Origin of the sequence: Streptomyces sp. NRRL S-37, from assembly GCF_000721605.1 — a bacterium.
Classification (GTDB): domain Bacteria; phylum Actinomycetota; class Actinomycetes; order Streptomycetales; family Streptomycetaceae; genus Streptomyces.
In genome coordinates, this window is sequence record NZ_JOIZ01000019.1 from 282537 (window position 1) to 340207 (window position 57671).

A 57671-nucleotide genomic window follows, 5' to 3' on the forward strand; every position below is an offset into this window, starting at 1 on the left:
CCGCCGCCAAGGCCAGGATCGAGGACCATCTCGACTTCCTCTTCACCTACTACAAGGACCAGGTGGAACAGCGCCGCTGGTACGGCTTCTGGGACTACGGCGACATCATGCACACCTACGACACCGTCCGGCACCAGTGGCGCTACGACGTCGGCGGCTACGCCTGGGACAACTCCGAACTCTCACCCGACCTGTGGCTCTGGTACGCGTACCTGCGCTCCGGCCGCGCCGACATCTTCCGCTTCGCCGAGGCGATGACCCGCCACACCGGCGAGGTCGACGTCTACCACATCGGCGAATGGGCCGGCCTCGGCACCCGCCACGGCGTCCAGCACTTCGCCGACAGCGCCAAACAGCAGCGCATCGCCAACACCACCTACCGCCGCTACTACTACTTCCTCACCGCGGACGAACGCGTCGGCGACCTCATGCACGCATGCGTCGACTCCGACGAGACCTTCCTCGCCCTCGACCCCCTGCGCAAGATCCGCACCGAGCCGTACACGCCCGACCGCAACGCCCTGTCGATCGGCTTCGGCACCGACTGGAGCGGACTGGTCTCCGCCTGGCTCACCGAGTGGGAACGCAAGGGCCCCCAGTGGGAGAAGGCCAAGGCCCGCGTCCTGTCCACCATGGAGACCATCGCCGCCCAGCCCAACGGCTTCGTCCAGGGCAGCGGCCTGTACGACCTCGACACCGGCAGGTTCGCCGTCGCCGACACCCCCAAGGTCGAGGTCTCCCACCTGTCGGCCGTCTTCGGCCTGAACGAACTCTGCGCCGAACTCATCGACCTCGTCGACATGCCGGAGTTCAACGAGGCCTACTACGACTACTGCCGCTACTTCAACGCGAGCAAGACGGAACAGACCGCCCGCTACGGCTCCCACTTCGGCAGCCTGATCCTCTTCCAGGGCCACTCCCGCCTCGACGCCTACGCCGCCGTACGGACCGGCGACGAGAAGCTCGCCGAGAGGGCCTGGCAGAAGTTCTACGACTCCGACGGCTACAAGGAATCGGCACCCTGGAGGACCGAGAAGATCGACGGCCCGACGGCCCTGGTCGCCGGTGCCGAGGCCACCTGGGTGTCCACCAACGACACCGCGCTCTACGGCCTCGCCGCCATCGAGCTGCTGTCGTTGCTCGGGGACCGGATGCCGTAGACGCACACAACGGGCGCGGACGGGAACACGGCGACCATGGACTGGAACCATCACCGCTTCCGCAGTCTGTGGACCCTGTCCGCGCCCGCCCCGGTGGTCTACCGCGTCCTGGAGCGGATCGAGGACTACCCCCTGTGGTGGCCCCAGGTACGGGACGTCACCAGACTCGACGACACCAGCGGGATCGTCACGATCCGCTCCCTCCTGCCGTACGACCTGACCTCGACCGTGCGGGCGGGCCGGCGCGACCCGGAGACCGGGATCCTGGAGGCCGGCCTCTCCGGCGACCTCGACGGATGGGCCCGCTGGACCGTCACCCGCCTGGGACCCCACGGCTGCCTCGCCCATTACGAGCAGGAGGTCGACGTCCGCAAGCCGCTGCTGCGCCTGCTCGCCGTGCCCGGACGGCCCCTCCTCCGCGCCAACCACGCGCTGATGATGCGGGCCGGCCGGCGCGGCCTGGCCGCCCACCTGCAAGCGGTTTGAAGGAACCCTCCCCGGACCTGTATTGTTCAGTGCGTTCCCGGGCGATTAGCTCAGTGGGAGAGCGCTTCGTTCACACCGAAGAGGTCACTGGTTCGAACCCAGTATCGCCCACCGGGAAAGCCGGTCCGTCCCCGACGGACCGGCTTCTTGCATCTCCCGCGGTGCTCTCACGCCGCCGCCGACAGGCCCGGACGCAGCGGCCACGCCGGGTCCACCACCTCGTCCGTGCCCGTACGCGCGAACCACGCCTGGAGCCCCCGCGCCTGCGCCGCGTGCCACACCACCTGCAAGGGATGCAGCTCGGCGGGGGACAGCCGCTCCAGCCGGGACGCGAAACGCCGCCCCACCGCCCGGGTCACCTCCAGCGCCGCCACGGCGTCCGCCGCCGCGTCGTGCGCCCCCTCCAGCTCGACCCCGTAGTGCGCGCACAGATCGGTCAGCGTGCGCCGGCCCTTGCGATAGCGGTCCAAGTGCTTGTCCAGCACCCACGGGTCCAGTACCAGCAGCGGCGTCCGCTCGAACCAGCGGTCCAGCGACGACGCGCGGTGCCGCCGCAACTCCCGGTCCAGCAACGTCAGATCGAACGGCGCGTTCATCACCACCAGCGGCCGGCCCACCCTGGCCTGCTCGGCCAGCGCCTGGGCCATCTCGTACATCACCGGCGCCGGCCAGCGGCCGTTGCGCTGCAGATGATCGTCCGTCAGTCCGTGCACCTCCGTCGCCGCGGCCGGCACCGGCACCCCCGGATTCACCAGCCAGCGGGTCACCCGCGGCCGGGTGCCCGGCGCGTCCTGCACGACGAGAGCGGCCGACACGATCCGGTCGGTCTCGACGTCCACACCCGTCGTCTCCGTGTCGAAAGCGGCCAACGGCCCTTCGTACCAGCACGCCATACCCAACAACCCCTCGTCCACCAGCGGCAGTGGACGCGCCGTCCACTGCCCGAACCGGTGATACCCGGCCTGTTTGCGCCGTACGCCGGAAGGAGACAACAGGAGTACGGGTCCTCGCAGTTCAACGACCCGCAGCGGGGAAACACTTGTTCTGGAAGGCTGTCGGCCATGGCCATCGCGCAGCCCGAACGGGGCGGGCTGCTGCCCGAGCGCACGCCACCCACTCGCGGCACTCTCGCCACCACCGCCTGCATGGAGACACTGCAGGTCGGCTATCTGCACGCCGTCGCGGCCGCCGCGGGCTGCTCACTGTCCCAGCCGTTCCCGGACAACGGCATCGACTGGCACGTCAGCCACAGCGCCGCCGGGCACGTCGTCGACGACGAGGTCACCATCAAGGTGCAGCTCAAGGCCACCTACCAGCTCCGTCCCCACCCGCCGGGCCGCTTCTTCTCCTTCACGCTGGACAACGCGCACCTGGAGAAGCTCGCCCGCACCCCGGTCTCGGTGCACAAGATCCTGGTCGTGATGATCGTGCCGCGCTCCCAGGACGACTGGCTGCGCGCCGGCCACGACCGGCTCGACCTGCGGCACTGCTGCTACTGGACCAACCTCGCCGGACACCCGGTCACCGGGCGGCACCGCACCACCGTACGGATCCCCACCTCACGCATCTTCGACGACCGGGCGCTGTGCGAGATCATGACGCGGGTCGGGACGGGAGGAAAACCGTGACGCACCGCCCGACCGGGGAACCCCTGAGGCCCGTACGACCGCATCCCGCCGACACCGCCTTCGACGGCCGCCCGCCCGAGCCCGCCGAGGTCGACCCCGCCGTGCTCACCGCCCTCCTGCACCGGCACGGCTGGCAGCGGCGCGGCGGCGCCGCCGGACACTACGGCCGCTGGACCCCACCCGGTCCGGGCACCGGTACCAGCCTCCTCGTACCGGCCGGCCGCGCCTTCCCCGACAGCGACGACCTGCTCGCCGAGGCCCTGCTCGCCCTGACCCGCAGCGCGGCCCCCTCCGCCCGCCACATCCTGCTCGCCCTCGCCGTACCCAGCGACGAGATCCACTGGTCGCGTGACATACCGGCAGGACCCGGCGACGCCACCCCCTGGACCACGGAGGAGCAGCTGCGCTCCGCCGCCCGCCGGACCCTCCTCGCCGCCGCACTCGCCACCCGCGCACGCGCCGGCTTCCACGGCGCCCGGCACCGCCGCCCGGCCGCCGCCGCGCTCGACGCCGTCCTCGTCGGACCCGCACCCGGCGGACGCCGGCTGACCGCCTACGCCCCCGTCGCCACCGGCCGCTCCCTCGCCGTCCGCCTCCACCACGCCCTGCACGCCGCCCGCGAGGCCATCGACTACCGCCGCGCCACCGGCGGCATGGACGCCTTCGACACCGCGGTCACCGCCGGCGTCAGCCATGAACTCACCGAGGCCCTCGTCGCCCTGGTCCGGGGCACCGAGGGCGCCCGGATCGCCGTGGCCTGGTCCCCGGCGGCCGGCGTGCCCGACGGCTGCGCCGCCCGTGCCGAACCCGTCGAGTTCTCACCCGGCGACCTGCCCGTCCTGCTCGAGGCCGGCCTGCGCTACCAGCACGCCGAACCGTCCGTCACCGTGCGGATCACCGGCACGGTCGTCCGGATGTACCGCTCCGTCCCCCGTGGCGAGGGCATGATCCGGCTGCGGGTGCTCGCCGGGGCGGAGGTCGGCCAGGTACGGATCACCCTCGACGAGGAGAACTACCGCATCGCCGGGCACGCCCACCTCGTGGGCCTGCCCGTGCGGGTGTGCGGGCGGCTGGAGAGCCGGGGCGGCTTCCGCCGGCTCACCGATGTCCAGGAGGTCGCACCGGTCCAGGTCGACGACGCCGAACGGGACCGGCTGCACAAGGCGCTCCAGGCGAACGCCGAGACCGCGGCCTTCTTCGGAGAGGCCTGCGGTCCCTGCTGCGGGGAATGATTTCGCGGTGAGCGGCCCGGGGTCGGTACGATCGCACCCATGCGTGCGCTCCGGTATGGCGCCGCGACCACAGCCTTCAGTCAGGAGAGACCGGTGTCAGACGTCCGTGTGATCATCCAACGCGATTCCGAGCGGGAAGAACGCGTGGTGACGACGGGCACTACGGCCGCCGAGCTCTTCGCCGGCGAGCGCTCGGTCATCGCCGCGCGCGTGGCCGGTGAGCTCAAGGACCTCGCCTACGAGGTCAAGGACGGCGAGACCGTCGAGGGAGTCGAGATCTCCTCCGAGGACGGTCTCAACATCCTGCGCCACTCCACCGCGCACGTCATGGCCCAGGCCGTGCAGGAGCTGTTCCCCGAGGCCAAGCTGGGCATCGGCCCGCCGGTCAAGGACGGCTTCTACTACGACTTCGACGTCGAGAAGCCCTTCCACCCCGATGACCTCAAGGCCATCGAGAAGAAGATGCAGGAGATCCAGAAGCGCGGTCAGCGCTTCTCGCGCCGCGTGGTGACCGACGAGGCCGCCCGCGAGGAGCTCGCCGACGAGCCGTACAAGCTGGAACTGATCGGCCTCAAGGGCTCCGCCTCGCACGACGACGGCGCGGACGTCGAGGTCGGCGCCGGCGAGCTGACGATCTACGACAACCTGGACGCCAAGACCGGCGAGCTGTGCTGGAAGGACCTCTGCCGCGGTCCCCACCTGCCCACCACCCGGAACATCCCGGCGTTCAAGCTGATGCGCAACGCCTCGGCGTACTGGCGCGGCAGCGAGAAGAACAAGCAGCTCCAGCGCATCTACGGCACCGCCTGGCCCACCAAGGACGAGCTCAAGGCGCACCTGGAGTTCCTCGCCGAGGCCGAGAAGCGCGACCACCGCAAGCTCGGCTCCGAGCTCGACCTGTTCTCCATCCCGGAGCAGATCGGCTCCGGCCTCGCCGTCTTCCACCCCAAGGGCGGCATCATCCGCCGGGTCATGGAGGACTACAGCCGTAGGCGGCACGAGGAGGAGGGCTACGAGTTCGTCTACACCCCGCACGCGACGAAGGGGAAACTTTTCGAGACCTCGGGTCACCTGGACTGGTACGCCGACGGCATGTACCCGCCCATGCAGCTCGATGAGGGCGTGGACTACTACCTCAAGCCCATGAACTGCCCGATGCACAACCTGATCTTCGACGCGCGCGGGCGGTCCTACCGGGAATTGCCCTTGAGGTTGTTCGAGTTCGGCACCGTGTACCGGTACGAGAAGTCGGGCGTCGTGCACGGCCTGACCCGGGCCCGCGGCTTCACCCAGGACGACGCGCACATCTACTGCACCCGCGAGCAGATGTCGGAGGAGCTCGACAAAACCCTCACCTTCGTCCTCAACCTGCTGCGCGACTACGGCCTGACCGACTTCTACCTGGAGCTGTCCACCAAGGACGAGACGAAGTTCGTCGGAACCGACGAGGCCTGGGAAGAGGCCACCGAGACGCTGCGCCAGGTCGCCGAGAAGCAGAACCTGGAGCTCGTGGCGGACCCGGGCGGCGCCGCCTTCTACGGCCCGAAGATCTCCGTCCAGGCCAAGGACGCCATCGGCCGCACCTGGCAGATGTCGACCATCCAGCTCGACTTCAACCTGCCGGAGCGCTTCGACCTGGAGTACACCGCCGCGGACGGCTCCAAGACCCGCCCGGTCATGATCCACCGCGCGCTGTTCGGAAGCATCGAGCGCTTCTTCGCGGTGCTCCTGGAGCACTACGCGGGCGCGTTCCCGGCGTGGCTCGCCCCGGTCCAGGCGGTGGGCATCCCGGTGGGTGACGCCCACGTGCAGTACCTGGAGGAGTTCGCGGGCGAGGCACGGCGGAAGGGACTGCGCGTCGAGGTGGATTCCTCCTCGGACCGGATGCAGAAGAAGATCCGCACGCAGCAGAAGCAGAAGGTCCCGTTCATGATCATCGTCGGTGACGAGGACATGCACGCGGGCACGGTGTCGTTCCGCTACCGAGACGGCTCGCAGGAGAACGGCATTCCGCGTGACCAGGCGCTGGCGAAGCTCGTTGACGTGGTGGAGCGCCGTATTCAGGTGTGAGTAGTTCCCCGCATGCGCGGGGTTCGGCCCCCGGGAGTGATCCCGGGGGCCTTTTCCGTGGTCCTCCGGCGAAGCCATATGCTGCACGCATGACGAGTGAGCCGGAGCAGCAGCTGGGGGTGGGGACGCCGGACGCGTTCCAGCGTCTGTGGACGCCCCACCGGATGGCGTACATCCAGGGCGAGAACAAGCCGAGCGGCCCGGGCGCCGACGACGGCTGCCCCTTCTGCTCCCTCCCGGCCAAGTCCGATGAGGACGGGCTGATCCTGCGGCGCGGCGAGCGGGTCTACGCGGTGCTCAACCTCTACCCGTACACGGGCGGCCACCTGATGACCGTGCCGTACCGGCATGTCGCCGACTACACGGACCTCACCGTGGAGGAGACGGCGGAGCTGGCCGAGTTGACCAAGCAGGCGATGACGGCTCTGCGCACCGCGTCCGGCGCCCACGGCTTCAATGTCGGCATGAACCAGGGCACGGTCGCGGGCGCGGGTATCGCCGCCCACCTCCACCAGCACGTCGTCCCGCGCTGGGGCGGCGACACGAATTTCATGCCCGTGATCGGCCACACGAAGATCCTGCCCCAGCTCCTGGCGGACACGAGGAAGATGCTCGCGGAGGCGTGGCCTGCATAAACGAGCCCGTCCGGCGTTTGAGGACGAGGCCGTTCAGGCCGATGGGGGTCTGGGGGCGCAGCCCTCAGACCCCGTCACCGCGACGTACCCGCAGCCGCCCGACCGCCGGAGGCCTACGCGTCGTACACGTCGGCCTTCTTGGGCGCGGCCTCCTGCACCGCGGCGCTGAGGGACGACGACCGCGCACCGAACTTCGTGGTGTCCACCCCGTTCTCCTCCAGCACCTTGATCGCCGCCGAGTGCACCACCCGCAGCACCGGTGTGGCTGCCCGCAACGCGTCGTCGGCCATGAACCGGTGCCGCCACGGCCTGTCCGCCCACGCGTGCCGCAGGCCGAACGGCTCCGGCAGGCTCAGCTTGCCGCCCAGCCAGTACAGCAGCGGCGGGTACCAGGTCAGCGGCGCCCGCGCGGCCAGGCGTACCACCTCGTCCGAGTCGACCAGCGGGAGCTTCACCGTCCGGGTTTCCCAGAACCTGACCGACTTCTGGACCTGCTTCTCCTTGGCCGCCGGCTTGCTGGTGAACAGCGAGTGCACCGGCCCCAGCGCATGCCCGGTGACCTCGATGCGCAGCGTCTCGTGCAGCACGGTCACGGTGATCAGCATGGTGAGCACCAGCTGGCCGTCCCACAGCGTCCACTGCACGCCCAGGTAGTGCCGGTCGCCCGCGCCGAACTGCTGCTTGTTGCAGATGTCCTGTATCGCGTGCGGCTTGACCTGGTACGCCTCGACGTCCGTGCCCTCGGGCCGGGAGACCGCGTCGGCGTTCTCCCCGATGGGTGTGACGATCCAGTGCCGTACCGACGGCTTGGGGAAGCCGCCGGTGTGCAGCGGCCCGCGCTCCAGCATCCGCAGCCGGTCGTAGATGGCCTTGATGACGTCCCAGCTGCGGAACGGGTTGATCTCCCGGTCCGGGTCGGCGGGCACCAGGTCCTCGGCGAGCTGCCAGCTGCCCCAGCGGGTGCCCATGCCGAGTATGCCCTTGGGGCCGGCGTAGAAGACGGAGTTGGACTGCTGTTCGGCGCTGAGCCGGGCCAGGGACTGGCGCAGTTGCTCGGCGGCCGTCTCACCGGGGCTGCTCGGCACCGCCTCGGGCACCTTGGCGCCGACGCTGCTGCCGGAGAGCAGGGCGGCCCAGCGCTCGCGCAGGTCTCTCGCCGTGCGCTCGCAGATCCGCTTGGCCCAGAACCAGCCCACCACCGGGGCGACGACCGCCGCGCGCGCGTACCAGCCCCAGAAGCCGTCGAACGGCATGCGGATCAGGAAGAGCACGGCGAGGGCGCCCACCGCGACCAGCAGGGTGGTGGCCAGCGCGCCCGCCCGCTTGTCCTCGCGCCTGGACATCGTCGTACGGATCTGGAAGACCAGCAGCCATACGAGCAGCCCGGGCAGGAAGAGCAGTCCGCACAGGACCATGATGGCGCTCAGCCAGTTGTCCCGCTCGCGGCGGATGCGGTGCGCCGCCAGCGAGTGCTCGACCACCACCTGCGGCTGGGCGCCGAAGGACTGGATGAGTGGCGCGCGGCCGGAGCCGAGCATCCGGTCGATGATCGCCCTGGAGAACGCCTCGCCCAGGTTCGGCCGGAACAGCTTCAGCCTGGGTGCGCTCACGGCCGACTTGTGCCATTCGCTGTTGGCCTTGAGTATCTCCTCGGCCTCGTTGTCCCGGTAGGCCGCCGAGGCCAGCGCGAACGTCGGCGTCTGCCCCTCGTCGCCCGTGCGCGGCACCTGCGGACCGAAGAAATCCGCGTAACCGCTCTCAACGGTCATTCCCGCCCCCGATCGCCGCGACTGTCGTCTTGCGGCCTTCCCTACTTCCTTGCTGCGCACACCTGTTGATCAGGTCTTCAGCGTATCCGTACCCGCCGTCGTCCGTAGGCGGACGGCCGAAGCCGTCCGCCATCACGGAGTGAGGCATTCCGAAGCCGTCCCGGTGCGAGGGGCGTACGCGGGCGCCCGCGGGGTCTCCCGGGGGCGCCCGTCGCCGGTCACGAGGCGGTACGCGCCTCTTCCTTGACCCGTTCCGCCACGTTCGACGGCATGGGTTCGTGCCGCGCGTACCGGCGGCTGAACCGGGCGGTGCCGTGCGAGAGGGAGCGCAGGTCGACGGCGTACCGGCCGATCTCGATCTCGGGGACCTCGGCCTTGACGAGGGTGCGTCCGCCGGGCGACTGCTCGGTGCCGAGCACCCGGCCGCGGCGGCCGGACAGGTCGCTCATCACGGAGCCGACGTAGTCGTCGCCGACCAGGACGCTCACCTCGGCCACCGGCTCCAGCAGGTGGATCCTCGCGTCCGCGGCCGCCTCCCGCAGGGCCAGCGCGCCGGCCGTCTGGAACGCGGCGTCGGAGGAGTCCACGGAGTGCGCCTTGCCGTCGAGGAGTGTCACGCGGACGTCGGTCAGCGGATGTCCCGCGGCGACTCCCTTGACGGCCTGGGCCCGTACGCCCTTCTCGACGGAGGGGATGAACTGCCGCGGTACGGCGCCGCCGACCACCTTGTCGACGAACTCGATGCCCGAGCCGTTCGGCAGCGGCTCCACCTCGATCTCGCAGATGGCGAACTGCCCGTGTCCGCCGGACTGTTTGACGTGCCGGCCGCGTCCGGCCGCCTTGCCGCCGAAGGTCTCCCTGAGCGACACGCGGTGCGGTACGACGTCGACCTGGACGCCGTAGCGGCTGCGCAGCCGTTCCAGGGCCACGTCCGCGTGCGCCTCGCCCAGGCACCACAGCACCACCTGGTGAGTGTCCTGGTTCTGTTCCAGCCGCATCGTCGGGTCCTCGGCCACCAGCCGGGACAGGCCCTGCGAGAGTTTGTCCTCGTCGGGTTTGCTGTGCGCCTGGATGGCCAGCGGCAGCAGCGGGTCGGGCATGTCCCAGGGCTCCACGAGCAGCGGGTCGTCCTTGGCGGACAGGGTGTCGCCGGTCTCCGCGCGGCTGAGTTTGGCCACGCACGCGAGGTCGCCCGCGATAACGTGGGAGACGGGCCGCTGCTGTTTGCCGAACGGGGTGGACAGGGCGCCGATCCGCTCGTCGACGTCGTGGTCCTCGTGGCCGCGGTCGGCGAGCCCGTGTCCGGAGACGTGGACGGTCTGGTCGGCGCGCAGGGTGCCGGAGAAGACCCGGACCAGGGAGATCCGGCCGACGTACGGGTCGGAGGAGGTCTTCACGACCTCGGCGACCAGCGGGGCGTCGGGGTCGCACGGTTTCAGCTCGCGCGGCGTGCCGTCGACGGTGGTCACGCTCGGGGTGCCGTGCTCCAGCGGGGTCGGGAAGCCGCCGGTGACCAGTTCCAGCAGTTCGACCGTGCCGAGTCCCTGGCGGGCGCCGTCGGTGGCGGGGGCGGCGGCCAGGACGGGGAAGAACACCCCGCGCGCGACCGCCCGTTCCAGGTCCTCGACCAGGGTCTTGACGTCGATCTGTTCGCCGCCGAGGTAGCGGTCCATGAGGGTCTCGTCCTCGCTCTCGGCGATGATCCCCTCGATGAGCCGGCCGCGTGCCTCCTCCATCCGCGGGAGCTGGTCCTCGCCGGGCTCGGACTCCTTGCGTTCGCCGGTGGAGTAGTCGAACAGCTTCTGCGACAGCAGTCCGGTCAGGCCCGTCACGGGCGCGTGCCCGTCGGGCCCCTCCGGGCCGTGCAGCGGCAGGTACAGCGGCAGTACGGCGTCGGGGTCGTCGCCGCCGAAGGTCTCCGCGCAGACGCGGGTCATCTCCTCGAAGTCCGCGCGGGCCGCCTCCAGGTGCGTGATGACGATGGCGCGCGGCATGCCGACCGCGGCGCATTCGTCCCACACCATGCGGGTGGTGCCGTCCACGCCGTCCGAGGCCGAGACGACGAAGAGGGCCGCGTCCGCCGCCCGCAGACCGGCCCTGAGCTCCCCGACGAAGTCGGCGTATCCGGGGGTGTCCAGGAGGTTGACCTTGATGCCGTCCCATTCGAGGGGCACCAGGGAGAGCTGTACGGAGCGCTGCTGCCGGTGCTCGATGTCGTCGTAGTCGGAGACGGTGCCGCCGTCCTCCACGCGGCCCGCCCGGTTCACCGCCCCCGCGGTCAGCGCGAGGGCCTCCACCAGGGTCGTCTTGCCCGATCCGGAGTGGCCGACCAGCACCACATTCCGTACGGACGTGGGGTGGTCGGCCGCCTGAGCCCTGCCGGCGGCCCCGGGGTGTGTGTGCGCCTTGTCGCCCATCAGTCTCCTAACGAGGGGACCGCCGACTTCAGCCGGTGGGGGAATCGCTTCCCTGCTCTGTGGTACTTTTCCGTTCGTCCCGAAAGGGATCGGTTCGGGCTGGACCGCAACCCTCAGGTTGGAAGCCCCCTCCTCTGGGCGGGGAGCGGAGTCACGATCCTGCCTCCCGTGCGACTGCAGGGTGGGGCAACTGTGGGCGCCGGACCCGCGTGCGGCTCCGGCGAAGCCCGCTGTCATTCGAGCTTTCCACTTCTGTCACGGTGCGTCCATACGAACGACGCGATCCCGGGGCACACCCCGTGCATCGTGGTGCGGACGGGACTTCCCGTCGGGCCCCGTGTGTGTGGTGCACGACGAGGTACGCTGCGCCCGCGTGTGCGGTGACGACGCGGTGCATCGCGATACAGACGGGGGTACGGCCGTCGCCCGCGCGTGCGCGTGGCTACGATTGGGCCCGCCGGGTGGCCAGCAGGGGCCGTGCGGCGCCACCGACCGTCGGGAAGGCCATGCTGAACAAGTACGCGCGTGCATTCTTCACGCGTGTCCTCACACCGTTCGCCGCGTTTCTCATCCGGCGGGGGGTCAGCCCCGACACGGTCACGCTCATCGGCACCGCGGGAGTGGTCGCGGGCGCGCTGGTCTTCTACCCCAGGGGCGAGTTCTTCTGGGGCACGGTCGTGATCACGCTGTTCGTGTTCTCCGACCTCGTCGACGGCAACATGGCCCGCCAGCTCGGTCGCTCCAGCCGCTGGGGCGCCTTCCTGGACTCCACCCTGGACCGGGTCGCCGACGGAGCGATCTTCGGCGGCTTCGCCCTCTGGTACGCCGGGGGCGGTGACGACATCGCCCTGTGCGCGGTGTCGATCTTCTGCCTGGCCAGCGGTCAGGTGGTGTCGTACACCAAGGCGCGCGGCGAGTCGATCGGCCTGCCGGTCGCCGTCAACGGGCTGGTCGAACGGGCCGAACGGCTGGTGGTCTCGCTGGTCGCGGCCGGTTTCGCGGGCCTGCACGCGTTCGGTGTACCCGGCATCCAGTACCTGCTGCCGGTCGCCCTGTGGATCGTCGCCGTCGGCAGCCTGGTCACGCTGATCCAGCGGGTGGTCACCGTGCGCCGCGAGTCCGCCGAGGCGGAGGCCGCGGAGCGGCCGGAGGCCCGGGGGAGCGAGGCCGCGAAGTGAGCGCCCAGGAGCGGCTGGCCGACGCCCTGTACGGCGCCGGCTGGGGCACCGTCAAGAAACTCCCCGAGCCGGTCGCCGCGCGCCTCGGCAGGACCATCGCCGACCTCGCGTGGAAGCAGCGCGGCAAGGGCGTGCTCCGGCTGGAGGGCAACTACGCGCGCGTCGTGCCGGACGCGGGCCCGGAGCGGCTGGCCGAACTCTCCCGCGCGGGGATGCGGTCGTACCTGCGCTACTGGATGGAGTCCTTCCGGCTGCCCGCCTGGAGCCCCGAGCGTGTCGCGAGCGGCTTCGAGGCCGAGGACCTCCACCACCTGACCGACGGCATGGCGGCCGGCAAGGGCGTCGTCCTGGCGCTGCCGCACCTCGCCAACTGGGACCTCGCCGGCGCCTGGGTCACCACGAAGCTCGGCATACCGTTCACCACCGTCGCCGAGCGGCTGAAGCCGGAGACGCTGTACGACCGTTTCGTCGCCTACCGTGAGGGCCTCGGCATGGAGGTGCTGCCGCACAGCGGCGGCTCCGCCTTCGGCACCCTGGCCCGGCGGCTGCGCGACGGCGGACTGGTCTGCCTGGTCGCCGACCGCGACCTGTCCTCCTCCGGTGTCGAGGTCGGCTTCTTCGGCGAGACCGCCCGGATGCCGGCCGGACCCGCCCTGCTCGCCCAGCAGACCGGGGCCCGGCTGCTGCCGGTGACCCTCTGGTACGACGACTCGCCGGTGATGCGGGGCCGGGTCCACCCGCCGGTCGAGGTCCCCGGGACAGGCACGCGCGCCGAGAAGACGTCTGTCATGACACAGGCGCTGGCCGACGCCTTCGCCACGGGGATCGCCGACCATCCGGAGGACTGGCACATGCTGCAGCGCTTGTGGCTGAGGGACCTGGACCCCGCGCGGGACCCCGCGACCGCCCCCGGGCAGGACCGGAAGGGAACCTCGTGAGGATCGGCATCGTCTGCCCGTACTCCTGGGACGTGCCGGGAGGCGTCCAGTTCCACATCCGCGACCTGGCCGAGTACTTCATCCGGCTCGGTCACGAGGTGTCCGTCCTCGCCCCGGCCGACGACGACACCCCGCTGCCGCCGTACGTCGTCTCGGCGGGCCGCGCGGTGCCGGTGCCGTACAACGGCTCGGTGGCCCGGCTCAACTTCGGCTTCCTGTCCGCCGCGCGGGTACGGCGCTGGCTGCACGAGGGCGCCTTCGACGTCGTCCACATCCACGAGCCGACCTCGCCCTCGCTCGGCCTGCTGACCTGCTGGGCGGCCGAGGGACCGATCGTCGCCACCTTCCACACCTCCAACCCGCGCTCCCGCGCGATGATCGCCGCGTACGCGATCCTCCAGGCCGCCCTGGAGAAGATCAGCGCGCGGATCGCGGTGAGCGAGTACGCCCGCCGCACCCTCGTCGAGCACCTGGGCGGCGACGCGGTGGTCATCCCGAACGGCGTCGACGTCGACTTCTTCGCCAAGGCCGAGCCCAAGCCGGAGTGGCAGGGCGGCACCATCGGCTTCATCGGCCGCATCGACGAGCCCCGCAAGGGCCTGCCGGTGCTGATGAAGGCCCTGCCGAAGATCCTCGCCGCCTGTCCGCAGGCCCGCCTGCTGGTCGCCGGACGCGGCGACGAGAAGGAGGCGGTCGAGTCGCTGCCCCGTGAACTGCGCCCGCGCGTGGAGTTCCTCGGCATGGTCAGCGACGAGGACAAGGCCCGCTTCCTGCGCAGCGTCGACCTGTACGTGGCGCCCAACACCGGCGGGGAGAGCTTCGGCATCGTCCTGGTCGAGGCGATGTCGGCGGGTGCGCCGGTGCTCGCCTCCGACCTGGACGCGTTCGCGCAGGTCCTCGACCGGGGAGCGGCGGGCGAGCTGTTCGCCAACGAGGACGCGGACGCCCTCGCCGAGGCGGCCGTACGGCTCCTGGAGGACCCGGAGCGCCGCGCGGAGCTCCGCGAACGCGGCAGCGCCCACGTCCGCCGCTTCGACTGGTCGACGGTCGGCGCGGACATCCTGTCGGTGTACGAGACGGTGACGGCGGGCGCGGCGGCGGTGGCGACGGACGACCGCGCGACGGGCCTGCGGGCACGGTTCGGCCTGGCACGGGACTAGGGACCTGCCCGGCGGACCATGCCGCGGGCGCGAGGGCCGGTACGCCCTTCCCCGGAGGGGCCCGGCGCGTCGACGCGCTCTTCCACCGTGCGGTCCAGGCGAACGGGAGACCCCATCGCCCTGTTCACCTGGGCCGCAAGACGCCGCCGGTTCCCTCCGGCCTGATCCGCCGGGCGGGCCCCGGAGCCTGCCCGGACCGTTCCCGCCCGCCGCGCGACGCCCGGCACGTCCTCCCGCGGAGGGGGATCCCAGGCGCGTGGCCCGCCCTCCGGGCGGACGGCGGGAAGGGGCGGACAGGTCCCGGGGACGGGGCCGTTCAGGCCGCAAGGGGTCCGGGGGCGCAGCCCCTTGAGAGCGCCCCGGTAGCCTTGCCGCCCGTGACCGCAACCCTCATCTGGATCCTCGTCGCCCTCGTCGTCATCGGCCTCTACCTGAGCTGGACGGCGGGACGCCTGGACCGGCTGCACGCCCGGATCGACGCCGCCCGGGCCGCGCTCGACGCCCAACTGCTGCGCCGTGCCTCCGTGGCGCAGGAACTGGCCACCTCGGGCGTGCTCGACCCCGCCGCGTCCATCGTGCTCTACGAGGCCGCGCACGCCGCGCGGCAGTCGGTCGAGGAGCAGCGCGAGGTCGCGGAGAGCGAGCTCAGCCAGGCGCTGCGCGCGGTGTTCGGCGACGCGCAGCAGGTGGACGCGGTCCGGGAGGCCCCCGGGGGCGAGGAGGCGGCCCTGGAGCTCGCCGAGGCGGTGCGCAGGGTGCCGATGGCCCGGCGCTTCCACAACGACGCCGTACGGGCGGCACGGGCGCTGCGCCGGCACCGCAAGGTGCGCTGGTTCCGGCTGGCCGGCCACGCGCCCTTCCCGATGGCCTTCGAGATGGACGACGAGCCGCCGGCCGCCCTGGTCGAGCGAGCCGCGTGACGGCGGGATCCGGCCACCCGGCCGGACCGCCACCGACCGAAAAGGATCCACCGGCTTCTCATTGGCCCTTGCTGTGGCCTGGTCCGTTCACGTTTCCTCAGTGCTGCAGAAACCCCCTCCTTCCCCTCAGTGAGGTCATTCGTGTCCAGCACGCTCTCCGAAAACCAGGGTCCCGAGACCGGCACCGCCCGCGTGAAGCGCGGCATGGCCGAGCAGCTCAAGGGCGGCGTGATCATGGACGTCGTCACGCCGGAGCAGGCCAGGATCGCCGAGGACGCCGGCGCCGTCGCCGTCATGGCCCTGGAGCGGGTCCCCGCCGACATCCGCAAGGACGGCGGCGTGGCCCGGATGTCCGACCCGGACATGATCGAGGGCATCATCGACGCCGTCTCCATCCCCGTGATGGCCAAGTCCCGCATCGGCCACTTCGTCGAGGCCCAGGTGCTGCAGTCCCTCGGCGTCGACTACATCGACGAGTCCGAGGTCCTCACCCCGGCCGACGAGGTCAACCACTCCGACAAGTGGGCGTTCACCACCCCGTTCGTCTGCGGTGCCACCAACCTCGGTGAGGCCCTGCGCCGCATCGCCGAGGGCGCCGCGATGATCCGCTCCAAGGGCGAGGCCGGCACCGGCAACGTCGTCGAGGCCGTACGCCACCTGCGCCAGATCAAGAACGAGATCGCCCGCCTGCGCGGCTACGACAACCACGAGCTGTACGCCGCCGCCAAGGAGCTGCGCGCCCCCTACGAGCTGGTCAAGGAGGTCGCCGAGCTGGGCAAGCTCCCCGTGGTCCTCTTCTCCGCCGGCGGTGTCGCCACCCCGGCCGACGCCGCGCTGATGCGCCAGCTCGGCGCCGAGGGCGTCTTCGTCGGCTCCGGCATCTTCAAGTCCGGCGACCCGGCGAAGCGTGCCGCCGCCATCGTCAAGGCGACCACCTTCTACGACGACCCGAAGATCATCGCGGACGCGTCCCGCAACCTCGGCGAGGCCATGGTCGGCATCAACTGCGACACCCTCCCCGAGACCGAGCGCTACGCCAACCGCGGCTGGTGACCGTGATCATCGGTGTCCTGGCCCTCCAGGGCGACGTACGGGAGCACCTCGTCGCCCTGGCCGCGGCCGACGCCGTGGCCAGGCCGGTCCGGCGTCCCGAGGAGCTCGCCGAGGTCGACGGCCTGGTCGTCCCCGGCGGTGAGTCCACCACGATCTCCAAGCTGGCGGTCCTCTTCGGCCTGATGGAGCCCCTCCGCGCGCGTGTGCGCGAGGGCATGCCCGTCTACGGCACCTGCGCCGGCATGATCATGCTGGCCGACAAGATCCTCGACCCGCGCTCGGGCCAGGAGACCGTCGGCGGCATCGACATGATCGTGCGCCGCAACGCCTTCGGCCGGCAGAACGAGTCCTTCGAGGCCGCGGTCGACGTCAAGGGCGTCGAGGACGGTCCCGTGGAGGGCGTCTTCATCCGCGCCCCCTGGGTGGAGTCCGTCGGCGCCGGCGCCGAGGTGCTCGCCGAGCACGGCGGCCACATCGTCGCCGTCCGCCAGGGCAACGCGCTGGCCACGTCGTTCCACCCGGAACTGACCGGCGACCACCGCGTGCACGGCCTCTTCGTCGACATGGTGCGCGCGTACCGGGCGGCCGAGTCCTTGTAGGATTCCTGCGTTCGTTGCAGAGATGGGTTACGCGAAGGAGACAGGCAGATGTCCGGCCACTCTAAATGGGCCACGACGAAGCACAAGAAGGCCGTGATCGATGCCAAGCGCGGCAAGCTCTTCGCGAAGCTGATCAAGAACATCGAGGTCGCCGCGCGGATGGGCGGCGTCGACCTGGACGGCAACCCCACGCTCTATGACGCCGTCCAGAAGGCCAAGAAGCAGTCGGTGCCGAACAAGAACATCGACTCCGCCATCAAGCGCGGTGGCGGTCTCGAGGCCGGCGGCGCCGACTACGAGACGATCATGTACGAGGGCTACGGTCCGAACGGTGTCGCGGTGCTCATCGAGTGCCTCACCGACAACCGCAACCGCGCCGCCTCGGACGTGCGCGTCGCGATGACCCGCAACGGCGGCTCCATGGCCGACCCGGGCTCGGTGTCCTACCTGTTCAACCGCAAGGGCGTGGTGATCGTCCCCAAGGGCGAGCTGACCGAGGACGACGTCCTCGCCGCCGTCCTGGACGCGGGCGCCGAGGAGGTCAACGACCTCGGCGAGAACTTCGAGGTGCTCAGCGATGGTGTCCGTGCGGACCCCCTCGTCCGGGGCGACCAGGCGTCCGGCGCGGCCGGTGCCCGCCTCCGGGTCGACCGGCTCCCCCCCCCCCCCCCCGGGGGGGGGCCCCCCCGCCCCCCCCCCCCCGCCCCGCCGCGCTGTCAGTGGCACCCGATAGCCTGCACGAACAGGTGATCGAGGGAAAGGGCCGGCACGTGCGCGTACTGGGGGTGGACCCGGGGCTGACCCGGTGCGGTGTCGGCGTCGTCGAGGGCGTCGCCGGGCGGCCGCTCACCATGCTCGGCGTGGGCGTCGTCCGCACACCGGCCGACGCCGACCTCGGCCACCGCCTCGTCGCCGTCGAGCAGGGCCTCGAACAGTGGCTGGACGAGCACCGGCCCGAGGTCGTCGCCGTGGAGCGCGTCTTCAGCCAGCACAACGTGCGGACGGTGATGGGCACCGCCCAGGCCAGCGCCGTCGCCATCCTGTGCGCCTCCCGCCGCGGCATCCCCGTCGTCCTGCACACGCCCAGCGAGGTCAAGGCCGCCGTCACCGGCTCGGGCCGCGCCGAAAAAGCCCAGGTCGGCGCCATGGTCACCCGGCTGCTGCGGCTGGACGCGCCACCGAAGCCCGCCGACGCCGCCGACGCCCTCGCGCTCGCCATCTGCCACATCTGGCGCGCCCCCGCGCAGAACCGGCTCCAGCGGGCCGCCGCCCTGCACGCCTCCAGAACCCCCCGCGCACCACACGCCCCGCGCGCATCGAAAGGCCGTACGACATGATCGCCTTCGTCAGCGGCACGGTCGCCGCCCTCGCTCCCGACACCGCGGTGATCGAGGTCGGCGGGGTCGGCATGGCCGTCCAGTGCACACCGAACACGCTCTCCACGCTCCGCGTCGGACAGCCCGCGAAACTCGCCACCTCCCTGGTCGTCCGCGAGGACTCGCTGACCCTGTACGGCTTCGCCGACGACGACGAGCGCCAGGTCTTCGTGCTGCTCCAGACCGCCAGCGGAGTGGGCCCCCGGCTGGCCCAGGCGATGCTCGCCGTGCACACCCCCGACGCCCTGCGCAGAGCCGTGGCCACCGGGGACGAGAAGGCGCTGACCGCCGTCCCCGGCATCGGCAAGAAGGGCGCCCAGAAGCTGCTCCTGGAGCTCAAGGACCGCCTGGGCGAGCCGCTCGGCGCCCCCGCCGTCGGCGCACCGGTCACCAGCGGCTGGCGCGACCAGCTGCACGCCGCCCTGATCGGCCTCGGGTACGCGACCCGCGAGGCCGACGAGGCCGTGTCCGCCGTGACACCCCAGGCGGAGGCCGCCGGGGGCACCCCGCAGGTGGGGCAGCTGCTGAAGGCGGCCCTGCAGACGCTGAACCGCGCCCGATAGCCCGTACGGAGAGCTGAGGCACACGCACATGAACTGGGACGACACCACCGGCACCGACGCCACCGGCGAGCGGCTGGTGGGCTCCGTCGCCGACCGCGAGGACCAGGCGGTCGAGGCCGCCCTGCGCCCCAAGGACCTGGGCGAGTTCATCGGCCAGGAGAAGGTCCGCGAGCAGCTCGACCTCGTGCTGCGCGCCGCCCGCGCGCGGGGCGCCACCGCCGACCACGTGCTGCTCTCCGGCGCCCCCGGCCTCGGCAAGACCACCCTCTCGATGATCATCGCCGCCGAGATGGAAGCCCCCATCCGCATCACCTCGGGCCCCGCCATCCAGCACGCCGGCGACCTCGCGGCGATCCTCTCCTCCCTCCAGGAGGGCGAGGTGCTCTTCCTCGACGAGATCCACCGCATGTCCCGGCCCGCCGAGGAGATGCTCTACATGGCGATGGAGGACTTCCGCGTCGACGTGATCGTCGGCAAGGGCCCCGGCGCCACCGCCATCCCCCTCGAACTGCCCCCCTTCACCCTGGTCGGCGCCACCACCCGGGCCGGCCTGCTGCCGCCCCCGCTGCGCGACCGCTTCGGCTTCACCGCGCACATGGAGTTCTACGAACCCGCCGAGCTGGAGCGGGTCGTCCACCGCTCGGCGAGCCTCCTCGACGTGGAGATCGACCCGGCCGGCGCCGCGGAGATCGCCGGCCGCTCCCGCGGCACGCCCCGCATCGCCAACCGCCTGCTGCGCCGCGTCCGGGACTACGCGCAGGTCAAGGCCGACGGGCTGGTCACCAAGGACATCGCGGCGGCGGCCCTCGCCGTCTACGAGGTCGACGCCCGGGGCCTCGACCGGCTGGACCGGGCCGTACTGGAAGCCCTGCTGAAGCTGTTCGGCGGCGGACCGGTCGGCCTGTCCACGCTCTCCGTCGCGGTCGGGGAGGAACGTGAGACCGTGGAGGAGGTGGCCGAACCCTTCCTCGTACGGGAGGGCCTGCTCGCCCGCACCCCGCGCGGGAGGGTCGCCACCCCGGCGGCATGGGCGCATCTCGGCCTCACGCCGCCCCGCCCGGGGACCTCCGGAAACGGACAAGGGGACCTGTTCGGGGCGTGACGGCGAGGACGATGGCCCGGGCAGGAACCCCGGTGCCATGCTGAGCGTTGTTCCCTGCGCGCGGACTCGCTTAGACTCCGCCGATGCCACCCTCGCCGGCGGCAGTACACACCCCCAACCATCAGGCCGTTCACCATCGCGGTCGTGTGAAGGAAGTTCCGACCCGTGAGTCTCCTGACCCTCCTCCCGTTCATTGTGCTCATCGGGGCCATGTTCCTGATGACCCGGTCGGCCAAGAAGAAGCAGCAGCAGGCCATCGACATGCGGAACCAGATGCAGCCCGGTTCCGGCGTCCGCACCATCGGGGGCATGTACGCCACGGTCAAGGAGGTCAGTGAGGACACGGTCCTCCTCGACGCCGGCCCGGGTGTGGAGCTGCTGTTCGCCAAGAACTCGATCGGTGCCGTCCTGACCGACGAGGAGTACAACCGCATCGTCCACGGCATCGAGCACGACCTGAAGTCCGACGCCGACGTCGTCCCCGACGACGCCTCCTCCCTCACCGAGACCGACGACTCCTCCGACGCTGCCGCCGCCTCCGACGACACGCCTGTCGACCTCGGCAAGAAGGACGCGGCCGACGAGCCGGCCGACGCCGACGAGGTGAAGGCGGACGCGCAGTCGAAGAAGTCCGACGGCGACTCCGACGCGAAGTAGTCGTGGCCCGGGGCGCGCGGGTGCTGCCCGCGCGCCCCGGGACATGCCCGACTCGCACGGAGTCCCGACACCATGTCATGGCCGCCCGCCCGCCGATCCGGCGCGAGGCGGCCCGAGAGGGAGTACGAGAAGGTGGCAGCAGTCAAAAAGGGACGGAACGCGAGCGCCACGAGTAAGCCGTGGCGCTCGCTCGCTCTGATCCTGATCGCCATCGTGGCGCTCACCGGAGGGATGTTCGCCTCCGGGCACACCACTCCGCGTCTCGGCATCGACCTGGCCGGCGGTACGAGCATCACGCTGGCGGCGGTCCCCGAGGCCGGCCAGGAGTCCGCGATCAACAAGACCAACATGAACACCGCGGTCTCCATCATGGAGCGGCGTGTCAACGGTCTTGGCGTCTCGGAGGCCGAGGTCCAGACGCAGGGTGACCGCAACATCATCGTCAACATTCCCAAGGGCACCAATTCCAAGCAGGCCCGGGAACAGGTCGGCACCACCGCCAAGCTCTACTTCCGTCCTGTGATCGCCACCGAACTCGCCGGTGGCGGCGCCGCTCCCACGCCCAGCGCGACCGGCGACGGCTCGGAGCAGGACTCCGGCAAGGACAAGGCGACCGACAAGGCCACGGAGAAGGCGACCGACGGTTCCTCCCCGTCGGCGAGCGCCACCACCCAGGGCCGTGCCGTCACCGACGCCCTGAAGGCCGACGAGACGCCGTCCGCCTCCCCGAGCGGCACGGCCGAGGACGGCGCCAGCCCCTCCGCGTCCGCGACCGGCGGCACCTCCGGCGACGCCGACAGCAAGCTCCAGGCCCAGTACGCCGCGCTCGACTGCACCAAGGAGAGCGTCCGCGCCAAGGCCGGTGACGGTTCCAAGTCCAGCGACTCGACCGTCGCCTGCGGCCAGAACTCCCAGGGCCAGTGGCAGAAGTACATCCTCGGCCCCGCCGCGGTCGACGGCACGGACGTCGACGAGGCCAGCGCCGTCCTGAACACCCAGACCGGTGCCGGCTGGGTCGTCACCATGGACTTCACGGACAAGGGCGCCAAGAAGTTCGCCGACATCACCGGCCAGCTCGCCAAGAACCAGTCCCCGCAGAACCAGTTCGCCATCGTCCTGGACAACGAGGTCGTCTCCGACCCGTACGTCAGCCAGGCCCTGACCGGCGGCAACGCCGAGATCTCCGGCAACTTCAACCAGCAGTCGGCGCAGGAACTGGCCAACATGCTGTCCTACGGCGCCCTGCCGCTGACCTTCCGCGAGGACAGCGTCACCACCGTCACCGCCGCGCTCGGCGGTGAGCAGCTGAAGGCCGGTCTGATCGCGGGTGCCATCGGCCTCGCCCTGGTCGTCCTCTACCTGCTGGTCTACTACCGCGGCCTGTCCTTCATCGCGATCCTGTCGCTGCTGGTGTCCGCCGCGCTCACCTACGTGATCATGTCGCTGCTCGGCCCGGCCATCGGCTTCGCGCTGAACCTGCCGGCCGTGTGCGGTGCCATCGTCGCCATCGGCATCACGGCGGACTCGTTCATCGTGTTCTTCGAACGGGTCCGGGACGAGCTCCGCGAGGGCCGCACCCTGCGTCCCGCCGTGGAGCGGGCCTGGCCGCGTGCCCGGCGCACCATCCTGGTCTCCGACTTCGTGTCGTTCCTCGCCGCCGCGGTGCTCTTCGTCGTCACGGTCGGCAAGGTCCAGGGCTTCGCGTTCACGCTCGGCCTGACCACCGTGCTCGACGTCGTGGTGGTGTTCCTCTTCACCAAGCCCCTGCTCACGCTGATGGCCCGCCGCACGTTCTTCGCGAGCGGCCACAAGTGGTCCGGCCTCGACCCGAAGGCGCTGGGCGCGAAGCCGCCCCTGCGCCGTACCCGCCGTCCCTCCGCCCCTGCCCAGACGAAGGAGGCGTGAGAGATGTCGAAGCTCGGCACCCTCGGCGCCCGACTGCACCACGGCGAGGTCGGCTACGACTTCGTCAAGAACCGCAAGATCTGGTACGGCATCTCCATCCTGATCACCATCACGGCCATCCTCGGCCTGGCGGTGCGCGGCCTGCACATGGGCATCGAGTTCCAGGGCGGAGCGGTCTTCACCACCCCGAAGAACATGAGCGTCTCGGTCGCCCAGGCCGAGGAGTACGCGGAGGACGCCTCCGGTCACGACGCGATCGTCCAGAAGCTCGGTGACGGCAGCCTGCGCATCCAGGTCGCGGGCATCGACACCAAGACCTCGGACGGCATCAAGGACCAGCTCGCCGAGGACCTCAAGGTCGACGACGAGCGGATCAACGCCGAGCTGGTCGGCCCGAGCTGGGGCGAACAGATCGCCAACAAGGCCTGGCAGGGCCTCGGCATCTTCATGATCCTGGTCGTGATCTATCTGGCGATCGCCTTCGAGTGGCGCATGGCGCTCGCCGCGTTCGTCGCCCTGATCCACGACATCACCATCACTGTCGGCATCTACGCCCTCGTCGGCTTCGAGGTCACGCCGGGCACGGTGATCGGTCTGCTGACCATCCTCGGTTACTCGCTCTACGACACGGTCGTCGTCTTCGACAGCCTCAAGGAACAGACCAGGGACATCACCAAGCAGACCCGCTGGACCTACAGCGAGATCGCCAACCGCTCCATCAACAGCACCCTGGTCCGCTCCATCAACACCACGGTGGTCGCGCTGCTGCCGGTGGGGGGCCTGCTGTTCATCGGCGGTGGTGTCCTCGGCGCCGGCATGCTGAACGACATCTCGCTGTCGCTGTTCGTCGGCCTCGCCGCCGGTGCGTACTCCTCGATCTTCATCGCCACCCCGCTCGTCGCCGACCTCAAGGAGCGCGAGCCGGCGATGAAGTCGCTGAAGAAGCGCGTCCTGGCCAAGCGCGCCCAGGGCGCGGCCGAGGGCGGGACACAGGAGGCCCCGGTCACCGGCGAGGACCACGACGACGAGCCCGAGGACGCCGCACCCGCGGTCGTCGGCCCGCGCGGCCAGTCGGCCGCCCGCACCCGCGGCCGGGGCCGTAACTCCGGGAAGCGCCGATGACCGGGATCAGAGAGCTGCTGCTCAGCCGCATCCGGGACGTGGCGGACTACCCGGAGCCGGGCGTGATGTTCAAGGACATCACCCCGCTCCTGGCGGACCCCGCGGCGTTCTCCGCGCTCAGCGGCGCCCTCGCCGACATCGCCCGCGCCACCGGCGCCACCAAGGTCGTCGGCCTGGAGGCCCGCGGGTTCATCCTCGGTGCCCCGGTCGCCGTCCGCGCCGGCCTCGGCTTCATCCCCGTACGCAAGGCGGGCAAGCTCCCCGGAGCCACCCTCAGCCAGGCGTACGACCTGGAGTACGGCTCCGCCGAGATCGAGGTGCACGCCGAGGACCTGAGCGCCGACGACCGCGTTCTGGTGGTCGACGACGTCCTCGCCACCGGCGGTACCGCCGAGGCGTCGGTCCAGCTCATCCGCAGGGCGGGTGCCGAGGTCGCGGGTCTGGCCGTACTGATGGAGCTCGGCTTCCTCGGCGGCCGCGCCCGGCTGGAACCGGCCCTGGCCGGCGCCCCGCTGGAGGCGCTGCTCACGGTCTGACCAGCGCCGTCGCACACGAACCGCGCACAGGGAACACCGCTCGGGCGGGCCCGGAGGAATCCGGTGCCCGCCTCGGGTGTTTCCAGGAGTAGACCGTCCTCACAGCCGCCCGCAGGCGATCCGCGGGCACGGGATCGCTACCATGGGGTCTCCGGAGCCTGACCGGGGGACCCGGATCGCGCACGAGGAGCCCTCTTGCCAGACGAGGCCCAGCACCTGACCGCCGCCAAGCCCGAGTCCGCCTCGGCGGCCGCGGCCAAGCCCGCGCCGAGCGCGCCCCACGCGAAGAACGACACGCGCGGGCCGGTCCAGCACGCCCAGTCCACGCCGGTCGACAAGCCCGAGCAGCCGCGCCCCAAGCCGGCCCCGCCCGAGCGCCCAGCGTCCCTGGCCCGCCCGAACACCGGCCAGCCGCGCTCCGGCTCCTCCAACCGTGTCCGCGCCCGCCTCGCCCGGCTCGGCGTCCAGCGCGCCAACCCGTACAACCCGGTCCTGGAACCGCTGCTGCGGATCGTCCGCAGCAACGACCCCAAGATCGAGAATGCCACGCTCCGCCAGATCGAGCGCGCCTACCAGGTCGCCGAGCGCTGGCACCGCGGCCAGAAGCGCAAGAGCGGCGACCCGTACATCACGCACCCGCTCGCCGTCACCACCATCCTCGCCGAGCTCGGCATGGACCCGGCCACCCTGATGGCCGGACTGCTGCACGACACCGTCGAGGACACCGAGTACGGCCTGGAGGACCTGCGCCGCGACTTCGGCGACGTGGTCACCCTCCTCGTCGACGGCGTCACCAAGCTGGACAAGGTCAAGTTCGGCGAGGCCGCGCAGGCCGAGACCGTGCGCAAGATGGTCGTCGCCATGGCCAAGGACCCGCGCGTCCTGGTCATCAAGCTCGCCGACCGCCTGCACAACATGCGCACCATGCGCTACCTCAAGCGCGAGAAGCAGGAGAAGAAGGCGCGCGAGACCCTGGAGATCTACGCGCCGCTCGCCCACCGCCTGGGCATGAACACCATCAAGTGGGAGCTGGAGGACCTCGCCTTCGCGATCCTCTACCCCAAGATGTACGACGAGATCGTCCGCCTCGTCGCCGAGCGCGCCCCCAAGCGCGACGAGTACCTCGCCATCGTCACCGACGAGGTGCAGCAGGACCTGCGCGCCGCCCGCATCAAGGCCACCGTCACCGGCCGCCCCAAGCACTACTACAGCGTCTACCAGAAGATGATCGTCCGCGGCCGTGACTTCGCGGAGATCTACGACCTGGTGGGCATCCGCGTCCTCGTGGACACCGTCCGCGACTGCTACGCGGCCCTCGGCACGGTGCACGCGCGATGGAACCCGGTCCCCGGCCGGTTCAAGGACTACATCGCGATGCCCAAGTTCAACATGTACCAGTCGCTGCACACGACGGTCATCGGCCCCGGCGGCAAACCCGTCGAGCTGCAGATCCGCACCTTCGACATGCACCGCCGCGCCGAGTACGGCATCGCCGCGCACTGGAAGTACAAGCAGGAGGCCGTCGCAGGCGCCTCCAAGGTCCGTTCCGACGCGCCCAGGTCGTCCGGCAAGGGCAAGGACGACCACCTCAACGACATGGCCTGGCTGCGGCAGCTCCTGGACTGGCAGAAGGAGACCGAGGACCCCGGCGAGTTCCTGGAGTCCCTGCGCTTCGACCTCTCCCGCAACGAGGTCTTCGTCTTCACCCCCAAAGGTGACGTCATAGCGCTGCCCGCGAGTGCCACCCCGGTGGACTTCGCCTACGCCGTCCACACCGAGGTCGGCCACCGCACCATCGGGGCACGGGTCAACGGCCGCCTCGTACCGCTGGAGTCGACCCTCGACAACGGCGACCTGGTGGAGGTCTTCACCTCCAAGGCGGCCGGCGCCGGCCCCTCCCGCGACTGGCTCGGCTTCGTCAAGTCACCGCGCGCCCGCAACAAGATCCGCGCCTGGTTCTCCAAGGAACGCCGCGACGAGGCCATCGAGCACGGCAAGGACTCCATCGTCCGCGCGATGCGCAAGCAGAACCTGCCGATCCAGCGCATCCTCACCGGCGACTCGCTGGTCACGCTGGCGCACGAGATGCGCTACTCGGACATCTCCGCGCTGTACGCGGCGATCGGCGAGGGCCATGTCTCCGCGCAGAACATCGTGCAGAAGCTCGTCCAGGCCCTCGGCGGCGAGGAAGCGGCCACCGAGGAGATCGACGAGTCGGTCCCGCCGGCCCGCAGCCGCAAGCGCCGCTCCAGCGCCGACCCCGGTGTCGTCGTCAAGGGCGTCGAGGACGTCTGGGTGAAGCTGGCCCGCTGCTGTACGCCGGTGCCCGGCGACCCGATCATCGGGTTCGTGACCCGGGGCAGCGGTGTGTCGGTCCACCGCAGCGACTGCGTCAACGTCGACTCGCTGTCCCGGGAGCCCGAGCGGATCCTCGACGTCGAGTGGGCGCCCACCCAGTCCTCGGTCTTCCTGGTCGCCATCCAGGTCGAGGCCCTCGACCGGTCCCGGCTGCTGTCGGACGTCACCCGCGTCCTGTCCGACCAGCACGTCAACATCCTCTCCGCGGCCGTCCAGACCTCCCGCGACCGCGTCGCCACCTCCCGCTTCACCTTCGAGATGGGCGACCCCAAGCACCTCGGGCACGTCCTGAAGGCCGTACGCGGCGTGGAGGGCGTCTACGACGTCTACCGGGTGACCTCGGCCCGCAACCGCACGTAGCGGACGGCGCACACGCGAAAGGGGGCTCCCGTACCTCGGGTACGGGAGCCCCCTTTCGCATGCCGTGCGCGGGTTCAGCCGCCGAACTCGTGCAGACCCTTCAGCGCCTGGTCCAGCAGGGCCTGGCGGCCCTCCAGCTCCCGCTCCAGCTTCTCCGCCTTGGCGGTGTTGCCCTGCGCCCTGGCCTGCTCGATCTGGCCCTTCAGCTTGTCCACAGCAGCCTGGAGCTGACCGGTCAGACCCGCGGCACGCGCGCGTGCCTCCGGGTTCGTCCGGCGCCACTCGGCCTCCTCGGCCTCCTGCAGGGCCCGCTCCACGGCGTGCATCCGGCCCTCGACCTTCGGGCGGGCGTCCCGCGGCACATGGCCGATGGCCTCCCAGCGCTCGTTGATCCCGCGGAACGCGGCCCGCGCGGCCTTCAGTTCCGTGATCGGCAGGAGCTTCTCGGCCTCCTCGGCCAGCTCCTCCTTGAGCTTGAGGTTCTCGGCCTGCTCCGCGTCCCGCTCGGCGAAGACCGAGCTGCGGGCGGCGAAGAAGACGTCCTGGGCGCCGCGGAAGCGGTTCCACAGGTCGTCCTCGTGCTCGCGCTGGGCGCGGCCCGCGGCCTTCCACTCCGCCATCAGGTCGCGGTAGCGGGCGGCCGTCGGCCCCCAGTCCGTCGAGCCCGACAGCGACTCGGCCTCCGCGACCAGCCGCTCCTTGGTCTGACGGGCCTCCTCACGCTGCGCGTCCAGCTGCGCGAAGTGCTGCTTGCGCCGCTTGGAGAACGCCGACCGCGCGTGCGAGAACCGGTGCCACAGCTCGTCGTCCGACTTGCGGTCCAGCCGCGGCAGACCCTTCCAGGTGTCCACCAGCGCCCGCAGCCGCTCACCGGCGGCCCGCCACTGGTCGGACCGCGCCAGCTCCTCCGCCTCGACGACCAGCGCCTCCTTGGCGTGCCGCGCCTCGTCGGACTGCTTGGCCCGCTGCGCCTTGCGCTCCTCGCGGCGCGCCTCCACCAGCTCCACGAGCTTGTCCAGCCGGGCCCTGAGGGCCTCCAGGTCGCCGACCGCGTGGTGCGCGTCCACCTGCTCGCGCAGGTGCCCGATCGCGGCCTGGGCGTCCTTGGACGACAGGTCGGTGGTCTTCACTCGCTTCTCGAGGAGGCCGATCTCGACAACCAGGCCCTCGTACTTGCGCTCGAAGTAGGCCAGCGCCTCCTCGGGGGAGCCGGCCTGCCAGGAACCGACGACCTGCTCGCCGTCGGCCGTACGCACGTACACGGTCCCCGTCTCGTCGACGCGGCCCCACGGGTCGCTGCTCACAGCGCCTCCTCCACATGATGCCGTCGAGGGGGCCTCGAAGCTCCCCCGGGCATCGTCCACAGTTTCGTCACGGCCAACATAGGCGACCGACGGGATGCCTGTCCGCATCCCGCGCGACCGAAATTTCGCAGTTGGGGGTCAGGATTTGGTGACGGTCGCCTTGTCGATCACGACCGTCGCGTTGGGCGCCCCGTCACCCGCTCCGGTGTTCTCCCCGGCGTCGGCGATCTTCTTCAGCACCTTCATGCCGGCGTCCGAGATGGTCCCGAACGGGGTGTAGCTGGGCGGAAGCTGACTGTCCTGGTAGACCAGGAAGAACTGGCTGCCACCGCTGTTCGCCTGCCCGGTGTTGGCCATCGCGACCGTGCCCGCCGGGTAGATGTTGTCCTTCAGGCTTTTGTCCTTCAGGTTCTCGTCCGGGATCGTGTAGCCGGGACCGCCGGTGCCGGTGCCCGTCGGGTCACCGCACTGCAGCACGTAGATGCCACTCGTGGTGAGCCGGTGGCACTTGCTGTGGTCGAAGTAGCCCTTCTTCGCCAGGAAGTCGAACGAGTTGACCGTGTGCGGGGCCGCCGACGCCTTCAGCGCCACGTCGATCCCGCCACAGGTCGTGTCCAGCTTCAGCGTGTACTTCGCCGACTTGTCGATGGCGACCGCCGGCTCCTTCTTCCAGGTCTCCGTCTTGACCTTGCCCTCGGCGGGCTTGTCGCACGGGTCCGGAGCCTTGCTGGTCGGCGCGGCGCTCGGCGTGACCTCCGCGTTCGCGTTGGTCTTGTCGTCGCCCTGCTCCAGCGCCCCGGTCGCGTACAGCGCGCCGCTGCCCACGAGGACCACACCGAGCACGGACGCGATCACCGAGTTGCGCACCCGCGACTTCCGCCGTGCTTCGGTGCGCCGCTGCTGCTGCCGCAAGAACTTCTCCCGGGCGAGCTGACGCCGCCGCTGCTCCTGGCTGACCACCGGATTCTCTCCTCATGCGTCTCGTGTGCCGGCCGGTACGCGTGCGTGCGTGCGGTGAGCCGACCGCCTGCGTGTGCCCCGTACCGTATATGGGTTCGCTGAGGAATCGGCAGCGCCGGTAGGCTCTGACCACGGGCGCAGCCCCGTCGCAAGCCTCCCGTACCGACACAAACGAAGGACGATCGTGCTCATTGCCGGGTTCCCCGCCGGGGCCTGGGGGACGAACTGTTATCTCGTCGCCCCCGCCGCCGGTGAGGAGTGCGTGATCATCGACCCGGGCCACCAGGCCGCCGACGGTGTGGCGGAGGCGGTCCGCAAGCACCGGCTCAAGCCCGTCGCCGTCGTCCTCACCCACGGCCACATCGACCACGTCGCCTCGGTCGTCCCGGTGTGCGGAGCGCACGACGTACCGGCCTGGATCCACCCCGAGGACCGGTACATGATGCGCGACCCCGAGAAGGGCATCGGCCGCGCCATCGGCATGCCGCTGATGGGCGAGCTGACGGTGGGGGAGCCGGACGACGTCAGGGAGCTCACCGACGGCACGCGACTGGACCTCGCGGGCCTCACGTTCTCCGTCGCGCACGCGCCGGGCCATACCAAGGGGTCGGTGACCTTCGGCCTGCCCGAGACGGCGGACATCCCGCCGGTCATGTTCTCGGGCGACCTGCTGTTCGCCGGCTCCATCGGACGCACCGACCTGCCGGGTGGCTCCATGGACGACATGCTCGAGTCCCTGGTCCGCGTGTGCCTGCCGCTCGACGACTCGACCGTGGTGCTGTCCGGCCACGGCCCCCAGACGACCATCGGCCAGGAGCGCGCCACCAACCCGTATCTGCGGCAGGTGGCCGCCGGCCAGGGAGCCACCACCGAGGCTCCCCGACGAGGAATGTGACGAGACCTTCCGTGAGCACCTTCAAGGCCCCCAAGGGCACGTACGACCTGATCCCGCCGGACAGCGCCAAGTACCTCGCCGTCCGCGAGGCCATCGCCGCCCCGCTGCGGGGCTCCGGCTACGGCTACATCGAGACGCCCGGCTTCGAGAACGTCGAGCTGTTCGCGCGTGGTGTCGGCGAGTCCACCGACATCGTCACCAAGGAGATGTACGCCTTCGAGACCAAGGGCGGCGACCGGCTCGCCCTGCGCCCCGAGGGCACCGCCTCCGTGCTGCGCGCGGCCCTGGAGGCCAACCTGCACAAGGCGGGCAACCTCCCGGTCAAGCTCTGGTACTCCGGCTCGTACTACCGCTACGAGCGCCCCCAGAAGGGCCGTTACCGCCACTTCTCCCAGGTCGGCGCCGAGGCGATCGGCGCGGAGGACCCGGCGCTCGACGCCGAGCTGATCATCCTCGCCGACCAGGCGTACCGCTCGCTGGGCCTGCGGAACTTCCGCATCCTGCTCAACAGCCTCGGCGACAAGGAGTGCCGCCCGGTGTACCGGGCCGCGCTGCAGGACTTCCTGCGCGGCCTCGACCTGGACGAGGACACGCTGCGCCGCGCGGAGATCAACCCGCTGCGCGTCCTGGACGACAAGCGCGAGTCGGTGCAGAAGCAGCTCACCGGCGCGCCCCTGCTGCGCGACTACCTCTGCGACGCCTGCAAGGCGTACCACGAGGAGGTCCGCGAGCTGATCACGGCGGCGGGCGTGGTCTTCGAGGACGACCCCAAGCTGGTCCGCGGCCTCGACTACTACACCCGGACGACCTTCGAGTTCGTCCACGACGGCCTCGGCTCCCAGTCCGCGGTGGGCGGCGGCGGCCGCTACGACGGCCTGTCCGAGATGATCGGCGGCCCCGCGCTGCCGTCCGTCGGCTGGGCCCTGGGCGTCGACCGCACCGTGCTGGCCCTGGAGGCGGAGGGCGTCGAGCTCGAACTCCCCGCCACCACCAGCGTGTTCGCCGTCCCGCTCGGCGACGAGGCCCGCCGGGTGCTGTTCGCGAAGGTCATCGAACTGCGCAAGAACGGCGTGGCCGCGGACTTCTCCTACGGCGGCAAGGGCCTCAAGGCCGCGATGAAGGCCGCCAACCGCTCGGGCGCCCGCTACGCCCTGGTGCTGGGCGACCGCGACCTCGCCGAGGGCGTGGTGCAGCTCAAGGACATGGAGTCCGGCGAGCAGACGGCGGTCGGCGTCAACGAGATCGTGGCGGAGCTGGAGTCACGGCTCGGCTGACCCGTCGTACCGGCGAAGGCGCCGGTGCCCCGCGCGGGGCACCGGCGCCTTCGCCGTCAACACCTGCGGGCGATTCACCCGGCCGGATGATCCTGAGCGGAGCATGTGCACGGCCGTCCCCCGGACGGCGGCCGAAACCGCACGCCCACGGGCGAACGCCGGTACGCACTTATGTCCGCACAACGGCGAACCCACAGTCCCGTACGGCACAATGGCCCTGCCCGAAGCAGGTCCACACCCCAGTGACGGAATCGGCGTGATGAGCAAGACGACAGTCAGGGACGTCGACATGGATCCCGAACCCCCGGCCGCACCGCAGCGGGCCGCCTCCGCGCCGCGCACGGAGGGCGCGAGCCGGGCCTTCGCCCTGCTCATGGTGATCACCGGCGCCGCCGGTGTGCTCGCCGCGTGGGTGATCACGCTCGACAAGTTCAAACTGCTCGAGGCCAAGGTCAAGGGCGAGACGTTCGTCCCCGGGTGCAGCCTCAACCCCGTCGTCTCCTGCGGCAGCGTCATGGAGAGCGACCAGGCCTCCGTCTTCGGCTTCCCCAACCCGATGCTCGGCCTGGTCACCTACGGCATCGTCGTCTGCGTCGGCATGAGCCTGCTCGCCCGGGCCCGCTTCCCGCGCTGGTACTGGCTCACCTTCAACGCGGGCACGCTCTTCGGCGTCTGCTTCTGCGCCTGGCTGATGTTCCAGTCCCTGTACCGGATCAACGCCCTGTGCCTGTGGTGCAGCCTGGCCTGGGTCGCCACGATCATCATGTTCTGGTACGTGACGTCGTTCAACGTCCGTCAGGGCTTCCTGCCCGCCCCCGGCTGGCTGAAGAGCTTCTTCGGCGAGTTCACCTGGGTCATGCCGGTCCTGCACATCGGCATCATCGGCATGCTGATCCTGACCCGCTGGTGGGAGTTCTGGACCAGCTGACCGCTCGCCCCGGGCTGTCGGTGCGGTGCCTTAGGGTTTCAGCGTGGAGCCCGACCTGTTCACCGCCGCAGCAGAAGAACGCCAGGAGAAGGACCCGACCGGCAGCCCCCTGGCGGTCCGGATGCGCCCGCGTACCCTCGACGAGGTGGTGGGCCAGCAACACCTGCTGAAGCCGGGCTCCCCCCTGCGCAGACTGGTCGGTGAGGGCGCCTCGGGCCCCGCGGGCCCCTCCTCGGTGATCCTCTGGGGCCCGCCCGGCACCGGCAAGACGACCCTGGCCTACGTCGTCTCCAAGGCCACCAACAAGCGCTTCGTCGAGCTGTCGGCGATCACCGCGGGCGTCAAGGAGGTCCGCGCGGTCATCGACGGCGCCCGCCGCGCCTCCGGCGGGTACGGCCAGGAGACCGTCCTCTTCCTCGACGAGATCCACCGCTTCAGCAAGGCCCAGCAGGACTCCCTGCTCCCGGCCGTGGAGAACCGCTGGGTCACCCTGATCGCCGCGACCACCGAGAACCCCTACTTCTCGGTCATCTCCCCGCTGCTCTCCCGCTCCCTCCTCCTCACCCTCGAACCGCTCACCGACGACGACATCCGGGACCTGCTGAAGCGCGCCCTCACCGACGAGCGGGGCCTGAAGGGCGCCGTCACCCTCCCCGAGGACACCGAGAACCACCTCCTGCGCATCGCCGGCGGCGACGCCCGCCGCGCGCTGACCGCCCTGGAGGCCGCCGCGGGGGCCGCGCTCGACAAGGGCGAGCCGGAGATAACCCTGGCCACGCTGGAGGAGACGGTCGACCGGGCCGCGGTGAAGTACGACCGCGACGGCGACCAGCACTACGACGTCGCCAGCGCCCTGATCAAGTCCATCCGCGGTTCCGACGTGGACGCCGCCCTGCACTACCTGGCCCGCATGATCGAGGCCGGCGAGGACCCCCGCTTCATCGCCCGCCGCCTGATGATCTCCGCCAGCGAGGACATCGGCCTCGCCGACCCGAACGCGCTGCCGATCGCCGTCGCCGCCGCCCAGGCCGTCGCCATGATCGGCTTCCCCGAGGCCGCCCTCACCCTCAGCCACGCCACCATCGCCCTCGCCCTCGCCCCCAAGTCCAACGCCGCCACCACCGCGATCGGCGCCGCCCTGGACGACGTACGCAAGGGGCTGGCCGGACCCGTGCCGTCCCACCTCCGGGACAGCCACTACAAGGGCGCGACGAAGCTCGGGCACGGCAAGGGCTACACCTACCCGCACGACCTGCCCGAGGGCATCGCCGCACAGCAGTACGCGCCGGACGCCCTGAAGGACCGCACGTACTACGAGCCCACCCGGCACGGCGCGGAGGCGCGGTACGCGGACGCGGTGGAGTGGACCAGGAAGCACCTCGGTCGGAAGCGGTCCTGACCACCCTGTAGAATCTGCCGGAGTGCTGAGTCCCGTGTCCGGCTCCGGTCGGCGCCTCAGGCGGGACACCCAGCCGGATCTTCGATCCAGGAGCGTCGCGCACCGTCGTAGGTGTCGCGGGCAGCCCACCACCCCCGTCAGTCCCGGGACCGGTCGGTGGGCCGTTCGTGTGCTGCACGTATGTGCCCAGTCCAGGGGAGCGGCTGCCCACCAGGCCCCTCGCGGGCCCGATGGGAATTCCCCGGCTGCGGATGCGACCTCCCGTAACCCTGAGGCAGCCGAAAAGGAAAAGGAAGAGAAGTGGCGAACCAGTCCCGCCCCAAGGTCAAGAAGTCGCGTGCCCTCGGCATCGCGCTGACCCCGAAGGCCGTCAAGTACTTCGAGGCCCGTCCCTACCCGCCGGGTGAGCACGGCCGCGGCCGCAAGCAGAACTCGGACTACAAGGTCCGTCTGCTGGAGAAGCAGCGTCTGCGCGCGCAGTACGACATCTCCGAGCGTCAGCTCGTCCGCGCCTACGAGCGTGCCTCCAAGGTGCAGGGCAAGACCGGTGAGGCCCTGATCATCGAGCTCGAGCGCCGTCTCGACGCGCTGGTCCTGCGTTCGGGCATCGCCCGCACGATCTACCAGGCCCGCCAGATGGTCGTCCACGGCCACATCCAGGTCAACGGCAAGAAGGTCGACAAGCCCTCCTTCCGTGTCCGCCCGGACGACGTGGTGCAGGTCCGCGACCGTTCCAAGGAGAAGACCCTCTTCACGATCGCCCGTGAAGGCGGCTTCGCCCCCGATGGTGAGACCCCGCGCTACCTCCAGGTGAACCTCAAGTCCCTGGCGTTCCGCCTGGACCGTGAGCCGAACCGCAAGGAGATCCCGGTGATCTGCGACGAGCAGCTCGTCGTCGAGTACTACGCCCGCTGACCCCAGCAGGCGCGCGGTATCCCGAACCCGCCGTCTCCCCGCCCCTTCGGGCGGGCGAGGCGGCGGGTTCGTCGTCGCCTCCCGCGACTCCGGCGGTGGCGGACGGTAATCCGGTACGGAGTCCCGTCACCGGCGCGATAGGCTCGACCCACGACTTTCTCGATGTTCAGGCGCGTTTCAAGGGAGCGGGTGCACACAGTGTCCGGTGGCGAGGTGGCCGGAATCCTGGTGGCCGTGTTCTGGGCGATCCTGGTCTCCTTCCTCGCCGTCGCGCTGGCGAGGCTGGCCCAGACGCTCCGGGCGACCACCAGGCTGGTGGCGGACGTGACCGACCAGGCCGTCCCCCTGCTGGCGGACGCCTCGGCGGCGGTGCGTTCCGCGCAGACCCAGCTCGAACGGGTCGACGCGATCGCCTCCGACGTCCAGGAGGTCACCTCCAACGCCTCCGCGTTGTCGACCACCGTGGCCTCCACCTTCGGCGGCCCCCTGGTCAAGGTCGCCGCCTTCGGCTACGGAGTGCGCCGCGCCGTCAGCGGCCGCAAGGACGAGACCCCGGCCAGGGAGCCGAGGCGCGACGTGATCGTGGGCCGCACCGTCCCGGGCGCGCGGCGTGACAAGCGGACCCGGGGAAAGAGGGACTGACCCAGCGATGTTCCGCCGAACGTTCTGGTTCACCACCGGCGTCGCCGCCGGCGTGTGGGCCACCACCAAGGTCAACCGCAAGATCAAGCAGTTGACGCCCGAGCACCTCGCCGTCAGCGCGGCGAACAAGGCGATCGAGGCCGGCGGCCGGCTCAAGGACCGCGCGGTCGACTTCGCGCTCGAGGTCCGCGACAACATGGCCCGGCGCGAGGCCGAACTGGGCGACGCGCTCGGCCTGGCCGCCCCCGTCGACCGCGAACTCCCCGCCCCCCGCGGCTACGCCGTCATCGAGAACCGCACCACCCCCAAGTACGTCGAGGGCCCGACGCACCCGACGTATCCGACGTACCCGTACAACCGGAATGAGGACCACTGATGGAGTCGGCCGAGATCCGCCGCCGCTGGCTGAGCTTCTTCGAGGAGCGCGGGCACACCGTCGTCCCGTCGGCGTCGCTCATCGCGGACGACCCGACTCTGCTGCTCGTCCCGGCCGGCATGGTGCCCTTCAAGCCCTACTTCCTCGGCGAGGTCAAGCCGCCCTTCGACCGCGCCACCAGCGTGCAGAAGTGCGTGCGCACCCCCGACATCGAAGAGGTCGGCAAGACCACCCGCCACGGCACGTTCTTCCAGATGTGCGGCAACTTCTCCTTCGGTGACTACTTCAAGGAAGGCGCCATCAAGTACGCCTGGGAGCTGCTCACCAGCTCCCAGGACGAGGGCGGTTACGGCCTCGACCCCGAGCGCCTGTGGATCACCGTCTACCAGGACGACGACGAGGCCGAGCGGATCTGGCACGACGTCGTGGGTGTCCCGTCCGAGCGCATCCAGCGCCTGGGCAAGAAGGACAACTACTGGGACATGGGCGTCCCTGGCCCCTGCGGCCCCTGCTCCGAGATCAACTACGACCGCGGCCCCGAGTTCGGTGCCGAGGGCGGCCCCGCCGTCAACGACGAGCGGTACGTGGAGATCTGGAACCTCGTCTTCATGCAGTACGAGCGGGGCGAGGGCCCGGGCAAGGACTACCCGATCCTCGGTGACCTGCCGAGCCAGAACATCGACACGGGCCTCGGCCTGGAGCGGCTCGCCATGATTCTGCAGGGCGTGCAGAACATGTACGAGATCGACACCTCCATGGCCGTCATCAACAAGGCCACCGAGCTGACCGGCGTGGCCTACGGCGACGCCCACGCCTCCGACGTCTCGCTCCGCGTGGTCACCGACCACATGCGCACCTCCGTGATGCTCATCGGCGACGGTGTCACCCCCGGCAACGAGGGCCGCGGCTACGTGCTGCGCCGCATCATGCGCCGCGCCATCCGCAACATGCGCCTGCTCGGCGCCACCGGTCCGGTCGTCAAGGACCTCGTCGACGTCGTGATCGGGATGATGGGGCAGCAGTACCCCGAGCTCATCACCGACCGCGAGCGGATCGAGAAGGTCGCCCTCGCCGAGGAGAACGCCTTCCTCAAGACACTGAAGGCCGGCACCAACATCCTCGACACCGCCGTCAGCGACACCAAGGCCGCCGGCGGCACGGTCCTCGCCGGCGACAAGGCCTTCCTGCTCCACGACACCTGGGGCTTCCCGATCGACCTCACCCTGGAGATGGCCGCCGAGCAGGGGCTCTCCGTGGACGAGGAGGGATTCCGGCGCCTGATGAAGGAGCAGCGGGAGCGCGCCAAGGCCGACGCCCAGGCCAAGAAGACCGGCCACGCCGACATGGGCGCCTACCGCGAGATCGCCGACCGCGCCGGTGCCACCGACTTCATCGGCTACACCGACACCGAGGGCGAGTCCACGGTCGTCGGCATCCTCGTCGACGGCGTCTCCTCGCCGGCCGCCACCGAGGGCGACGAGGTCGAGATCGTCCTCGACCGCACCCCGTTCTACGCCGAGGGCGGCGGCCAGATCGGCGACACCGGCCGCATCAAGGTCGACACCGGTGCCGTCGTCGAGATCCGCGACTGCCAGAAGCCGGTCCCGGGCGTCTACGTCCACAAGGGCGTCGTCCAGGTCGGCGAGGTCACCGTCGGCGCCAAGGCCCACGCCTCCATCGACGGCCGCCGCCGCACGGCCATCGCCCGCGCCCACTCGGCCACCCACCTCACCCACCAGGCCCTGCGCGACGCCCTCGGCCCGACGGCCGCGCAGGCCGGCTCCGAGAACCAGCCCGGCCGCTTCCGCTTCGACTTCGGCTCCCCGTCCGCCGTACCGACGGCCGTGATGACCGACGTCGAGCAGAAGATCAACGAGGTGCTCGCCCGCGACCTCGACGTCCGCGCCGACGTCATGGGCATCGACGAGGCCAAGAAGCAGGGCGCCATCGCCGAGTTCGGCGAGAAGTACGGCGAGCGCGTGCGCGTGGTCACCATCGGCGACTTCTCCAAGGAGCTGTGCGGCGGCACCCACGTGCACAACACCTCCCAGCTCGGCCTGGTCAAGCTGCTCGGCGAGTCGTCCATCGGCTCGGGTGTGCGCCGTATCGAGGCCCTGGTCGGCGTGGACGCCTACAACTTCCTCGCCCGGGAGCACACGGTCGTCGCCCAGCTCCAGGAGCTGATCAAGGGCCGCCCGGAGGAGCTTCCGGAGAAGGTCTCCGCCATGCTCGGCAAGCTGAAGGACGCCGAGAAGGAGATCGAGAAGTTCCGCGCCGAGAAGGTCCTCCAGGCCGCCGCCGGTCTCGCCGAGTCCGCCAAGGACGTCCGTGGCGTCGCCCTGGTCACCGGCCAGGTCCCCGACGGCACCACGCCGGACGACCTGCGCAAGCTGGTCCTCGACGTGCGGGGCCGCATCCAGGGCGGCCGGGCCGCCGTCGTCGCCCTGTTCACCGTGAACAACGGCAAGCCGCTGACGGTCATCGCCACCAACGAGGCCGCCCGCGAGCGCGGCCTCAAGGCCGGTGACCTGGTCCGCACCGCCGCCAAGACCCTCGGCGGCGGCGGTGGCGGCAAGCCGGACGTCGCCCAGGGCGGCGGCCAGAACCCGGCCGCCGTCGGCGAGGCCGTCGACGCCGTCGAGCGGCTCGTGGCGGACACCGCCAAGTGAACGACCCGGTGAACGAGCAGACGGACGGCCCGGCGATGCGCCGGGGCCGCCGTCTCGCGATCGACGTCGGGGACGCCCGTATCGGGGTCGCCTCGTGCGACCCCGACGGGATCCTCGCCACGCCGGTCGAGACCGTCCCCGGCCGGGACGTCCCCGCCGCCCACCGCAGGCTGCGGCAGCTCGTCGAGGAGTACGAGCCGATCGAGGTCGTCGTCGGTCTCCCCCGCTCCCTCAAGGGGGGCGAGGGCCCGGCCGCGGCCAAGGTCAGGGGGTTCGCGCAGGAGCTGGCCCGTATGATCATTCCCGTTCCGGTACGACTCGTCGACGAACGCATGACGACGGTGACGGCGAGTCAGGGACTGCGCGCCTCGGGCGTGAAGTCCAGGAAGGGACGTTCCGTCATCGACCAGGCGGCCGCTGTGATCATCCTTCAGCAGGCGCTTGAATCCGAACGGGTGTCAGGCAGACCACCCGGTGAGGGCGTCGAAGTGGTCATCTGATCGCGATACGGTAACGTTCCGCGCCATGCGGACGGTGTTCGAACAGCCGCCGCACAGAGAGAGGCGGTACGGGAGCCGTGGTCTTCAGGTGGCCGGGCGACCACCGCCTCGCGGCTCTAGGGGATCGATGACTGAGTATGGCCGGGGCCAGGGCTCCGAACCGTGGCATCCGGACGACCCGTTGTACGGGGACGGCGGATGGGGCGGACAGCAGACCCAGCAGGGTCAGCAGTCCCCCTACGGCGGCCAGCCACAGCAGTATCCGCAGCAGCCGCAGGCGCAGCAGCAGTACGGCGACTGGGGCACCGGTGAGCAGCACGGGTACGGCGGGCAGCAGTACCCGCAGTACGACCAGCAGCAACAGCCGCAGTACGACCAGCAGCAGTACGATCCTCAGCAGCAGCCGCAGTACGACCAGCAGCAGTACGATCCTCAGCAGCAGCAACAGCCGCAGTACGACCAGAACGGCTGGCCCACGGGTTCCTACCCGCAGGACCCCTACGCGGCCGGCCCGGCGGACCCGTACGCGCAGCAGGCCGGGACGTACGGCGGGGGCGGGGAACAGCCCGATCACTACGGCACCCCCGACGCCTACCCGCCGCCCGAACCGCCCGGCCGCCGCCGTGCCGAACCCGAGCCGGAGACCGACTGGGACCCGGGCCCCGACCAGGGCGAACACGCCTTCTTCGCGGGCGGTGGCGACGACGACGCCCCCGGCGACAACGATGACGGCCCCGACGGCGAGCCGGACGACCGGAGCGGGCGCGGCGAGCGCCGGGGCCGGGGCGGCAAGGAGAAGAAGCGACGCAGTGGCCTGGCCTGTCTCGTCGTGGTCGTGGTCTTCGGCGGCGGCATCGCCGGTGTCGGATACTTCGGCTACCAGTTCTACCAGGATCGTTTCGGCAGCGCCCCGGACTTCGCGGGGGCCGGCAACGGCGAGCAGGTGACCGTCACGATCCCCAAGGGCGCCGGCGGATACGCCATCGGCCAGGAGCTCAAGAAGATGGGCGTGGTCAAGAGCGTCGACGCCTTCGTCGCGGCCCAGGCGGCCAACCCGGAGGGCAAGACCATCCAGGACGGCGTCTACACGCTGGAGAAGGAGATGTCGGCCGCGAGCGCGGTCGAACTGATGCTCAGCCCCAAGAGCCGCGACAACCTGATCATCGCCGAGGGCAAGCGCAACATCGCCATCTACGAGCTGATCGACAAGCGTCTCAAGGTGGACGAGGGCACCACGGCCAAGGTCGCCGAGACCAAGTGGAAGACCCTCGGCCTGCCCGACTGGGCCGTGAACCACGAGGACGTCAAGGACCCGCTCGAAGGCTTCCTCTATCCGTCCAGCTACGCCGTCGCCAAGGGGCAGAAGCCCGAGGACGTGCTGAAACAGATGGTGGCTCGTGCCACCGAGAAGTACGAGGAGCTGAACTTCGAGGGGAAGGCCGAGAGCCTCGGTCTCGAAGGGCCGTGGGAGCTGGTGACGGTCGCGAGCTTGGTCCAGGCGGAGGGCAAGACCCACGACGACTTCCGCAAGATGTCCGAGGTCATCTACAACCGGCTGAAGACCACCAACACCGAGACGAACCGGAAACTCCAGTTCGACTCGACCTTCAACTATCTCTTGGGCCAGAGCGAGATCGACATCTCCGAGTCGGAGATCAACAGCAACCCCGACCCGTACAACACGTACACCAACGCGGGCCTGCCGCCCGGCCCGATCGGCAACCCGGGCGAGGAGGCGCTGCAGGCCGCGCTGAACCCGACGAGCGACGGCTGGATGTACTTCGTCGCCACGGACGGCATGCACGAGACCGAGTTCGCCAAGACCATCGCCGAGCACGAGAAGCTCGTCGAGAAGTTCAACGCGTCGAGGAAGAACTGATGCCCGCCGCCCGCAGGGCCGCCGTACTCGGCTCCCCGATCGCCCACTCCCTCTCCCCGGTGCTGCACCGCGCCGCCTACGCCGAGCTGGGCCTGGAGGGCTGGACGTACGACCGCTTCGAAGTCGACGAGAAGTCCCTGCCCGGCTTCTTCGACACGCTCGGCACCGAGTGGGCGGGGCTGTCGCTGACCATGCCGCTGAAGCGGGCGGTGATCCCGCTGCTCGACTCGGTCAGCGAGACCGCGGCCTCGGTCGAGGCGGTCAACACGGTCGTCCTCACGCCGGACGGCCGCCGGACCGGCGACAACACCGACATCCCCGGAATGATCGCCGCCCTGCGCGAGCACGGCATCGACAAGGTGGAGTCCGCCGCCGTCATCGGCGCGGGCGCCACCGCCTCCTCCGCCCTTGCCGCGCTGGCCCGGATCTGCTCGGGCGAGGTCACCGTGTACGTCCGCAGCGAGACCCGCGCGACGGAGATGCGGCAGTGGGCCGAGCGGCTCGGCGTCACGGTCCGCATCGCCGCCTGGGACGACGCGGAGCAGGCCCTGCACGCCCCGCTGGTCGTCAGCACCACTCCGGCCGGCGTCACGGACACCCTCGCCGAGGCCGTCCCGGAACGCCCCACGGCCCTCTTCGACGTGCTCTACGACCCGTGGCCGACCGTCCTCGCCGCTCGCTGGTCGGCGTACGGGGGTGCCGTGGTCAGCGGGCTGGACCTGCTGGTGCACCAGGCGGTGCTCCAGGTGGAGCAGATGACGGGGCGCTCACCGGCCCCGCTGGAGGCCATGCGAAAAGCGGGCGAGCGGGCGCTCGCGGCCCGCTAGGATCCACCCTCGGTTCCGCAGGGGGCGGAGCACAGGGGAGGGGAACGCGTTCCATGTCCGCAGGTATGCCGCTGGCGTCGGTGAAGTCCCAGATATTCGAGTCCGTGCTGGGTTTCCTGCCCGACTGGGTGCAGATCACGGTGCTGGCCCTGATCGTGCTCGCCGTCGTCGCGTCCTGGGTCGTCAAGATCAAGCGCAAGATCGCGTACCGCCGTGCCGTCCGCGACGGCCGGCCGATCCACGCGGCGGCCCAGTACGGCCAGGGCAGCGGCGCGGACCACCTGGGCCAGTACGCGCCGCAGCAGAACCGGCCCGCGCCGCAGGCCGTCCAGCAGCCGAGCGGCGCCGACTATCTCGGCCCGTACGCGCCGCGGCAGCAGGGCGGCGACGCCGGCCACCAGGGTGCCCGTGCTCCGCAGCCGAGCGGGGCCGACTTCCTCGGCGCCTACGCGCCCCAGCCCCGTCGGGGTGACGGCCAGGCCTGATCCCTCCGCCGCCCGGCCCGTGCTCCCGCCCGTCCGCCTGATGGACCGGCGGCCGGACACCCGGCCCGGACGTGGGAGGATCGGAGGTGGCGGACCGGGGCCGCGCACCCCGTCACGCCGCAGCCGTGCACGAGGACACGTGTACGCAGGGCAGTACCGGGGCGCGAGCATTGAGGAGCACCGTTGAGCAGGTTGCGCTGGCTGACCGCGGGGGAGTCGCACGGTCCCGCACTCGTGGCGACGCTGGAGGGCCTTCCCGCCGGCGTACCGGTCACCACGGACATGGTGGCGGACCACCTCGCGAGGCGGCGGCTGGGCTACGGTCGCGGCGCCCGGATGAAGTTCGAGCGCGACGAGGTCACCTTCCTCGGTGGCGTCCGGCACGGTCTGACCCTCGGTTCCCCGGTCGCGGTCATGGTGGGCAACACCGAGTGGCCGAAGTGGGAGCAGGTCATGGCGGCCGACCCGGTCGACCCGGAGGTGCTGGCCGGCCTGGCGCGCAACGCCCCGCTGACCCGCCCCCGCCCTGGCCACGCCGACCTGGCGGGCATGCAGAAGTACGGCTTCGACGAGGCCCGGCCGATCCTGGAGCGCGCCTCCGCCCGTGAGACGGCCGCCCGCGTGGCGCTGGGCGCGGTGGCCCGGTCGTACCTCAAGGAGACGGCCGGCATCGAGATCGTCAGCCATGTCGTGGAACTGGCCTCCGCCAAGGCCCCGCACGGCGTGTACCCCACCCCCGCGGACGTCGAGAGGCTGGACGCCGACCCCGTGCGCTGCCTGGACGCGGACGCGTCGAAGGCGATGGTCGCGGAGATCGACCAGGCCCACAAGGACGGCGACACCCTCGGCGGCGTGGTGGAGATCCTCGCCTACGGCGTCCCCGTGGGCCTGGGCTCGCACGTGCACTGGGACCGCAAGCTGGACGCCCGTCTCGCCGGCGCCCTCATGGGCATCCAGGCGATCAAGGGCGTCGAGATCGGCGACGGTTTCGAGCTCGCCCGGGTGCCGGGTTCGAAGGCGCACGACGAGATCGTGAACACCCCCGACGGCATCCGGCGCGTCTCCGGCCGCTCCGGCGGCACCGAGGGCGGCCTCACCACGGGCGAGCTGCTGCGGGTGCGGGCGGCGATGAAGCCGATCGCGACCGTGCCGCGCGCCCTGCAGACCGTGGACGTCACCACCGGGGAAGCCGCCCAGGCCCACCACCAGCGGTCAGACGTCTCCGCCGTGCCGGCCGCCGGCATCGTCGCCGAGGCGATGGTGGCCCTGGTCCTCGCGGACGCGGTCGCGGAGAAGTTCGGCGGCGACAGCGTCACCGAGACCCGCCGCAACGTGACGTCGTACCTCGAGAACCTGGCCATCCGATGAACTCACCGGTCATCGTGCTGGTCGGCCCGATGGGCGTGGGCAAGTCCACCGTGGGCGGGCTGCTCGCCGAGCGGCTGGGCGTCGCCTACCGCGACACCGACGACGACATCGTCACCGCCGAGGGCCGCACCATCGCCGACATCTTCGTCGACGAGGGCGAGCCCGCCTTCCGTGCCGTCGAGAAGCGCGCGGTGCGCACGGCGCTCACCGAGCACGACGGCGTCCTGGCGCTCGGCGGCGGCGCGATCCTCGACCCGGAGACGCGCGCCCTGCTCGCCGGACAGCGCGTCGTCTACCTCTCGATGGACGTGGAGGAGGCCGTCAAGCGCACCGGCCTCAACGTCGCCCGCCCACTCCTCGCGGTCAACCCGCGCAAGCAGTGGCGCGAGCTGATGGAGGCGCGGCGCCACCTGTACGAGGAGGTCGCCACGGCCGTCGTACCCACGGACGGCCGCACCCCCGAAGAGGTCGCGGAAGCCGCCCTGAACGCACTGGAGTTGAAGGAAGCATGAGCGAGGCAGTGACGCGGATCGCCATCGGCGGCACGGCGGGCACCGACCCCTACGAGGTCCTGGTGGGCCGTCAGCTCCTCGGTGAGCTGGGCGGACTGATCGGCTCGAAGGCCAAGCGCGTCGCGATCGTGCACCCCGAAGCCCTCGCCGAGACCGGCGACGCGCTCCGCGCGGACCTGGCCGAGCAGGGCTACGAGGCGGTCGCCATCCAGGTGCCCAACGCGGAGGAGGCCAAGACCGCCGAGGTCGCCGCCTACTGCTGGAAGGCGCTGGGCCAGTCCGGCTTCACCCGCACCGACGTCATCGTCGGCGTGGGTGGCGGCGCCACCACCGACCTGGCCGGCTTCGTCGCCGCGACCTGGCTGCGCGGAGTCCGCTGGATCGCGATCCCCACCACCGTGCTCGCCATGGTGGACGCGGCCGTGGGCGGCAAGACCGGCATCAACACCGCCGAGGGCAAGAACCTCGTCGGAGCCTTCCACCCGCCCGCCGGTGTCCTGTGCGACCTGGCCGCCCTGGACTCCCTCCCGGTCAACGACTACGTCTCCGGGCTCGCCGAGGTCATCAAGGCCGGCTTCATCGCCGACCCGGTGATCCTGGACCTCATCGAGTCCGACCCCCAGGCCGCCCGTACCCCGTCCGGCCCGCACACCGCGGAACTGATCGAGCGTTCGATCCGGGTCAAGGCCGAGGTCGTCTCGTCCGACCTCAAGGAATCAGGCCTCCGCGAGATCCTGAACTACGGCCACACCCTCGGCCACGCCATCGAGAAGAACGAGCGCTACAAGTGGCGCCACGGCGCGGCGGTCTCCGTCGGCATGCACTTCGCCGCCGAACTGGGCCGCCTCGCGGGCCGCCTGGACGACGCCACCGCGGACCGCCACCGCACGGTCCTCGAGTCGGTGGGGCTCCCCCTGCACTACCGCTACGACCAGTGGCCCAAGCTGCTGGAGAACATGAAGGTCGACAAGAAGTCCCGCGGCGACCTGCTGCGCTTCATCGTCCTCGACGGCCTTGCCAAGCCCACGGTGTTCGAAGGCCCGGACCCGGCCGTCCTCCTCGCCGCGTACGGCGAGGTCGGGGAGTAGCCCGGGCACTCATCCCCGCCCCCGGCCGTTCACACAACGACGGCAGGGGGCGGTACCGTTCGGTAGCACGCGGGTCACCCCCGCTGTCAGCGCCCCATCGCGCCCCACCCCGCCCCCCGCAGGTCCGCCCCCCGCGGGCCCGCGGCACGCCTCGATGCCCCCGCCGCCGGACACCACCGGCCATGTACCGCTGCCGCCCGGCGGCCCGGTCGCCATGCCCAGCCCGCCGCAGGCCCCCACGGCGCCCGACCCGGCCGGCACGATCATCGCCGTACTGCTCATAGGTCCCGCGGGCGCAGGCAAGACGAGCGTGGCCAAGTACTGGGCGGACCACCGCCGGGTGCCGACCGCCCACATCAGCCTCGACGACGTACGCGAGTGGGTCCGCTCCGGTTTCGCCGACCCGCAGTCCGGGTGGAACGACCACTCCGAGGCGCAGTACCGCCTGGCCCGCCGCACCTGCGGCTTCGCCGCCCGCAACTTCCTCGCCAACGGGATCTCGTGCATCCTCGACGACGCGGTCTTCCCCGACCGCCCGGTCGTCGGCCTCGGCGGCTGGAAGCGGCACGTGGGCCCCGGCCTGCTCCCCGTGGTCCTCCTCCCCGGCCTGGACATCGTCCTCGAGCGCAACGCGGAACGCTCCGGCAACCGCCGGCTCACCGACGAGGAAGTCGCCCGTATCCACGGCCGGATGGCCGGCTGGTACGGCTCGGGACTCCCCATCATCGACAACTCCCAGCTGGACATACCGGAAACGGCCCGCGTCCTGGACGACGTCCTGACCCGCGCGATAGCGAGCCCTCCGCAGTGGTGAACACGGAGTTCCTGTAGCCGCCCCCTTTGCCGCAGCAGCCGCCCTGAGGGCCAGAGGTACCGGACGCACGGCTGGACTGCCCGCAACCGGGCACGACTGCTCGCCAGTCGGTGGTGCCCGGGGGCGGGGTGTGGCGAGCCGCGCCCGCGGGGTGCCTCCCCCACTCCCGACTCCGCTTGAGCGGGGGGACACCCCCATCGCCCACCCGTGCCGCCCTGGGGGGTACCTCCCAGGCCCTTTCTGGCTCTGGGGAGGCACGACTGCCCGCGGCTGGGTATTGCTGTTGCCGGGTCGTGCCGCAGACGCCGACGGACCGGAGCGGGGTGTGGGGGTGCGGCGGAGCCCGCCGCTTACCTGGTCCCCGCCCGGTTCACTGTGGCGGCACCGGAGGGGCGCGACTGCGGCGGGCGAGCCGCACCCCCACACCCCCGACCCCACGACGCGACCGCACGCGCCCCCGCCGCACCCCCACTCGGCCCCGCCCGACCGGCGACATCCAGCCACCACTCCTACGCTCGAAGAATGTCAGAGGTCTACGCGGTCCGCCGTACCCGGCTACGGGAATGCTGCAACGCGGGCGGCAGCGCGGCGGCGCTGGTGTCCCGGCCCGCAAACGTGCGCTACCTCGCAGGCGCCGCCCCCGAAGGCGCCGTGCTGCTGCTGGGCAGGACCGAGGACCTACTGGTCTGCGCCGCCCCGCCCGACGACCGCTCCCCCCAGAGCCATCCCGACGAATCCCTGCGCGTCCACGTCGTCCCCGGCATCGGCGGCGACGCCGCCGTCGTCGCCGCCGGCCTCGCCGCCGGCCAGGACATCGACTCCCTCGCCGTCGAGGAACACCACCTCACCGTGACCCGCCACCGTGCGATCCGCGACGCCGCCCCCCGCCTCCGCCTCGCCGGCATCGGCTGCGCCGTCGAACAGCTCCGCGTCGTCAAGGACGAGGAAGAGATCTCCTGCCTCCGCATCGGCGCGGAGATCGCCGACCAGGCCCTCGGCGAACTCCTGGAGTCCATCCTCGTCGGCCGCACCGAACGCCACCTCGCCCTCGAACTCGAACGCCGCCTCGTCGACCACGGCGCCGACGGCCCCGCCTTCCCCACCTCCGTCGCCACCGGCCCGAACGCCGGCCGCCCCGGACACCGTCCCACCGACCGCCGCGTCGAGGAGGGCGACTTCCTCTCCGTCTGCCTCGGCGCCACCTACCGCGGCTACCGCTGCGAGATCGGCCGTACGTTCGTCATCGGCACGGCCCCCGCGGACTGGCAGATCGAGCTCTACGACCTCGTCTTCTCCGCCCAGAGGGCCGGACGCGAGTCCCTCGTTCCCGGCGCGGCCTGCCGCGACGTGGACCGGGCCGCCCGCCAGGTACTGGACTCCGCCGGGTACGCCGAGGCCCTCCCCGCGCTCACCGGCCACGGCGTCGGACTCGAAATCGACGAGGACCCTCAATTGACCCCCGCGGCCATGGGTAAACTGGACGCTTGTGTGCCGGTCACCGTCGAACCGGGGGTCCACCTCCCGGGCCGGGGCGGGGTCCGGATCGATGACACGCTCGTCGTGCGCCCCGAGGCGGACGGCGGACCCGAGCTACTCACCATCACGACCAAGGAGCTGCTCGCGCTCTAGCCCCACGCTGGGCGCGGGCGCAGGCCCCGGCCGTCGTCCACGTCAGTCCAGTCCAGGAGATTCCGCAACCGTGGCTTCCACGAACGACCTCAAGAACGGCATGGTGCTCAAGCTCGAAGGCGGCCAGCTCTGGTCCGTCGTCGAGTTCCAGCACGTCAAGCCCGGCAAGGGCCCGGCCTTCGTGCGCACCAAGCTCAAGAACGTGCTCTCCGGCAAGGTCGTCGACAAGACCTTCAACGCCGGCGTCAAGGTCGAAACGGCCACCGTCGACAAGCGCGACATGCAGTTCTCCTACATGGACGGCGACTACTTCGTCTTCATGGACATGGAGACCTACGACCAGCTCATGGTCGACCGCAAGGCCGTCGGCGACGCCGCCAACTTCCTCGTCGAGGGCTTCACCGCCACCGTCGCGCAGCACGAGGGCGAGGTGCTCTTCGTCGAGCTCCCGGCCGCCGTCGAGCTGACGATCCAGGAGACCGAGCCGGGCGTCCAGGGCGACCGCTCCACCGGCGGCACCAAGCCGGCCACGCTGGAGACCGGTCACCAGATCCAGGTCCCGCTCTTCATCACCACCGGTGAGAAGATCAAGGTCGACACCCGCACCAGCGACTACCTCGGCCGGGTGAACAGCTAACCGTGGCTGCCCGCAACACGGCCCGCAAACGCGCCTTCCAGATCATCTTCGAGGGTGACCAGCGCGGCGCCGAGGTCCTGACCGTCCTCGCCGACTGGGTCCGGCACGCCCGGTCCGACACCCGGCAGCCGCCAGTGAGCGAGTACACGATGCAGCTCGTCGAGGGCTACGCGGAGCACGCGCAGCGCATCGACGAGCTGATCTCCCAGTACTCGGTCGGCTGGACGATCGACCGGATGCCGGTCGTCGACCGCAGCATCCTGCGTCTCGGCGCGTACGAGCTGATCTGGGTCGACGAGACCCCGGACGCGGTCGTCCTCGACGAGATGGTGCAGCTGGCGAAAGAATTCTCGACGGACGAGTCGCCTTCCTTCGTGAACGGGCTTCTGGGCCGGCTCAAGGAGCTGAAGCCGTCGCTTCGCCGCGAGGCGTAGCCGGCGTTCTCGTGCCCATGCGCCGTAGGAGGCGCGGCGATGTCCGGCGGCTGCCGGCCGACCGTGGCTTGTCGCGCAGTTCCCCGCGCCCCTTGGGGTGCTGCCCTCACGGCGTACGACAGGACCCGCAAAAGGCCGCCGGGGTGGCCGGAACCCTCATGGTTCCGGCCACCCCGGCGGCACGTTTCTGCGTCCCCGCGGAGCGGTTACGCCTCCTCGTGGGAGGCCACCGCGCGGCGCGCGTCCGCGTCCAGGACGCCCCAGCTGATCAGCTGCTCGGTGAGGACCGAGGGCGACTGGTCGTAGATGACGGCGAGGGTGCGCAGGTCGTCCTGGCGGATCGAGAGCACCTTGCCGTTGTAGTCGCCGCGCTGCGACTGGATCGTCGCCGCGTAGCGCTGCAGCGGGCCCGCCTTCTCGGCCGGCACCGTGGCCAGCCGCTCCAGGTCCAGGACCAGCTTCGGCGGCGGCTCGGCGGCGCCGCCCGGGGTCGTACCCGGCAGCAGCTCCTGCACCGGGACGCCGTAGAAGTCCGCCAGCTCCGCGAGGCGCTGCACGGTCACGGCGCGGTCGCCGCGCTCGTACGAACCGACCACGACCGCCTTCCAGCGGCCCTGGGACTTCTCCTCGACACCGTGGAGGGAAAGGCCCTGCTGGGTGCGGATCGCCCGGAGCTTGGCCCCGAGCTGTTTGGCGTATTCGCTGGACATATAGCTCCCCGGCACTGTGTCGACGCGACTCTGGCTGGTTTCCATGCCGCGCGGCTGGTAACTCACTGTGAGGTTACGCAGCGTTACTCTCGTGCGTCAAGCCGAATGGTCCACACCGACTCTTCCGTGGTAGCGAAGATCGGCTACGCCATTGGGGTGATCGGGGGTGTCGCTCCGCGCGGATCCCGACCTGATAGCCTGAGCGACGCAATCCGACGTCCTTTAAAGTCCGTCCCGTGAGGCGGAGAAGGAGGTCCGTTTCACATGGACACGCAGAACACGCAGTCCGATGCGAGGCCCGTTCTCGAAGGCCCCGACATCGCGCGGGTACTGACCCGCATCGCCCACGAGATCGTCGAACGCGCCAAGGGCGCCGACGACGTGGTGCTCCTCGGCATCCCGACCCGAGGCGTCTTCCTCGCCCAGCGGCTCGCCGCCAAGCTCGAGCAGATCACCGAGCGCAAGGTCCCGGTCGGCTCGCTGGACATCACCATGTACCGCGACGACCTGCGCATGCACCCGCCGCGTGCGCTGGCCCGCACCGAGATCCCCGGTGACGGCATCGACGGCAAGCTGGTCGTCCTCGTCGACGACGTGCTCTTCTCCGGCCGCACCATCCGCGCCGCCCTCGACGCGCTGAACGACATCGGGCGCCCCCGCGCGGTGCAGCTCGCCGTCCTCGTCGACCGCGGCCACCGCGAACTGCCCATCCGCGCCGACTACGTCGGCAAGAACCTCCCCACGTCGCTGCGGGAGACGGTCAAGGTCCTGCTCGCCGAGGAGGACGGTCGCGACACCGTGCTGCTCGGCGCCAAGCGGACCGCCCAGTAGCACCGCGGAGCGCACGCCGACCGCGTGCGCCGGCCCGGCACGCCCACGCGCGTACCCGTCTGCCCGATTTCGCCTCATTGAACTGCCTTACGGAGCCTGACAGATGCAGCGCCATCTCATCTCGGCCGCCGACCTCACCCGCGACGACGCCGTCCTGATCCTCGACACCGCCGAGGAGATGGCCCGGGTCGCCGACCGGCCGATCAAGAAACTCCCGACCCTGCGCGGCCGGACCGTGGTCAACCTCTTCTTCGAGGACTCCACCCGCACCCGGATCTCCTTCGAGGCCGCCGAGAAGCGGCTCTCCGCGGACGTCATCAACTTCACCGCCAAGGGCTCCAGCGTCTCCAAGGGCGAGTCCCTGAAGGACACCGCCCAGACCCTGGAGGCCATGGGCGTCGACGCCGTGGTCATCCGGCACGGCGCCTCCGGGGCCCCGTACCGCCTCGCCACCTCCGGCTGGATCGACGCCGCCGTCATCAACGCGGGCGACGGCACCCACCAGCACCCCACCCAGGCCCTGCTGGACGCCTTCACCATGCGGCGCCGGCTGGTCGGCCGGGACGCCGGACTCGGTCAGGACCTCTCAGGACGGCGCATCACGATCGTCGGCGACGTCCTGCACAGCAGGGTCGCCCGCTCCAACGTCGACCTGCTGCACACGCTCGGCGCCGAGGTCACCCTCGTCGCCCCGCCGACCCTGCTCCCGGTCGGCGTCGACACCTGGCCCTGCGAGGTGTCGTACGACCTCGACTCGACGCTGACCAAGTCCGACGCGGTGATGATGCTGCGCGTCCAGCGCGAGCGGATGAACGCCGCGTTCTTCCCCACCGAGCGGGAGTACTCGCGCCGCTACGGCCTCGACGGCGACCGCATGGCGCGGATGCCCGAGCACGCCATCGTGATGCACCCCGGCCCGATGGTCCGCGGCATGGAGATCACCGCCGACGTCGCCGACTCCGACCGCTGCACCGTGATCGAGCAGGTCACCAACGGCGTGTCCATCCGGATGGCCGTCCTCTACCTGCTGCTGGGCGGCAACGAACCCGCCGTCGCCCCCGCCCGTACCACCACCGAGGAGAAGTAAGAACGATGAGCAAGATCCTGATCCGCGGTGCGAAGGTGCTCGGCGGCGAGCCGCAGGACGTCCTGATCGACGGCGAGACGATCACACAGGTCGGCACCGGCCTGTCCGCCGACGGCGCCGAGGTCGTCGAGGCCGGCGGCAAGGTGCTCCTGCCGGGCCTGGTCGACCTGCACACCCACCTGCGCGAACCCGGCCGCGAGGACTCCGAGACCGTCCTGACCGGCACCCGCGCGGCGGCGAGCGGCGGCTACACCAGCGTCTTCGCCATGGCCAACACCTTCCCCGTCGCCGACACCGCCGGCGTCGTCGAGCAGGTCTGGCGGCTCGGCCAGGAGTCCGGCTACTGCGACGTGCAGCCCATCGGCGCCGTCACCGTCGGCCTGGAGGGACAGAAGCTCGCCGAGCTGGGCGCCATGCACGAGTCCGCGGCCGGCGTCACCGTCTTCTCCGACGACGGCAAGTGCGTCCACGACGCCGTGATCATGCGCCGCGCCCTGGAGTACGTGAAGGCCTTCGGCGGCGTCGTCGCCCAGCACGCGCAGGAGCCCCGCCTCACCGAGGGCGCCCAGATGAACGAGGGCGTCGTCTCCGCCGAGCTGGGACTCGGCGGCTGGCCGGCCGTCGCCGAGGAGTCGATCATCGCGCGGGACGTGCTGCTCGCCGAGCACGTCGGCTCCCGCGTCCACATCTGCCACCTGTCGACGGCGGGCAGCGTCGAGATCGTCCGCTGGGCCAAGTCCCGCGGCATCCGCGTCACCGCCGAGGTCACCCCGCACCACCTCCTCCTCACCGACGAGCTGGTCCGGTCGTACAACCCGGTCTACAAGGTCAACCCGCCGCTGCGCACCGAGCGCGACGTGACGGCGCTGCGCGAGGCGCTCGCCGACGGCACCATCGACATCGTCGCCACCGACCACGCCCCGCACCCGCACGAGGACAAGGACTGCGAGTGGGCCGCCGCCGCCATGGGCATGGTCGGCCTGGAGACCGCGCTGTCGGTGGTCCAGGAGACCATGGTCGACACGGGCCTGCTCGACTGGGCCGGCGTCGCCGACCGCATGTCCTTCACGCCCGCGCGCATCGGACGGGCCGAGGGCCACGGCCGTCCCGTCTCGGCAGGTGAGCCCGCCAACCTCACCCTCGTCGACACGGCATACCGTGGCCCTGTGGACCCCGCGGGCTTCGCCTCGCGCAGCCGCAACACCCCGTACGAGGGCCGCGAGCTGCCGGGCCGTGTCACGCACACCTGGCTCCGGGGCAAGGCCACGCTCGTCGACGGGAAGCTCACGTGACACCTGTACTCCTGCTGGCCGCCGGGAAGGAATCGGCGGAAGTGACCGACTGGGCCGCCCGGATCGGCTGGGTCGTCGGACTCGCCCTCTTCGTGGCGCTCGTCTACTGGCTGATGCGCGAGGGCTGGAAGTGGCGCGGCACGCTCCAGGGCGACCTGCCCGAGCTGCCCACCGTGCCGGACGACCCCGGCCCGGCGAGACTGACGATGAGCGGCCGCTACCACGGCTCCACCACCGCCGGTCAGTGGCTCGACCGCATCGTGGCGCACGGCCTGGGCACCCGCAGCAGGGCCGAGCTCACGCTGACGGACGCCGGACTGGACGTCGTACGCCCCGGGGCGAACGACTTCTTCGTCCCGGTCCACGCGCTGCGCGGAGCCCGGCTCGACAAGGGCATCGCCGGCAAGGTCCTCACCGAGGGCGGCCTGCTGATCGTGACCTGGGCGCACGGCGAGCGGCAGATCGACTCCGGCTTCCGCTCCGACCACGCGGCCGAGCACCACGCATGGGCCGAGGCCCTGAACCAGATGATCAACAAGACGGAAGGCGCACGATGACAACCTCCACCAGGGGAACCAGCAAGGTTCCCGCCGTACTCGTCCTGGAGGACGGCCGGATCTTCCGCGGCCGTGCCTACGGGGCGGTGGGGGAGACCTTCGGCGAAGCGGTGTTCTCCACCGGCATGACCGGCTACCAGGAGACCCTCACCGACCCGTCGTACCACCGCCAGGTCGTGGTGATGACCGCCCCGCACGTCGGCAACACCGGCGTCAACGACGAGGACGCCGAGTCGAAGCGGATCTGGGTCTCCGGCTACGTCGTGCGCGACCCCGCGCGCACACCCTCCAACTGGCGCTCCCGGCGCTCGCTGGACGAGGAGCTCGCCGCACAGGGCGTCGTCGGCATCAGCGGCATCGACACCCGCGCGCTCACCCGCCACCTGCGCGAGCGCGGCGCCATGCGCGTCGGCATCTTCAGCGGCGACGCCGTGCGCGACGACGCGGCGCTGCTGGCCCGCGTCCAGGAGGCGCCCCAGATGAAGGGCGCCGACCTGTCCTCCGAGGTCGCCACCACCGAGCCGTACGTCGTCCCCGCGATCGGCGACAAGAAGTTCACGGTCGCCGCCGTCGACCTCGGCATCAAGGGCATGACCCCGCAGCGCATGGCCGAGCGCGGCATCGAGGTGCACGTCCTGCCGGCCACCGCGACCGTGGACGACGTCTACGCCGTGAACCCGGACGGCGTGTTCTTCTCCAACGGCCCCGGCGACCCCGCCACCGCCGACCACCCGGTCGCCCTGATGCGGGCGGTCCTGGAGCGCGGCACCCCGCTCTTCGGCATCTGCTTCGGCAACCAGATCCTGGGCCGCGCCCTCGGCTTCGGCACCTACAAGCTGAAGTACGGCCACCGCGGCATCAACCAGCCGGTGCAGGACCGTACGACCGGCAAGGTCGAGGTCACCGCGCACAACCACGGCTTCGCCGTCGACGCTCCGCTGGACGAGGTCTCCGAGACCCCGTTCGGCCGCGCCGAGGTGTCCCACGTCTGCCTGAACGACAACGTGGTGGAGGGCCTCCGGCTGCTCGACCGCCCGGCCTTCAGCGTCCAGTACCACCCCGAAGCGGCAGCGGGCCCGCACGACGCCGCCTACCTGTTCGACCGCTTCACGTCTTTGATGAGCTCAGTCCCGATGGAGGGCCAGCGTGCCTAAGCGCACCGATATCCAGTCCGTCCTGGTCATCGGCTCCGGCCCGATCGTCATCGGCCAGGCCGCCGAGTTCGACTACTCCGGCACCCAGGCGTGCCGCGTGCTGAAGTCCGAGGGTCTGCGCGTGATCCTCGTCAACTCCAACCCGGCGACGATCATGACCGACCCGGAGATCGCCGACGCCACCTACGTCGAGCCGATCACCCCCGAGTTCGTCGAGAAGATCATCGCCAAGGAGCGGCCCGACGCGTTGCTGCCCACCCTGGGCGGCCAGACGGCCCTCAACACCGCCATCTCGCTGCACGACAACGGCGTCCTGGAGAAGTACGGCGTCGAGCTGATCGGCGCCAACGTCGAGGCCATCAACAAGGGCGAGGACCGCGACCTGTTCAAGGAGGTCGTCGAGGAGGTCCGCAAGAAGACCGGGCACGGCGAGTCCGCCCGCTCGGTCATCTGCCACTCCATGGACGACGTCCTCGCCGGGGTCGACACGCTCGGCGGCTACCCGGTCGTCGTGCGCCCCTCCTTCACCATGGGCGGCGCCGGCTCCGGCTTCGCCCACGACGAGGAGGAGCTGCGCCGCATCGCCGGGCAGGGCCTCACCCTCTCGCCGACCACCGAGGTGCTCCTGGAGGAGTCCATCCTCGGCTGGAAGGAGTACGAGCTGGAGCTGATGCGCGACAAGAACGACAACGTCGTGGTCGTCTGCTCCATCGAGAACTTCGACCCCATGGGCGTGCACACCGGCGACTCGATCACCGTCGCGCCCGCGATGACGCTCACCGACCGCGAGTACCAGACCCTGCGCGACGTCGGCATCGCGATCATCCGCGAGGTCGGCGTCGACACCGGCGGCTGCAACATCCAGTTCGCGGTGAACCCGGTCGACGGCCGCGTCATCGTCATCGAGATGAACCCGCGCGTGTCGCGTTCCTCGGCGCTGGCTTCCAAGGCGACCGGCTTCCCCATCGCCAAGATCGCCGCCAAGCTCGCCGTCGGCTACACCCTCGACGAGATCCCCAACGACATCACCCAGGAGACCCCGGCCTCCTTCGAGCCCACGCTCGACTACGTCGTCGTGAAGGCCCCCCGGTTCGCCTTCGAGAAGTTCCCGAGCGCCGACTCCACCCTCACCACCACCATGAAGTCGGTCGGCGAGGCCATGGCCATCGGCCGCAACTTCACCGAGGCCTTCCAGAAGGCGCTGCGCTCCCTGGAGAAGAAGGGCAGCCAGTTCACCTTCGTCGGCGAGCCCGGCGACAAGGACGAGCTGCTGCGCGAGGCGGTCCGCCCGACGGACGGCCGGATCAACGCGGTCATGGGAGCCATCCGCGCGGGCGCCACCCCCGAGGAGGTCTTCGACGCCACGAAGATCGACCCCTGGTTCGTCGACCAGCTCTTCCTCATCAAGGAGACCGCCGACGAGCTGGCCGCCGCCCCCGAGCTGACAAGTGCGCTGCTCGCCGAGGCCAAGCGGCACGGCTTCTCCGACCAGCAGATCGCCGAGATCCGCGGCCTGCGCGAGGACGTCGTCCGCGAGGTGCGGCACGCCCTCGGCATCCGCCCGGTCTACAAGACGGTCGACACCTGCGCCGCCGAGTTCGCCGCGCGGACGCCGTACTTCTACTCCTCCTACGACGAGGAGACCGAGGTCGCGCCCCGCGAGAAGCCCGCGGTGATCATCCTGGGCTCCGGCCCGAACCGCATCGGCCAGGGCATCGAGTTCGACTACTCCTGCGTCCACGCCTCCTTCGCGCTGAGCGACGCCGGGTACGAGACCGTGATGGTCAACTGCAACCCGGAGACCGTCTCCACCGACTACGACACCTCCGACCGGCTCTACTTCGAGCCGCTCACCCTGGAGGACGTCCTGGAGATCGTCCACGCCGAGCGGCAGGCCGGACCGGTAGCGGGCATGATCGTCCAGCTCGGCGGCCAGACCCCGCTCGGCCTGGCGCAGGCGCTGAAGGACAACGGCGTGCCGATCGTCGGCACCTCCCCGGAGGCCATCCACGCCGCCGAGGACCGCGGCGCCTTCGGCCGGGTCCTCAAGGAGGCCGGACTGCCGGCCCCCAAGCACGGCACCGCCACCACCTTCGCCGAGGCCAAGGCCATCGCCGACGAGATCGGCTACCCGGTCCTCGTCCGCCCGTCCTACGTGCTCGGCGGACGCGGCATGGAGATCGTCTACGACGAGACCCGGCTGGAGTCCTACATCGCCGAGTCGACCGAGATCAGCCCCTCCCGGCCGGTGCTCGTCGACCGCTTCCTCGACGACGCCATAGAGATCGACGTGGACGCCCTGTACGACGGCGAGGAGCTGTACCTCGGCGGTGTCATGGAGCACATCGAGGAAGCCGGCATCCACTCCGGCGACTCGGCGTGCGCCCTGCCCCCGATCACGCTCGGCGGCTTCGACATCAAGCGGCTGCGCGCCTCCACGGAGGCCATCGCGCGCGGTGTCGGCGTGCGCGGTCTGATCAACATCCAGTTCGCGCTGGCCGGGGACATCCTGTACGTCCTGGAGGCCAACCCGCGTGCCTCGCGCACCGTGCCCTTCACCTCGAAGGCGACCGCGGTGCCGCTGGCGAAGGCCGCCGCGCGGATCTCGCTGGGCGCCACCGTCGCCGAGCTGCGCGCCGAGGGGCTGCTCCCGGCGAACGGCGACGGCGGCGAGCTGCCGCTGGACGCGCCGATCTCCGTCAAGGAGGCCGTGATGCCGTGGTCCCGCTTCCGCGACATCCACGGCCGAGGCGTCGACACCGTCCTCGGCCCGGAGATGCGCTCCACCGGCGAGGTCATGGGCATCGACTCCGTCTTCGGCACGGCGTACGCCAAGTCGCAGGCGGGCGCCTACGGACCGCTGCCGACCAAGGGACGCGCGTTCATCTCGGTCGCCAACCGCGACAAGCGCTCGATGATCTTCCCCGCGCGGGAGCTGGTCGCCCACGGCTTCGAGCTGATGGCCACCTCCGGCACCGCCGAGGTCCTCCGGCGCAACGGCATCAACGCCACGGTCGTGCGCAAGCAGTCCGAGGGCCCCGGCCCGAACGGCGAGAAGACCGTCGTCCAGCTCATCCACGACGGCGAGGTCGACCTCATCGTCAACACCCCGTACGGCACCGGTGGCCGCCTCGACGGCTACGACATCCGTACGGCGGCGGTGGCCCGGTCCGTGCCCTGCCTGACGACGGTCCAGGCGCTCGCCGCCGCCGTCCAGGGCATCGACGCGCTCAACCGCGGCGACGTGGGCGTCCGCTCGCTCCAGGAACACGCGGAACACC

At 70.9% G+C, this 57671-nt stretch carries 51 protein-coding genes, 1 tRNA gene and 1 pseudogene (2 of these 53 cut by a window edge); 47 read left to right on the forward strand and 6 right to left on the reverse strand.

Going from position 1 to position 57671, the window contains the following annotated elements:
• From IH50_RS0127100 to IH50_RS0127110, 3 genes are all read left to right on the forward strand, one after another.
• Nucleotides 1-1160, forward strand: partial view of a hypothetical protein gene (locus IH50_RS0127100; protein ID WP_030867633.1) — the 3' portion only. The gene continues 1576 nt to the left of window position 1, outside the view; 1160 of the gene's 2736 nt are visible here — the last part of the coding sequence; its start codon lies off the left edge, out of view; the stop codon is at nt 1158-1160.
• Between the two features lie 36 nt (nt 1161-1196).
• Nucleotides 1197-1646 (forward strand): SRPBCC family protein, encoded by a 450-nt coding sequence (locus IH50_RS0127105; RefSeq protein WP_030867635.1) that lies wholly within the window; start codon nt 1197-1199, stop codon nt 1644-1646.
• Between the two features lie 39 nt (nt 1647-1685).
• Nucleotides 1686-1757: transfer RNA gene (locus IH50_RS0127110), tRNA-Val, on the forward strand.
• Nucleotides 1758-1813: 56 nt separating this feature from the next.
• On the opposite strand, the gene IH50_RS0127115 is transcribed toward IH50_RS0127110, so the two are convergent.
• Nucleotides 1814-2539, reverse strand: a complete 726-nt coding sequence (locus IH50_RS0127115; RefSeq protein ID WP_030867638.1) for a 3'-5' exonuclease — start codon at nt 2537-2539, stop codon at nt 1814-1816.
• Nucleotides 2540-2707: 168 nt separating this feature from the next.
• Here IH50_RS0127115 and IH50_RS0127120 point away from each other — a divergent pair, with 168 nt between their 5' ends.
• The 4 genes from IH50_RS0127120 to IH50_RS0127135 all read left to right on the forward strand — a co-directional run bounded on the left by IH50_RS0127120 (nt 2708) and on the right by IH50_RS0127135 (nt 7211).
• Entirely contained in the window at nt 2708-3274 is a 567-nt protein-coding gene (locus tag IH50_RS0127120) for a DUF4365 domain-containing protein (protein WP_030867640.1), read from the forward strand.
• Nucleotides 3271-4506 (forward strand): hypothetical protein, encoded by a 1236-nt coding sequence (locus IH50_RS0127125; protein WP_030867642.1) that lies wholly within the window; start codon nt 3271-3273, stop codon nt 4504-4506. Before IH50_RS0127120 ends, IH50_RS0127125 begins: the two co-directional genes overlap by 4 nt.
• 93 nt (nt 4507-4599) lie before the next feature.
• Entirely contained in the window at nt 4600-6576 is a 1977-nt protein-coding gene (gene thrS, locus IH50_RS0127130) for a threonine--tRNA ligase (RefSeq protein ID WP_030867645.1), read from the forward strand.
• 89 nt (nt 6577-6665) lie between these two features.
• Nucleotides 6666-7211: an HIT family protein gene (locus IH50_RS0127135; RefSeq protein ID WP_030867648.1), complete on the forward strand. Its 546-nt coding sequence runs from the start codon at nt 6666-6668 to the stop codon at nt 7209-7211.
• A gap of 113 nt (nt 7212-7324) precedes the next feature.
• Here the strand turns inward: IH50_RS0127135 and IH50_RS0127140 are convergent, their stop codons facing one another.
• Together IH50_RS0127140 and IH50_RS0127145 are read right to left on the reverse strand one after the other, a co-directional pair.
• Complete coding sequence (locus IH50_RS0127140) at nt 7325-8980, reverse strand: hypothetical protein (RefSeq protein ID WP_030867650.1); 1656 nt, start codon at nt 8978-8980, stop codon at nt 7325-7327.
• 218 nt (nt 8981-9198) lie between these two features.
• Nucleotides 9199-11397 carry an elongation factor G-like protein EF-G2 gene (locus IH50_RS0127145; RefSeq protein WP_030867653.1) on the reverse strand — a complete coding sequence of 733 codons (2199 nt, stop codon included), beginning with the start codon at nt 11395-11397 and terminating at the stop codon, nt 9199-9201.
• Between the two features lie 506 nt (nt 11398-11903).
• Here IH50_RS0127145 and pgsA point away from each other — a divergent pair.
• The 15 genes and pseudogenes from pgsA (at nt 11904) to relA (ending at nt 27224) form a co-directional block, all read left to right on the forward strand.
• Nucleotides 11904-12575, forward strand: coding sequence for a phosphatidylinositol phosphate synthase (pgsA, locus tag IH50_RS0127150; RefSeq protein ID WP_030867657.1), 672 nt, complete (start codon nt 11904-11906; stop codon nt 12573-12575).
• Nucleotides 12572-13513 carry a phosphatidylinositol mannoside acyltransferase gene (locus IH50_RS0127155; protein ID WP_030867658.1) on the forward strand — a complete coding sequence of 314 codons (942 nt, stop codon included), beginning with the start codon at nt 12572-12574 and terminating at the stop codon, nt 13511-13513. The genes pgsA and IH50_RS0127155 overlap by 4 nt, the downstream gene beginning before the upstream one ends.
• Nucleotides 13510-14673 carry a glycosyltransferase family 4 protein gene (locus IH50_RS0127160; RefSeq protein WP_030867664.1) on the forward strand — a complete coding sequence of 388 codons (1164 nt, stop codon included), beginning with the start codon at nt 13510-13512 and terminating at the stop codon, nt 14671-14673. Before IH50_RS0127155 ends, IH50_RS0127160 begins: the two co-directional genes overlap by 4 nt.
• A 377-nt stretch (nt 14674-15050) precedes the next feature.
• Nucleotides 15051-15593 (forward strand): membrane protein, encoded by a 543-nt coding sequence (locus IH50_RS0127165; protein ID WP_030867667.1) that lies wholly within the window; start codon nt 15051-15053, stop codon nt 15591-15593.
• Between the two features lie 141 nt (nt 15594-15734).
• Nucleotides 15735-16646 carry a pyridoxal 5'-phosphate synthase lyase subunit PdxS gene (pdxS, locus tag IH50_RS0127170; RefSeq protein WP_030867670.1) on the forward strand — a complete coding sequence of 304 codons (912 nt, stop codon included), beginning with the start codon at nt 15735-15737 and terminating at the stop codon, nt 16644-16646.
• Nucleotides 16640-17245 carry a pyridoxal 5'-phosphate synthase glutaminase subunit PdxT gene (pdxT, locus tag IH50_RS0127175; RefSeq protein WP_030867673.1) on the forward strand — a complete coding sequence of 202 codons (606 nt, stop codon included), beginning with the start codon at nt 16640-16642 and terminating at the stop codon, nt 17243-17245. Before pdxS ends, pdxT begins: the two co-directional genes overlap by 7 nt.
• A gap of 48 nt (nt 17246-17293) precedes the next feature.
• A pseudogene (locus IH50_RS0127180) lies at nt 17294-17824 on the forward strand (YebC/PmpR family DNA-binding transcriptional regulator); the annotation flags it as partial.
• 191 nt (nt 17825-18015) lie between these two features.
• Nucleotides 18016-18582: a crossover junction endodeoxyribonuclease RuvC gene (gene ruvC / locus IH50_RS0127185; RefSeq protein ID WP_030867680.1), complete on the forward strand. Its 567-nt coding sequence runs from the start codon at nt 18016-18018 to the stop codon at nt 18580-18582.
• Nucleotides 18579-19184 carry a Holliday junction branch migration protein RuvA gene (gene ruvA, locus IH50_RS0127190; protein ID WP_030867683.1) on the forward strand — a complete coding sequence of 202 codons (606 nt, stop codon included), beginning with the start codon at nt 18579-18581 and terminating at the stop codon, nt 19182-19184. Before ruvC ends, ruvA begins: the two co-directional genes overlap by 4 nt.
• A gap of 28 nt (nt 19185-19212) precedes the next feature.
• On the forward strand, nt 19213-20286 hold the full coding sequence (gene ruvB, locus IH50_RS0127195) for a Holliday junction branch migration DNA helicase RuvB (RefSeq protein ID WP_030867685.1): 1074 nt from the start codon (nt 19213-19215) through the stop codon (nt 20284-20286).
• A gap of 165 nt (nt 20287-20451) precedes the next feature.
• Nucleotides 20452-20943 carry a preprotein translocase subunit YajC gene (gene yajC / locus IH50_RS0127200; RefSeq protein ID WP_030867687.1) on the forward strand — a complete coding sequence of 164 codons (492 nt, stop codon included), beginning with the start codon at nt 20452-20454 and terminating at the stop codon, nt 20941-20943.
• A gap of 132 nt (nt 20944-21075) precedes the next feature.
• On the forward strand, nt 21076-22848 hold the full coding sequence (gene secD / locus IH50_RS0127205; protein WP_078914110.1) for a protein translocase subunit SecD: 1773 nt from the start codon (nt 21076-21078) through the stop codon (nt 22846-22848).
• Nucleotides 22849-22851: 3 nt separating this feature from the next.
• Complete coding sequence (gene secF, locus IH50_RS0127210; protein ID WP_030867690.1) at nt 22852-23970, forward strand: protein translocase subunit SecF; 1119 nt, start codon at nt 22852-22854, stop codon at nt 23968-23970.
• A complete protein-coding gene (locus IH50_RS0127215; protein WP_030867693.1) occupies nt 23967-24506 on the forward strand; it encodes an adenine phosphoribosyltransferase in 540 nt (179 codons plus the stop codon). The genes secF and IH50_RS0127215 overlap by 4 nt, the downstream gene beginning before the upstream one ends.
• Nucleotides 24507-24701: 195 nt before the next feature.
• Nucleotides 24702-27224: a GTP pyrophosphokinase gene (gene relA / locus IH50_RS0127220; RefSeq protein WP_030867696.1), complete on the forward strand. Its 2523-nt coding sequence runs from the start codon at nt 24702-24704 to the stop codon at nt 27222-27224.
• A gap of 74 nt (nt 27225-27298) precedes the next feature.
• On the opposite strand, the gene IH50_RS0127225 is transcribed toward relA, so the two are convergent.
• Together IH50_RS0127225 and IH50_RS0127230 are read right to left on the reverse strand one after the other, a co-directional pair.
• A complete protein-coding gene (locus tag IH50_RS0127225; protein WP_030867697.1) occupies nt 27299-28528 on the reverse strand; it encodes a DUF349 domain-containing protein in 1230 nt (409 codons plus the stop codon).
• Nucleotides 28529-28666: 138 nt separating this feature from the next.
• Nucleotides 28667-29488 carry a peptidylprolyl isomerase gene (locus IH50_RS0127230; RefSeq protein ID WP_030867699.1) on the reverse strand — a complete coding sequence of 274 codons (822 nt, stop codon included), beginning with the start codon at nt 29486-29488 and terminating at the stop codon, nt 28667-28669.
• Nucleotides 29489-29672: 184 nt separating this feature from the next.
• Between IH50_RS0127230 and IH50_RS0127235 the strand changes: the two genes are divergently transcribed.
• From IH50_RS0127235 to nusB, 19 genes are all read left to right on the forward strand, one after another.
• The gene (locus IH50_RS0127235) at nt 29673-30383 is read left to right on the forward strand and encodes an MBL fold metallo-hydrolase (RefSeq protein ID WP_030867702.1); all 711 of its coding nucleotides are present in this window, start codon (nt 29673-29675) and stop codon (nt 30381-30383) included.
• Between the two features lie 11 nt (nt 30384-30394).
• Nucleotides 30395-31657, forward strand: coding sequence for a histidine--tRNA ligase (gene hisS, locus IH50_RS0127240; RefSeq protein WP_030867704.1), 1263 nt, complete (start codon nt 30395-30397; stop codon nt 31655-31657).
• A gap of 259 nt (nt 31658-31916) precedes the next feature.
• Nucleotides 31917-32585 carry a vitamin K epoxide reductase family protein gene (locus tag IH50_RS0127245; RefSeq protein WP_030867707.1) on the forward strand — a complete coding sequence of 223 codons (669 nt, stop codon included), beginning with the start codon at nt 31917-31919 and terminating at the stop codon, nt 32583-32585.
• Nucleotides 32586-32628: 43 nt separating this feature from the next.
• The gene (locus tag IH50_RS0127250; RefSeq protein WP_030867710.1) at nt 32629-33984 is read left to right on the forward strand and encodes a replication-associated recombination protein A; all 1356 of its coding nucleotides are present in this window, start codon (nt 32629-32631) and stop codon (nt 33982-33984) included.
• A 300-nt stretch (nt 33985-34284) separates the two neighbouring features.
• On the forward strand, nt 34285-34899 hold the full coding sequence (gene rpsD, locus IH50_RS0127255) for a 30S ribosomal protein S4 (RefSeq protein WP_030867712.1): 615 nt from the start codon (nt 34285-34287) through the stop codon (nt 34897-34899).
• A gap of 189 nt (nt 34900-35088) precedes the next feature.
• Nucleotides 35089-35541, forward strand: a complete 453-nt coding sequence (locus IH50_RS0127260; RefSeq protein ID WP_107062153.1) for a DUF948 domain-containing protein — start codon at nt 35089-35091, stop codon at nt 35539-35541.
• A gap of 7 nt (nt 35542-35548) precedes the next feature.
• Nucleotides 35549-35917 carry a hypothetical protein gene (locus IH50_RS0127265; protein WP_030867716.1) on the forward strand — a complete coding sequence of 123 codons (369 nt, stop codon included), beginning with the start codon at nt 35549-35551 and terminating at the stop codon, nt 35915-35917.
• Nucleotides 35917-38586 carry an alanine--tRNA ligase gene (gene alaS / locus IH50_RS0127270; RefSeq protein WP_030867718.1) on the forward strand — a complete coding sequence of 890 codons (2670 nt, stop codon included), beginning with the start codon at nt 35917-35919 and terminating at the stop codon, nt 38584-38586. The genes IH50_RS0127265 and alaS overlap by 1 nt, the downstream gene beginning before the upstream one ends.
• 35 nt (nt 38587-38621) lie before the next feature.
• The gene (gene ruvX / locus IH50_RS0127275) at nt 38622-39086 is read left to right on the forward strand and encodes a Holliday junction resolvase RuvX (RefSeq protein WP_051767467.1); all 465 of its coding nucleotides are present in this window, start codon (nt 38622-38624) and stop codon (nt 39084-39086) included.
• Between the two features lie 127 nt (nt 39087-39213).
• Complete coding sequence (gene mltG, locus IH50_RS0127280; RefSeq protein WP_037872946.1) at nt 39214-40965, forward strand: endolytic transglycosylase MltG; 1752 nt, start codon at nt 39214-39216, stop codon at nt 40963-40965.
• Nucleotides 40965-41792, forward strand: a complete 828-nt coding sequence (locus tag IH50_RS0127285) for a shikimate dehydrogenase (protein ID WP_030867727.1) — start codon at nt 40965-40967, stop codon at nt 41790-41792. Before mltG ends, IH50_RS0127285 begins: the two co-directional genes overlap by 1 nt.
• Nucleotides 41793-41845: 53 nt before the next feature.
• The gene (locus IH50_RS0127290; RefSeq protein WP_030867730.1) at nt 41846-42277 is read left to right on the forward strand and encodes a hypothetical protein; all 432 of its coding nucleotides are present in this window, start codon (nt 41846-41848) and stop codon (nt 42275-42277) included.
• Between the two features lie 183 nt (nt 42278-42460).
• Nucleotides 42461-43645 (forward strand): chorismate synthase, encoded by a 1185-nt coding sequence (aroC, locus tag IH50_RS0127295; protein WP_030867733.1) that lies wholly within the window; start codon nt 42461-42463, stop codon nt 43643-43645.
• Entirely contained in the window at nt 43642-44157 is a 516-nt protein-coding gene (locus tag IH50_RS0127300) for a shikimate kinase (RefSeq protein WP_030867735.1), read from the forward strand. Before aroC ends, IH50_RS0127300 begins: the two co-directional genes overlap by 4 nt.
• On the forward strand, nt 44154-45245 hold the full coding sequence (gene aroB, locus IH50_RS0127305; RefSeq protein ID WP_030867738.1) for a 3-dehydroquinate synthase: 1092 nt from the start codon (nt 44154-44156) through the stop codon (nt 45243-45245). Before IH50_RS0127300 ends, aroB begins: the two co-directional genes overlap by 4 nt.
• Nucleotides 45172-46059 (forward strand): AAA family ATPase, encoded by an 888-nt coding sequence (locus IH50_RS0127310; protein ID WP_420709123.1) that lies wholly within the window; start codon nt 45172-45174, stop codon nt 46057-46059. The genes aroB and IH50_RS0127310 overlap by 74 nt, the downstream gene beginning before the upstream one ends.
• Before the next feature lie 522 nt (nt 46060-46581).
• Nucleotides 46582-47688 carry an aminopeptidase P family protein gene (locus tag IH50_RS0127315; RefSeq protein WP_030867743.1) on the forward strand — a complete coding sequence of 369 codons (1107 nt, stop codon included), beginning with the start codon at nt 46582-46584 and terminating at the stop codon, nt 47686-47688.
• A gap of 70 nt (nt 47689-47758) precedes the next feature.
• Nucleotides 47759-48325: an elongation factor P gene (efp, locus tag IH50_RS0127320; RefSeq protein ID WP_006131211.1), complete on the forward strand. Its 567-nt coding sequence runs from the start codon at nt 47759-47761 to the stop codon at nt 48323-48325.
• 2 nt (nt 48326-48327) lie between these two features.
• Nucleotides 48328-48759 carry a transcription antitermination factor NusB gene (nusB, locus tag IH50_RS0127325; RefSeq protein ID WP_030867746.1) on the forward strand — a complete coding sequence of 144 codons (432 nt, stop codon included), beginning with the start codon at nt 48328-48330 and terminating at the stop codon, nt 48757-48759.
• Between the two features lie 206 nt (nt 48760-48965).
• Here the strand turns inward: nusB and bldD are convergent, their stop codons facing one another.
• Nucleotides 48966-49469, reverse strand: coding sequence for a transcriptional regulator BldD (gene bldD / locus IH50_RS0127330; RefSeq protein ID WP_018570201.1), 504 nt, complete (start codon nt 49467-49469; stop codon nt 48966-48968).
• Between the two features lie 264 nt (nt 49470-49733).
• Between bldD and pyrR the strand changes: the two genes are divergently transcribed.
• The 6 genes from pyrR to carB form a co-directional block, all read left to right on the forward strand.
• Entirely contained in the window at nt 49734-50300 is a 567-nt protein-coding gene (gene pyrR, locus IH50_RS0127335; RefSeq protein WP_030867749.1) for a bifunctional pyr operon transcriptional regulator/uracil phosphoribosyltransferase PyrR, read from the forward strand.
• Nucleotides 50301-50403: 103 nt separating this feature from the next.
• The gene (locus IH50_RS0127340; protein ID WP_030867753.1) at nt 50404-51387 is read left to right on the forward strand and encodes an aspartate carbamoyltransferase catalytic subunit; all 984 of its coding nucleotides are present in this window, start codon (nt 50404-50406) and stop codon (nt 51385-51387) included.
• Nucleotides 51388-51392: 5 nt separating this feature from the next.
• Nucleotides 51393-52679 carry a dihydroorotase gene (locus IH50_RS0127345; RefSeq protein ID WP_030867757.1) on the forward strand — a complete coding sequence of 429 codons (1287 nt, stop codon included), beginning with the start codon at nt 51393-51395 and terminating at the stop codon, nt 52677-52679.
• Complete coding sequence (locus tag IH50_RS0127350) at nt 52676-53236, forward strand: hypothetical protein (protein WP_030867759.1); 561 nt, start codon at nt 52676-52678, stop codon at nt 53234-53236. Before IH50_RS0127345 ends, IH50_RS0127350 begins: the two co-directional genes overlap by 4 nt.
• Nucleotides 53233-54390: a glutamine-hydrolyzing carbamoyl-phosphate synthase small subunit gene (gene carA / locus IH50_RS0127355; protein ID WP_030867761.1), complete on the forward strand. Its 1158-nt coding sequence runs from the start codon at nt 53233-53235 to the stop codon at nt 54388-54390. The genes IH50_RS0127350 and carA overlap by 4 nt, the downstream gene beginning before the upstream one ends.
• Nucleotides 54383-57671, forward strand: the 5' portion of a protein-coding gene (gene carB / locus IH50_RS0127360) for a carbamoyl-phosphate synthase large subunit (RefSeq protein ID WP_030867764.1). Its footprint extends 20 nt past the window's final position; 3289 of the gene's 3309 nt are visible here — the first part of the coding sequence; it begins with the start codon at nt 54383-54385; its stop codon lies beyond the right edge, outside the window. The genes carA and carB overlap by 8 nt, the downstream gene beginning before the upstream one ends.

Bases quoted from the DNA above. Each gene is read 5' to 3' on its own strand.
- IH50_RS0127105 (WP_030867635.1), top strand. From the start codon at position 1,197: ATGGACTGGAACCATCACCGCTTCCGCAGTCTGTGGACCCTGTCCGCG.
- ruvA (WP_030867683.1), top strand. From the start codon at position 18,579: ATGATCGCCTTCGTCAGCGGCACGGTCGCCGCCCTCGCTCCCGACACC.
- IH50_RS0127340 (WP_030867753.1), top strand. From the start codon at position 50,404: ATGCAGCGCCATCTCATCTCGGCCGCCGACCTCACCCGCGACGACGCC.
- IH50_RS0127290 (WP_030867730.1), top strand. From the start codon at position 41,846: ATGTCCGCAGGTATGCCGCTGGCGTCGGTGAAGTCCCAGATATTCGAG.
- IH50_RS0127300 (WP_030867735.1), top strand. From the start codon at position 43,642: ATGAACTCACCGGTCATCGTGCTGGTCGGCCCGATGGGCGTGGGCAAG.
- IH50_RS0127215 (WP_030867693.1), top strand. From the start codon at position 23,967: ATGACCGGGATCAGAGAGCTGCTGCTCAGCCGCATCCGGGACGTGGCG.
- IH50_RS0127265 (WP_030867716.1), top strand. From the start codon at position 35,549: ATGTTCCGCCGAACGTTCTGGTTCACCACCGGCGTCGCCGCCGGCGTG.
- IH50_RS0127145 (WP_030867653.1), bottom strand. From the start codon at position 11,397: ATGGGCGACAAGGCGCACACACACCCCGGGGCCGCCGGCAGGGCTCAG.
- mltG (WP_037872946.1), top strand. From the start codon at position 39,214: ATGACTGAGTATGGCCGGGGCCAGGGCTCCGAACCGTGGCATCCGGAC.
- IH50_RS0127140 (WP_030867650.1), bottom strand. From the start codon at position 8,980: ATGACCGTTGAGAGCGGTTACGCGGATTTCTTCGGTCCGCAGGTGCCG.
- aroB (WP_030867738.1), top strand. From the start codon at position 44,154: ATGAGCGAGGCAGTGACGCGGATCGCCATCGGCGGCACGGCGGGCACC.
- secF (WP_030867690.1), top strand. From the start codon at position 22,852: ATGTCGAAGCTCGGCACCCTCGGCGCCCGACTGCACCACGGCGAGGTC.
- alaS (WP_030867718.1), top strand. From the start codon at position 35,917: ATGGAGTCGGCCGAGATCCGCCGCCGCTGGCTGAGCTTCTTCGAGGAG.
- IH50_RS0127345 (WP_030867757.1), top strand. From the start codon at position 51,393: ATGAGCAAGATCCTGATCCGCGGTGCGAAGGTGCTCGGCGGCGAGCCG.
- pyrR (WP_030867749.1), top strand. From the start codon at position 49,734: ATGGACACGCAGAACACGCAGTCCGATGCGAGGCCCGTTCTCGAAGGC.
- ruvB (WP_030867685.1), top strand. From the start codon at position 19,213: ATGAACTGGGACGACACCACCGGCACCGACGCCACCGGCGAGCGGCTG.
- IH50_RS0127120 (WP_030867640.1), top strand. From the start codon at position 2,708: ATGGCCATCGCGCAGCCCGAACGGGGCGGGCTGCTGCCCGAGCGCACG.
- ruvX (WP_051767467.1), top strand. From the start codon at position 38,622: ATGCGCCGGGGCCGCCGTCTCGCGATCGACGTCGGGGACGCCCGTATC.
- IH50_RS0127245 (WP_030867707.1), top strand. From the start codon at position 31,917: ATGAGCAAGACGACAGTCAGGGACGTCGACATGGATCCCGAACCCCCG.
- IH50_RS0127315 (WP_030867743.1), top strand. From the start codon at position 46,582: ATGTCAGAGGTCTACGCGGTCCGCCGTACCCGGCTACGGGAATGCTGC.
- carA (WP_030867761.1), top strand. From the start codon at position 53,233: ATGACAACCTCCACCAGGGGAACCAGCAAGGTTCCCGCCGTACTCGTC.
- IH50_RS0127115 (WP_030867638.1), bottom strand. From the start codon at position 2,539: ATGGCGTGCTGGTACGAAGGGCCGTTGGCCGCTTTCGACACGGAGACG.
- IH50_RS0127285 (WP_030867727.1), top strand. From the start codon at position 40,965: ATGCCCGCCGCCCGCAGGGCCGCCGTACTCGGCTCCCCGATCGCCCAC.
- pgsA (WP_030867657.1), top strand. From the start codon at position 11,904: ATGCTGAACAAGTACGCGCGTGCATTCTTCACGCGTGTCCTCACACCG.
- bldD (WP_018570201.1), bottom strand. From the start codon at position 49,469: ATGTCCAGCGAATACGCCAAACAGCTCGGGGCCAAGCTCCGGGCGATC.
- IH50_RS0127135 (WP_030867648.1), top strand. From the start codon at position 6,666: ATGACGAGTGAGCCGGAGCAGCAGCTGGGGGTGGGGACGCCGGACGCG.